This window comes from Paraplanobispora siamensis, assembly GCF_016863175.1.
Taxonomy (GTDB): domain Bacteria; phylum Actinomycetota; class Actinomycetes; order Streptosporangiales; family Streptosporangiaceae; genus Planobispora; species Planobispora siamensis.
Genome location: NZ_BOOJ01000059.1, coordinates 1 through 57,671 on the forward strand (window position 1 = coordinate 1; position 57,671 = coordinate 57,671).

Annotated in this window: 45 protein-coding genes (1 of these 45 running past the window's edge); 26 read left to right on the forward strand and 19 right to left on the reverse strand. The window is 68.9% G+C overall.

The window, feature by feature from the left end:
- Positions 1–264 precede the first annotated feature (264 nt).
- Entirely contained in the window at positions 265–1,293 is a 1,029-nt protein-coding gene (locus tag Psi01_RS33285) for a GDP-mannose 4,6-dehydratase (protein ID WP_204068118.1), read from the reverse strand.
- 306 nt (positions 1,294–1,599) lie between these two features.
- Here Psi01_RS33285 and Psi01_RS33290 point away from each other — a divergent pair, with 306 nt between their 5' ends.
- The 4 genes from Psi01_RS33290 (at position 1,600) to Psi01_RS33305 (ending at position 6,233) form a co-directional block, all read left to right on the forward strand.
- Positions 1,600–2,844, forward strand: coding sequence for a glycosyltransferase family 4 protein (locus Psi01_RS33290; RefSeq protein ID WP_204068119.1), 1,245 nt, complete (start codon positions 1,600–1,602; stop codon positions 2,842–2,844).
- A 28-nt stretch (positions 2,845–2,872) separates the two neighbouring features.
- Positions 2,873–3,586 carry a class I SAM-dependent methyltransferase gene (locus tag Psi01_RS33295; RefSeq protein ID WP_204068120.1) on the forward strand — a complete coding sequence of 238 codons (714 nt, stop codon included), beginning with the start codon at positions 2,873–2,875 and terminating at the stop codon, positions 3,584–3,586.
- A 100-nt stretch (positions 3,587–3,686) separates the two neighbouring features.
- Entirely contained in the window at positions 3,687–4,724 is a 1,038-nt protein-coding gene (locus Psi01_RS33300; RefSeq protein ID WP_204068184.1) for a prenyltransferase, read from the forward strand.
- A gap of 174 nt (positions 4,725–4,898) precedes the next feature.
- Positions 4,899–6,233, forward strand: a complete 1,335-nt coding sequence (locus Psi01_RS33305; protein ID WP_204068121.1) for a DUF1702 family protein — start codon at positions 4,899–4,901, stop codon at positions 6,231–6,233.
- 89 nt (positions 6,234–6,322) lie between these two features.
- On the opposite strand, the gene Psi01_RS33310 is transcribed toward Psi01_RS33305, so the two are convergent.
- A complete protein-coding gene (locus Psi01_RS33310) occupies positions 6,323–6,970 on the reverse strand; it encodes a class I SAM-dependent methyltransferase (protein ID WP_204068122.1) in 648 nt (215 codons plus the stop codon).
- 77 nt (positions 6,971–7,047) lie between these two features.
- On the opposite strand from Psi01_RS33310, the gene Psi01_RS33315 reads away from it, so the two are divergent.
- From Psi01_RS33315 to Psi01_RS33325, 3 genes are read left to right on the forward strand one after another with little or no spacing between them, the layout of a single operon-like run.
- Entirely contained in the window at positions 7,048–7,521 is a 474-nt protein-coding gene (locus Psi01_RS33315; protein WP_204068123.1) for a pyridoxamine 5'-phosphate oxidase family protein, read from the forward strand.
- A gap of 10 nt (positions 7,522–7,531) precedes the next feature.
- On the forward strand, positions 7,532–7,726 hold the full coding sequence (locus tag Psi01_RS33320) for a ferredoxin (RefSeq protein WP_203876987.1): 195 nt from the start codon (positions 7,532–7,534) through the stop codon (positions 7,724–7,726).
- Positions 7,727–7,738: 12 nt separating this feature from the next.
- The gene (locus tag Psi01_RS33325; protein ID WP_204068124.1) at positions 7,739–8,824 is read left to right on the forward strand and encodes an alcohol dehydrogenase catalytic domain-containing protein; all 1,086 of its coding nucleotides are present in this window, start codon (positions 7,739–7,741) and stop codon (positions 8,822–8,824) included.
- A gap of 168 nt (positions 8,825–8,992) precedes the next feature.
- Here the strand turns inward: Psi01_RS33325 and Psi01_RS33330 are convergent, their stop codons facing one another.
- A complete protein-coding gene (locus Psi01_RS33330) occupies positions 8,993–9,928 on the reverse strand; it encodes an AraC-like ligand-binding domain-containing protein (RefSeq protein ID WP_204068125.1) in 936 nt (311 codons plus the stop codon).
- Positions 9,929–10,175: 247 nt separating this feature from the next.
- On the opposite strand from Psi01_RS33330, the gene Psi01_RS33335 reads away from it, so the two are divergent.
- Positions 10,176–10,988, forward strand: coding sequence for a dioxygenase family protein (locus Psi01_RS33335; RefSeq protein ID WP_239128214.1), 813 nt, complete (start codon positions 10,176–10,178; stop codon positions 10,986–10,988).
- A gap of 156 nt (positions 10,989–11,144) precedes the next feature.
- On the opposite strand, the gene Psi01_RS33340 is transcribed toward Psi01_RS33335, so the two are convergent.
- The 6 genes from Psi01_RS33340 to Psi01_RS33365 form a co-directional block, all read right to left on the reverse strand.
- Complete coding sequence (locus tag Psi01_RS33340; RefSeq protein ID WP_204068126.1) at positions 11,145–12,152, reverse strand: sugar phosphate isomerase/epimerase family protein; 1,008 nt, start codon at positions 12,150–12,152, stop codon at positions 11,145–11,147.
- Positions 12,152–13,318, reverse strand: a complete 1,167-nt coding sequence (locus Psi01_RS33345; protein ID WP_239128215.1) for a Gfo/Idh/MocA family protein — start codon at positions 13,316–13,318, stop codon at positions 12,152–12,154. Before Psi01_RS33345 ends, Psi01_RS33340 begins: the two co-directional genes overlap by 1 nt.
- A complete protein-coding gene (locus tag Psi01_RS33350; protein ID WP_204068127.1) occupies positions 13,315–14,382 on the reverse strand; it encodes an ABC transporter substrate-binding protein in 1,068 nt (355 codons plus the stop codon). Before Psi01_RS33350 ends, Psi01_RS33345 begins: the two co-directional genes overlap by 4 nt.
- A gap of 118 nt (positions 14,383–14,500) precedes the next feature.
- Positions 14,501–15,562, reverse strand: coding sequence for an ABC transporter permease (locus Psi01_RS33355; protein ID WP_204068128.1), 1,062 nt, complete (start codon positions 15,560–15,562; stop codon positions 14,501–14,503).
- Between the two features lie 53 nt (positions 15,563–15,615).
- Entirely contained in the window at positions 15,616–17,121 is a 1,506-nt protein-coding gene (locus Psi01_RS33360) for a sugar ABC transporter ATP-binding protein (protein WP_239128216.1), read from the reverse strand.
- A 258-nt stretch (positions 17,122–17,379) separates the two neighbouring features.
- Complete coding sequence (locus Psi01_RS33365; protein WP_204068129.1) at positions 17,380–18,276, reverse strand: SDR family oxidoreductase; 897 nt, start codon at positions 18,274–18,276, stop codon at positions 17,380–17,382.
- Between the two features lie 238 nt (positions 18,277–18,514).
- Here Psi01_RS33365 and Psi01_RS33370 point away from each other — a divergent pair, with 238 nt between their 5' ends.
- Positions 18,515–19,573: an NAD(P)H-dependent amine dehydrogenase family protein gene (locus Psi01_RS33370; protein ID WP_204068130.1), complete on the forward strand. Its 1,059-nt coding sequence runs from the start codon at positions 18,515–18,517 to the stop codon at positions 19,571–19,573.
- A 43-nt stretch (positions 19,574–19,616) separates the two neighbouring features.
- Here Psi01_RS33370 and Psi01_RS33375 read toward each other — a convergent pair whose 3' ends face one another.
- From Psi01_RS33375 to Psi01_RS33405, 7 genes are all read right to left on the reverse strand, one after another.
- A complete protein-coding gene (locus Psi01_RS33375; protein WP_239128226.1) occupies positions 19,617–20,120 on the reverse strand; it encodes a flavin reductase family protein in 504 nt (167 codons plus the stop codon).
- 185 nt (positions 20,121–20,305) lie between these two features.
- Positions 20,306–20,947, reverse strand: coding sequence for an NADPH-dependent FMN reductase (locus Psi01_RS33380; RefSeq protein WP_204068132.1), 642 nt, complete (start codon positions 20,945–20,947; stop codon positions 20,306–20,308).
- Positions 20,944–22,293, reverse strand: a complete 1,350-nt coding sequence (locus tag Psi01_RS33385; protein WP_204068133.1) for an LLM class flavin-dependent oxidoreductase — start codon at positions 22,291–22,293, stop codon at positions 20,944–20,946. The genes Psi01_RS33380 and Psi01_RS33385 overlap by 4 nt, the downstream gene beginning before the upstream one ends.
- Positions 22,293–23,204, reverse strand: coding sequence for an ABC transporter permease (locus Psi01_RS33390; RefSeq protein ID WP_239128217.1), 912 nt, complete (start codon positions 23,202–23,204; stop codon positions 22,293–22,295). The genes Psi01_RS33385 and Psi01_RS33390 overlap by 1 nt, the downstream gene beginning before the upstream one ends.
- The gene (locus Psi01_RS33395) at positions 23,197–23,988 is read right to left on the reverse strand and encodes an ABC transporter ATP-binding protein (RefSeq protein WP_204068189.1); all 792 of its coding nucleotides are present in this window, start codon (positions 23,986–23,988) and stop codon (positions 23,197–23,199) included. Before Psi01_RS33395 ends, Psi01_RS33390 begins: the two co-directional genes overlap by 8 nt.
- Before the next feature lie 71 nt (positions 23,989–24,059).
- The gene (locus Psi01_RS33400; protein ID WP_239128218.1) at positions 24,060–25,049 is read right to left on the reverse strand and encodes an ABC transporter substrate-binding protein; all 990 of its coding nucleotides are present in this window, start codon (positions 25,047–25,049) and stop codon (positions 24,060–24,062) included.
- Between the two features lie 404 nt (positions 25,050–25,453).
- Positions 25,454–26,506 (reverse strand): MBL fold metallo-hydrolase, encoded by a 1,053-nt coding sequence (locus Psi01_RS33405; protein ID WP_239128219.1) that lies wholly within the window; start codon positions 26,504–26,506, stop codon positions 25,454–25,456.
- Positions 26,507–26,586: 80 nt separating this feature from the next.
- On the opposite strand from Psi01_RS33405, the gene Psi01_RS33410 reads away from it, so the two are divergent.
- From Psi01_RS33410 to Psi01_RS33450, 9 genes are all read left to right on the forward strand, one after another.
- Positions 26,587–27,480: a glutathione S-transferase family protein gene (locus Psi01_RS33410; RefSeq protein ID WP_204068135.1), complete on the forward strand. Its 894-nt coding sequence runs from the start codon at positions 26,587–26,589 to the stop codon at positions 27,478–27,480.
- Between the two features lie 165 nt (positions 27,481–27,645).
- Complete coding sequence (locus Psi01_RS33415) at positions 27,646–30,186, forward strand: glycoside hydrolase family 9 protein (protein ID WP_204068136.1); 2,541 nt, start codon at positions 27,646–27,648, stop codon at positions 30,184–30,186.
- Between the two features lie 204 nt (positions 30,187–30,390).
- Entirely contained in the window at positions 30,391–32,097 is a 1,707-nt protein-coding gene (locus Psi01_RS33420) for a carbohydrate binding domain-containing protein (RefSeq protein ID WP_204068137.1), read from the forward strand.
- A gap of 85 nt (positions 32,098–32,182) precedes the next feature.
- Positions 32,183–32,668 (forward strand): hypothetical protein, encoded by a 486-nt coding sequence (locus Psi01_RS33425; RefSeq protein ID WP_204068138.1) that lies wholly within the window; start codon positions 32,183–32,185, stop codon positions 32,666–32,668.
- A 72-nt stretch (positions 32,669–32,740) separates the two neighbouring features.
- Entirely contained in the window at positions 32,741–33,406 is a 666-nt protein-coding gene (locus Psi01_RS33430; protein ID WP_204068139.1) for a B3/B4 domain-containing protein, read from the forward strand.
- Positions 33,407–33,675: 269 nt separating this feature from the next.
- The gene (locus tag Psi01_RS33435) at positions 33,676–37,338 is read left to right on the forward strand and encodes a multifunctional oxoglutarate decarboxylase/oxoglutarate dehydrogenase thiamine pyrophosphate-binding subunit/dihydrolipoyllysine-residue succinyltransferase subunit (RefSeq protein ID WP_204068140.1); all 3,663 of its coding nucleotides are present in this window, start codon (positions 33,676–33,678) and stop codon (positions 37,336–37,338) included.
- A gap of 81 nt (positions 37,339–37,419) precedes the next feature.
- Positions 37,420–37,596 carry a DUF6104 family protein gene (locus Psi01_RS33440; RefSeq protein WP_203876969.1) on the forward strand — a complete coding sequence of 59 codons (177 nt, stop codon included), beginning with the start codon at positions 37,420–37,422 and terminating at the stop codon, positions 37,594–37,596.
- A gap of 77 nt (positions 37,597–37,673) precedes the next feature.
- Positions 37,674–38,471 carry a DUF4097 family beta strand repeat-containing protein gene (locus tag Psi01_RS33445; RefSeq protein WP_204068141.1) on the forward strand — a complete coding sequence of 266 codons (798 nt, stop codon included), beginning with the start codon at positions 37,674–37,676 and terminating at the stop codon, positions 38,469–38,471.
- Positions 38,468–39,199 (forward strand): PadR family transcriptional regulator, encoded by a 732-nt coding sequence (locus Psi01_RS33450; RefSeq protein WP_204068142.1) that lies wholly within the window; start codon positions 38,468–38,470, stop codon positions 39,197–39,199. Before Psi01_RS33445 ends, Psi01_RS33450 begins: the two co-directional genes overlap by 4 nt.
- Positions 39,200–39,454: 255 nt before the next feature.
- Here Psi01_RS33450 and Psi01_RS33455 read toward each other — a convergent pair whose 3' ends face one another.
- The gene (locus Psi01_RS33455; RefSeq protein ID WP_204068143.1) at positions 39,455–40,411 is read right to left on the reverse strand and encodes a zinc-binding dehydrogenase; all 957 of its coding nucleotides are present in this window, start codon (positions 40,409–40,411) and stop codon (positions 39,455–39,457) included.
- 184 nt (positions 40,412–40,595) lie between these two features.
- On the opposite strand from Psi01_RS33455, the gene Psi01_RS33460 reads away from it, so the two are divergent.
- Positions 40,596–42,749, forward strand: a complete 2,154-nt coding sequence (locus Psi01_RS33460; protein ID WP_204068144.1) for an FG-GAP-like repeat-containing protein — start codon at positions 40,596–40,598, stop codon at positions 42,747–42,749.
- Between the two features lie 130 nt (positions 42,750–42,879).
- Here the strand turns inward: Psi01_RS33460 and Psi01_RS33465 are convergent, their stop codons facing one another.
- Complete coding sequence (locus Psi01_RS33465; RefSeq protein ID WP_204068145.1) at positions 42,880–43,767, reverse strand: hypothetical protein; 888 nt, start codon at positions 43,765–43,767, stop codon at positions 42,880–42,882.
- 534 nt (positions 43,768–44,301) lie between these two features.
- On the opposite strand from Psi01_RS33465, the gene Psi01_RS33470 reads away from it, so the two are divergent.
- The 4 genes from Psi01_RS33470 to Psi01_RS33485 all read left to right on the forward strand — a co-directional run bounded on the left by Psi01_RS33470 (position 44,302) and on the right by Psi01_RS33485 (position 47,079).
- Positions 44,302–45,417: a trypsin-like serine peptidase gene (locus Psi01_RS33470; RefSeq protein ID WP_204068146.1), complete on the forward strand. Its 1,116-nt coding sequence runs from the start codon at positions 44,302–44,304 to the stop codon at positions 45,415–45,417.
- Between the two features lie 260 nt (positions 45,418–45,677).
- Positions 45,678–46,046, forward strand: a complete 369-nt coding sequence (locus tag Psi01_RS33475) for a type II toxin-antitoxin system RelE/ParE family toxin (protein WP_204068147.1) — start codon at positions 45,678–45,680, stop codon at positions 46,044–46,046.
- Positions 46,046–46,381: a helix-turn-helix domain-containing protein gene (locus Psi01_RS33480; protein ID WP_204068148.1), complete on the forward strand. Its 336-nt coding sequence runs from the start codon at positions 46,046–46,048 to the stop codon at positions 46,379–46,381. Before Psi01_RS33475 ends, Psi01_RS33480 begins: the two co-directional genes overlap by 1 nt.
- A gap of 182 nt (positions 46,382–46,563) precedes the next feature.
- Complete coding sequence (locus tag Psi01_RS33485; protein WP_204068149.1) at positions 46,564–47,079, forward strand: DUF6461 domain-containing protein; 516 nt, start codon at positions 46,564–46,566, stop codon at positions 47,077–47,079.
- Between the two features lie 306 nt (positions 47,080–47,385).
- On the opposite strand, the gene Psi01_RS33490 is transcribed toward Psi01_RS33485, so the two are convergent.
- Positions 47,386–50,409 carry an AfsR/SARP family transcriptional regulator gene (locus Psi01_RS33490; RefSeq protein WP_204068150.1) on the reverse strand — a complete coding sequence of 1,008 codons (3,024 nt, stop codon included), beginning with the start codon at positions 50,407–50,409 and terminating at the stop codon, positions 47,386–47,388.
- A gap of 428 nt (positions 50,410–50,837) precedes the next feature.
- Here Psi01_RS33490 and Psi01_RS33495 point away from each other — a divergent pair, with 428 nt between their 5' ends.
- The 3 genes from Psi01_RS33495 to Psi01_RS33505 all read left to right on the forward strand — a co-directional run.
- Positions 50,838–56,288: a LamG-like jellyroll fold domain-containing protein gene (locus tag Psi01_RS33495; protein WP_204068151.1), complete on the forward strand. Its 5,451-nt coding sequence runs from the start codon at positions 50,838–50,840 to the stop codon at positions 56,286–56,288.
- A gap of 82 nt (positions 56,289–56,370) precedes the next feature.
- Complete coding sequence (locus Psi01_RS33500; protein ID WP_204068152.1) at positions 56,371–57,222, forward strand: hypothetical protein; 852 nt, start codon at positions 56,371–56,373, stop codon at positions 57,220–57,222.
- A 170-nt stretch (positions 57,223–57,392) separates the two neighbouring features.
- A protein-coding gene (locus Psi01_RS33505) for an IS5 family transposase (protein ID WP_204068153.1) crosses the window boundary here: on the forward strand, positions 57,393–57,671 show its 5' end (the start). The gene runs 534 nt beyond the window's last position; only the first 279 of its 813 coding nucleotides appear in the window; it begins with the start codon at positions 57,393–57,395; the stop codon falls past the right edge of the window.

Genomic DNA, 57,671 nt, shown 5'->3' on the forward strand with positions numbered 1-57,671 from the left:
CGGGGGGTTCGAGCCGCCCAGCACCGGCCCTAACCGGCGACAAGGGGATGGGCCAGTGAGTGGCTACCGCCGAGCGCCTGAAGCCGGCCGGGGAGTCGTACGGCCTGGCCTCCCGCCTCGTCATCGGGAGGGCGGCCGACGGGCGGGCGCCCCGCCGGAGCAGGTGCCTCACGGGTGGGCCGGAGATGCCCGGCCCGGCGCAGCCCGGCACTCAACGGCCGGCCCGGCGCAGCCCGGTACGGGGTCACCCGGCCATGGACACGATCACGGCCAGGAGGAGTCCTGGTCCGGGTCGCCGCCCTCGGACAGGAGCTTGACGTCGGACTCCACCATCATCGCCACCAGCTCCTCGAAGGAGACCGACGGCTCCCAGCCGAGCTGGACGCGGGCCTTCTTGGGGTCGGCGCACAGCAGGTCGACCTCGGCCGGGCGGTGCAGGGCCTGGTCGCAGACCACGTACTGCTCCCAGTCGAGGCCGGCGGCGCCGAAGGCGGCCTCGACCAGCTCGCGCACCGACTGGGTGCGGCCGGTGCCGATCACGTAGTCCTCGGGGGTCTCGGCCTGGAGCATCAGGTGCATCGCGCGCACGTAGTCGCCCGCGTAGCCCCAGTCGCGGCGCGCCTCCAGGTTGCCCAGGCGCAGCTCCGAGGCCAGGCCGAGCTTGATGCGGGCCGCGCCCAGGGAGACCTTGCGGGTGACGAACTCGGCGCCGCGGCGCGGGGACTCGTGGTTGAACAGGATGCCCGAGACGGCGAACATCCCGTAGGACTCGCGGTAGTTCTGGGTCAGGAAGTGGCCGTAGGCCTTGGCCACGCCGTACGGCGAGCGGGGGTGGAAGGGAGTGGTCTCGGCCTGGGGGGTCTCGCGGACCTGGCCGAACATCTCCGAGGACGAGGCCTGGTAGAACCGGATCTGACCGGATCCGTTGGCCGTGCGGGTGGAGGAGATCCCCGAGCAGACCCGGATGGCCTCCAGCATGCGCAGCACGCCCATGCCGGTGACCTCGGCGGTGAGCTCGGCCTGCTCCCACGACATCGGCACGAACGAGATGGCGCCCAGGTTGTAGACCTCGTCCGGCTGGACCTTCTCCACGGCCGAGATCAGCGAGCCCTGGTCCAGCAGGTCGCCCCGGACGAGCTGGACGTCCTGCAGGAGCTTGCGCACCCGGGAGACGCGCGGATTGGCCTGTCCCCGTAGCAGGCCCCAGACCTCGTAGCCCTCGCTCAGCAGATGTTCGGCCAGGTAGGAACCGTCCTGTCCGGTGATGCCGGTGATCAGCGCGCGCCTGGCCAACGCGTCCTCCTCGCTCGTCGGGTGGAGCCCTACCCGAACGGTGTTCTACCCGAACAGTGTGCCGTGTGATTCGCGAATGTACCGCCCTGCCCCGATGTGAGCACCCCACCCGTCACAGCAGCGGTAGAACTTGTTCCATCAGGCGACGTCCGGCCAGGCTAACGCCGCAGTTCGCGACAGGTAGAAGTGGCATTGAGCACAATTCCACATTAGATAGGCGAGAACTACCGGATGGTAGGGTCCGAGGACTAAGGTCATCTTTCACGGTACCTGTCCTCATCCGGACAGGGTGAGGAAGGGGTTGCCGTGCCAGGTGAGCACTCGCTGCGGGTTGCGCTGCTGTCCTACCGCAGCAAGCCGACCTGCGGTGGCCAGGGCGTCTACCTGCGCCACCTCAGTCGTGAACTGGTCGCGCTCGGGCACCACGTCGAGGTGTTCTCCGGCCAGCCGTACCCCGAGCTCGACGAGGGCGTCGTCCTCAACAAGGTCCCCAGCCTGGACCTGTACCGCGACGAGGACCCCTTCAGGACCCCCCGGCTCGGCGAGTACCGCGACTGGATCGACCTGCTCGAGGTCGCGACCATGTGGACCGCCGGATTCCCCGAGCCGCTGACCTTCAGCCTGCGGGCCCGCCGCGAGCTGGCCAAGCGCGTCGGCGACTTCGACGTGGTCCAGGACAACCAGACGCTGGGGTACGGCCTGCTGGGCATCCAGAAGCTGTTCCCGGTCGTCGGCACCATCCACCACCCGATCAGCGTGGACCGGCGCATCGAGCTCAAGGCCGCGCCGCTGCGCAAGCAGTTCTCGATGCGGCGGTGGTACGGGTTCGTGCGGATGCAGGCCAAGGTCGCCCCGCGGCTGAACCCGATCCTGACCGTCAGCGAGTCCTCCCTGGCCGACATCCACCGCGACTTCAACGTGCCCCAGGCCAACATGCGGCTCATCCCGCTGGGCGTGGACACCCGTTACTTCCACCCGCGCCCGGAGCTGCCCAAGCGGCCGGGTTCGATCGTCGCCGTGGCCAGCGCCGACTCCCCGATGAAGGGCGTGGCGACGCTGCTGCGCGCGGTCGCCAAGCTCGCGACCGAGCGCGACGTCAACCTGACCGTGGTCAGCAAGCCGACCCCGGGTGGACCGACCGAGAAGCTGGTCGCCGAGCTGTCCCTGCACGACCGGGTGCGGTTCGTGCACGGCATCTCCGACGACGAACTGGGCGAGCTGATCGCCACCTCCGAGATCTCGGTCGTCCCCTCCCTCTACGAGGGCTTCTCCCTGCCGGCCGTCGAGCACATGGCCTGCGGGACCCCGCTGGTCGCCTCCAGGACCGGGGCCCTGCCCGAGGTCGTGGGCGACGCGGCGATCCAGGTCACCCCGGGCGACCCCGAGGAGCTGGCCGCCGTACTGCGCCGCCTGCACGACTCCCCCGAGGAGCGTGCGGCCGTCGGGCGCAAGGGCTACGACCGGGTGATGGAGCGCTTCACCTGGAACGTCGTCGCCCAGCGCACCGTGGAGGCCTACCGCGAGGCCATCGAGGCCCGGCGCGCAAAGTGATCACCACCACCCTCACGAGGAGCGGCACGTGCTGACTGTCGACTTCGGCCGGTTGCCCGTCGGGCCCGGCGACCGAGTTCTCGATCTTGGCTGCGGTGGCGGGAGGCACGCGTTCGAGGTGCTGCGCCGCGGCGCCGACGTGGTCGCCTTCGACATGGACGCCCAGGAGCTCGAGGGCGTGGCGAGCATGTTCACCGCGATGGACAAGGCCGGCGAGGTGCCCACGGGCGCGACGGCCGAGACCGTGACCGGGGACGCGCTCGACATGCCGTTCGAGGACGCGAGCTTCGACCGGGTGATCGCCGCCGAGGTGCTGGAGCACATCCCCGACGACATGACGGCGATGCGCGAGATCTTCCGGGTCCTCAAGCCGGGCGGCCAGGCCGCGATCACGGTGCCGAGCTTCCTGCCCGAGCGGATCTGCTGGGCGCTGGACGAGGCCTACCACACCGCCCCCGGCGGGCATGTGCGCATCTACACCCTCGCCGAGCTGAGCGCGAAGCTGAAGTCGACCGGGTTCGTCATCGGCCCGCACCACCACGCCCACGGGCTGCACGCGCCGTACTGGTGGATCAAGTGCGCGGTCGGCGTCGACAACGACGACCACCCGCTGGCCAAGGCGTACCACGAGATCCTGGTCTGGGACATCATGAAGCGCCCCGCCGCCACCCGCATCGCCGAGTCCCTGCTCAACCCGATCATCGGCAAGAGCGTGGTGCTCTACGTCCGGAAGCCCGCATGAGTCTCCCCCTCCCATGGGAGCGAACCCGACGCAGTGAGCGTAGCGGTCGGGCGAGGAACGAGGCCGCCCGCGCAGCGAATGAGGAGCGGTGAGCGACCCAATGGAATGGGACCAGATCGTCGAGACCGCCCGGAGCATCGCGGCCGTGCAGGAACCCGACGGGGGCGTCCCGTGGCCCGAGGGGCACGTGGACGCCTGGAACCACATCGAGTGCCTGATGGCGATGAGCGTGGCCGGGCTGTCCGAGCCGGTGCGCAGGGGCTACGACTGGCTGGTGCGCACCCAGCGGGCCGACGGCTCCTGGCCGATGAAGCTCGTCGGCGGCCAGGGGGTCGAGCACGGCGGGGAGTCCAACCACGCCGCCTACGTCGCCGTCGGCGTCTGGCACGAGCTGCTGGTCACCGGTGACGAGGACTTCGCCAGGCGGATGTGGCCGGTCGTCCGCTCCGCGCTGGACTTCGTGGTCGGGCTGCAGACCACCCGCGGCGAGATCGTCTGGGAGCGCGCGGCCGACGGGCGGCCGGCGCCGTACGCCCTGCTGACCGGCTGCTCCTCCGTCTACCAGGGACTGCGCTGCGGCGTGCTGCTCGGCGAGCACCTGGGCCACCCGCAGCCCGACTGGGAGCTCGCGGCCGACCAGCTCGGCCACGTGCTGACCGCCCACCCCGAGGCGTTCGCCGACAAGAGCCGCTTCTCGATGGACTGGTACTACCCCATCCTCGGCGGCGCGCTGCGCGGCCCGGCGGCCCTGGCCCGGCTGGCCGAGGAGTGGGACACCTTCGTCGAGCCCGGCCTGGGCATCCGCTGCGTCTCCGACCAGCCGTGGGTGACCGGCGCCGAGACGTGCGAGCTGGTGCTGGCGCTGGACGCGCTCGGCGACCGCGAGCGGGCGCTGAAGCTCTTCGCCGACATGCAGCACCTGCGGCACGACGACGGCTCGTACTGGACCGGCTGGCAGTTCGTGAACGAGAAGTGGTTCCCGTACGAGCGCTCGGCCTACACCGCCGCCGCCGTCATCCTGGCCGCCGACGCGCTGAGCGACCGCACCCCGGCCGCGGGCGTCTTCCGCGACGCGGGCGCGTACCGGACGGACCGCCCCACCGCCGCCTGCGGCTGCAGCCACGCCCACTCCCGCTGAGCGCGTCCCGCCCTCTCAGGAGTGCCGTACGGCCTCCGCCCGCCGGCGTTTTCCCAGCCCGGTTCCCAGCCCGGTTCCTTGTCCGGTTTCTCGGCCGGTTCCTTGCCCGGTTCTTTGCCCGGGCGGCCGGGAGCGGTGCTTGAGGGCCGGAGTACGGCTGGCTACGGTCGGCCCGTGAGCAACGCGGAGGGCACCCAGACAGTAGCTCAGCGCGACGGCGGCGAGCAGGCGCCGGCCGTCTCCGGCCCGGAGCGCACCGCATCCGAGGCCCTCGGAACGCCCGAGGCCCCCACGGCGGCGCGCCCGTCGCCCGGACCGGCCCACCCGTCGCCCGTGAGGGACCACGGAGCACCCGGACGGGGTCATGGAGCACCCGCGGGGGACCGTCAAGCATCCGGACAGCAGGACCGCCGGGCGCCCGAGGATCCCAAGGCGCCCGGAGGACAACACCGCGAGCCGTCCAAGTCCGAGCACCGGCCGGCAGATCCGGAGGCCGAGCCCGCAGAGGCGCAGGAGCGCCCCTCTCCGGCCGAGGCGGACACCGGCGGGCCCGGTCGCGCCGGAGCCCTGCGGGCGGCGCTGCGGGGGCTGAACGGCACGCTGCGCCAGGATGCGGACCGGGCCGACTTCGGCAGGCTCCGCTTCCGGCTGGGCCCCGCACGCGGGCATCTGGAGACCTCGCTCGTGGCGTTCCTCGCGGGGTTCAACGCGGTGGTCGGGGGCGAGACCGGGCGGATCGACGATCTCGACGAGGACGTGCGCGGATTCGCCTACGAGGGCGCGGGCATGGCCTGCGCGACGCTGGACCTGCTCACGATGACCGGCGGACGGCGGCTGCGGGAGCTGCTCAGCGGGCAGGGCGTGCGCTATCCGCACCTGATCCACTCCGGCGCGGGCTGCGCCTACGCCCGGATGCGGCTGCGCCCGACATGGGGCATCCGCGCCGTCCATCCGCTGCTGCGCTGGCTGGCCTTCGACGGCTTCGGCTTCCACCGGGGCGTGTTCACCGCCGACAGGACCGTGGGGCTGCAGCGCACGCCCCGGCTGATGGACCGGGCCCGCTGGGCGATCTTCGACCAGGGTCTGGGCCGGGCGCTCTGGCTGCACGAGTGCGCCGGGGTGGACGGCCTCGTGCTGCGCCTGGCCGAGTTCCCCGCCGGCCGCCGCGCCGACCTGTGGAGCGGCGTCGGCATGGCCGCGGCCTACACCGGGGGCGCGGCCCCCGACGACCTGGGACGCCTGGCCGAGGCTGCGGCCGCGGAGGGCTTCCGCGCCCACCTCGCCCAGGGCGGCGCGTTCGCCTGCGCCGTCCGGCTGATCTCCGGCGCCGTCCCGGCGCACACCGCCGCCGCGGCTCCCGTGCTGTGCGGGGCGGAGGTGGACGAGGCCGCGGGCTGGACCGACACCGCCCTCATCGCGCTGGGCCACAACGCGCACAGCGGCGAGCACTACCAGGCCTGGCGCGCCGGGATCCGCAAGGCCTGGGCCCGCCACGGCCGCGCCTCCTGAGGTCTCCCGCGCCGCCACGGCCGCACCTCCCGGAGTCGCGCCCCGCCCGGGCCGCGCCCCCTGGAATCGCCCCGCCCCGGCGCGCGGGTTCAGCCGATGCCGGGGCCGACGCGCTCCAGCACCCGCAGCGAACCTTCCTGCCTGACCTCCTTGAACGCGCCGGAGGCGAGGACCCGCCGGTAGACCCGGTACGGCGCCTGGCCGCCGTCGGCGGGGTCGGGGTAGATGTCGTGGAAGACCAGGGCGCCGCCGATCATCACGTGCGGGGCCCAGCCCTCGTAGTCCTGGGTCACCGGCTCCTCGGAGTGGCCGCCGTCGATGAACAGCATGGCCAGCGGGGTGTTCCAGAACCGGGCGACCCGCTCGGACCTGCCGACGATCGCGATGACCTCCTCCTCCAGCCCGGCGGAGGCGATCGTGGCGCGGAAGGTGGGCAGGGAGTCCATCTTGCCGAAGCGCGGGTCCACCAGGGTGGGGTCGTGGTGTGCCCAGCCCGGCTGGATCTCCTCCGAGCCCCGGTGGTGGTCCACGGTCAGGACCACCGAACCCGCCTGGCGGGCGCCGGCGCCGAGGTAGATCGCGGACTTCCCGCAGTAGGTCCCGATCTCGCAGATCGGCCCGCGCGGGCCGTACGCGACCGCCGTCTCGAACAGGGCGAGACCCTCGGCGTGGGGCATGAACCCCTTGGCCCGCTGCGCGGCGCCCAGCAGGTCGGGGGGCATGATGGCGTTGCTCATCGGAGCAGACTACCCATCCCGAACAACATTCCGTACGACCCTTGCCCGGCCTTATGGAACGTGTTCTACTTTGCACCGTGAACCAGCGCGCCCGCATCGTGATGTCCGACGACGAAGTCACCGCCTTCATCGGTGAGTCGCGGAAGCTCCAGCTCGGCACGATCAATCCGGACGGCACACCCCACCTGGTGACCATGTTCTACGGGGTGGCCGACGGAAAGATCGCATTCTGGACCTACGGCAAGGCCCAGAAGACGCGCAACATCGAGCGGGACGCCCGGGTGAGCTGCTTGATCGAGGCCGGGGAGGACTACTCCGACCTGCGCGGGGTCCTGGTGTACGGCGTGGCGCGCAGGATCGACGATCCCGCGGGCATCCTCGACGTCGGCATGAACGTGGCGAGACGGATGGCGGGCATGCCGGACTCCGACGAGCTCCTGACCGAGTACGTCACCTACACCGGCCGCAAGCGGGTCGCCTTCGTGGTGGAGCCGACTCGGGTGATCTCCTGGGATCACCGTAAGCTCGCCACTCAGGTCCAGCCCGGTTGAGGAGGCTCACATGAAAGTCAAAGTCGACTACCTGGTCTGCGAGGCCAACGCCGTCTGCACGGGTCTCGCTCCGGAGGTCTTCGAGCTCGACGACGACGACCAGCTGCACCTGCTGCTGCCTGAGCCGCCGCCCGAGATGATGGACCGCGTGCGGCACGCCGTCCGGTCCTGCCCCAAAGCCGCCCTCTCCCTGGAGGAGAACTAGAAGGGACCCCCCATGCGTGGTGCGCTTCTGCATGCCGTCGGCGACGACAAGCTCGACATCCGCGATGATTTCACCCTTGCCCCCATGGGCCCGACCGACGTCCGGATCAAGGTCAGGGCGACCGGTGTGTGTCACTCGGACCTGTCGGTGCTCAACGGCGTGCTGCCCATGCCCCTGCCGGTGATCCCCGGCCACGAGGGAGCCGGAGAGGTCCTCGAGGTCGGTGACCACGTGACCGGGCTCCAGCCGGGTGACCACGTCATCCTCAACTGGACGCCGGCGTGCGGTTCCTGCCCGAACTGCCTGGTGGGCCAGCCGTTCCTGTGCATGACCTACGTCATGGACAGCTTCGTCAACGCCCGCTTCCGGTTCGGCGGCGACACCCCCGCCTTCGGCATGGCCGGGTGCGGCACCTGGAGCGAGGAGATCATCGTGCCCTGGCAGGGCGCGATCAAGGTCGATCCGGAGGTGCCGTTCGAGGCGGCGGCGCTGATCGGCTGCGGCATCACCACCGGTGTCGGCGCGGCGCTCAACACCGCCAAGGTCCGCCCCGGCTCGACCGTGGCCGTGGTCGGCGCCGGCGGCATCGGCCTGTCGATCATCCAGGGCGCCCGGATCTCCGGCGCGACCACGATCCTGGCGATCGACCCGCTGGAGTCCAAGCACGAGCTGGCCAAGAAGGTGGGCGCGACCCACGCGATCACGCCCGACCAGCTCATGGACGCGCTCGGCACGCTGACCGGCGGCAAGGGCTTCGACTACGGCTTCGAGGCCGTGGGCAAGTCCGCGGCCATCATGACCGCCTGGCAGGCGACCCGCCGCGGCGGCGACGTGGTCATCGTCGGTGCGGGCGCCATGGACGACACCGTCCCGCTGACGGCCTTCCAGCTGCTGTTCGAGGGCAAGAACATCCTCAGCTCGCTGTACGGCGGGTCGGACGTCCGGCGGGACTTCCCGTTCTTCGCCGAGCTGTACAAGGCCGGGAAGCTCGATCTGGAGAGCATGATCAGTGCGCGGATCAAGCTCGCCGACCTCAACGACGCCGTGACGGCGCTGCGCAACGGCGAGGTTCTGCGTCAGGTCGTCGTCATGGACTGACGCGCGAGATACCGCCGGGCGGCCTGTACGGGTGGCCATCCGCCCGCGTCGGCATCCTCGCGTCCCGTACGGCCCGCGGATCCCGGATGACGGGCCCGCGGGCCGTACCCGACCGGCCGCCCCCCCGGCTGCTCCGGCCGGTCGCTTCCGGGAAGTCAGCCCCGGAGGTCAGCCCCGGTAGTCGCGCGGCGCCATCCCGTAGGCCCGGCGGAAGGCGCGGCTGAAGGAAGTGGCGTCGGCGAACCCCCAGCGGGCGGCGATCACGCCCACCCGGCCGGCCCGCGGATCCGCCGACAGCTCCCTGCGGCAGCGCTCCAGACGGCGGGCCCGCACGTGCGCGGCCACCGTCGTCCCCGCCGCCTGGAAGATCCGGTGGAGCTGGCGCACCGAGACGTGGTGGGCCCCGGCGATCACCGCCGGGGACAGGTCGGGGCGGTGCAGGTTCCGCTCGATCCAGTCCTCGATCAGCCCGAACAGCTCGGCGTGCGGGCCCGCCACCGGGGGCAGGCCGTCCAGCCGCTCCCGCATCGCCCCGGTCACCACGTTGACCAGCGCCTCCCCGACATGCGCGCCGTGCGGTCCCTCCGCGGCGTCGCCGTCGTCGGCCAGCGCGCTCAGGAACGACACGGCCAGCCTGCCCGGCCCCTGCCTGCTGCCCAGCACCGTGCCCACCAGGTCCGACACGTGGGCGGGCGGCAGCGGGATCATCGACCGGGGGATCGTGAGGGCCAGCAGGCGATGGTCCTCCAGCGCGAACCGGATCGGGCGGGCCAGGTCGTAGAGCACCAGGTCCCCGGCGCCGACCACGGCGTGCCTGCCCGCCTGCTCGACCACGCCCGATCCCCGCAGCACCAGGGAGAGCTTGTAGTGCTCCCGGCCGTCCCGCACGACGTGCCGCGCGGCCCGGCTGACCACGTGGGCCGGGGCGCGCACGTCGCTCACCTGGACCGGGCCGAGGGTGCGGCCGACGATCCGGCCGGCGAACCCCGCGCGGGCCTCCTCGGCCCGCAGCTCCAGCGGGCCGAAGGCCTGCGACACCAGGTGCCGCCAGAACGCGGCCTGATCCTCGGCCGGCTGTCCCGCCGTGCTGACGAACGTGGGCATGGCCGTCTCCTCGTCACGATGACGGCCCCAGCCTCCCCTCGCGGACGGACCCGGCGGAAATCCCATCCACGTCGTCGGCACCGTGTTATGCCCGCCCACCGCATCCGCCCACTTGGCGCTCCGGGCCGGGAGCCTGGCACGCGCGGCCAAGTCTCGGGCGGAGGGCGTGGATATACACGTCAGGACGGAACGGGCCGTGCCGATCCCCAGCGCGGCCGGCCGCCGCTGTCCGAAGGAGAGCACACGCATGCCCGAGAACTCTCATATGCCCGGCGAGACACCCGGCCTCAGCCGTAAGCAGTTCATCACCGCGGTCGGGGTGGGCGCCCTCGCCGTCCCGGCCGTGGCGGGAGCCACCGCGAACGCCTCGTCCGCCCCGCCCGGGAACGAGCTGCTGGCCTGCACCCCCGGCAGGACCACCGTCGCGCAGACGGAGGGGCCGTACTTCAAGCCCAACTCCCCCCGGCGCGACGACCTGACCGCCGGGGTGTCCGGCGTCCGCCTGGTCGTCACCGGCCACGTCTTCGACCGCGCCTGCCGCCCGCTGGACCGGGTGCTGATGGACTTCTGGCAGGCCGACGCCATGGGCGCCTACGACAACACCGGCTACCGGCTGCGCGGTCACCTGTACACCGGCGCCGACGGGTCCTACCGGCTGACCACCGTCGTCCCCGGCCTCTATCCCGGCCGGACCCGGCACATCCACGTCAAGCTCCAGGCCCCGGGCCAGCCGCGGATCCTGACCACGCAGCTGTACTTCCCGGGTGAGCCGCGCAACAGCACCGACACGATCTACGACCCGTCGCTGCTGATGAACGTGCGCACGGTCGGCTCCGGGCGGGAGGGGACGTTCGACTTCGTTCTCGACGTCGCCGGCACGGGCACGCCCTCACCGACGCCGACGCCCACCGGAGAGGGCGGCACCTGGCGGGCCGGGGCCTTCTACGCGGCCGGAGCCCAGGTCACCTACGGCGGCGCGGCCTACCGGTGCCTTCAGGCGCACACGTCGGCGGCCGGGTGGGAGCCCCCGAACGTCCCCGCCCTGTGGCAGCGCGTCTGACCTCCGGATCCCGCCGCCCGGCGCCTACTCGGACGGCGGGACGTCCGGCGTCCCCCTTGCAGGATCTCCCCCTGCACGATCTCCCCCTGCACGATCTCCCCCTGCACGATCTCCCTCGTACGGCCTCGGCCTCGGCCCTTCAGTGCCCGGAAGCGTTCACTCCCCGCCGAACGCGGCGTCGAAGGCCGCCGCCGGGGGCGTGATGGCGTTCAGCCTCCTGACGAACTGCAGCGCCTCCGGGGCGCCGTCGAGACGGTCCATCCCCGCGTCCTCCCACTCGATGGAGATGGGACCGTCGTAGCCGATGGAGTTCAGCGCGCGGAAGCAGTCCTCCCACGGCACGTCGCCGTGCCCGGTCGAGACGAAGTCCCAGCCGCGCCGCATGTCGGCCCAGGCCAGGTGGGAGGCGAGCCGCCCGCGCCGGCCGTCGCCGCAGCGCACCTTGGAGTCCTTGCAGTCCACGTGGTAGATCCGGTCGGCGAAGTCGAGGATGAACCCGACCGGGTCGAGGTCCTGCCAGACCATGTGGGAGGGGTCCCAGTTCAGCCCGAACGCCTCCCTGCGCCCGATCGCCTCCAGCGTCCGCACCGTCGTGTGGTAGTCGTAGGCGATCTCGCTCGGGTGCACCTCGTGCGCGAAGCGCACGCCGACCTCGTCGAACACGTCCAGGATCGGGTTCCACCGGTCGGCGAAGTCCTGGTAGCCGGCGTCGATCATCGAAGCCGGCACCGGCGGGAACATCGCGACCGTGTGCCAGATCGACGAGCCGGTGAACCCCACGACGGTGTCCACGCCCAGCTTGGCCGCGGCCCTGGCGGTGTCCTTCATCTCCTCGGCCGCCGCCCGCCGTACCTCCTCGGCGTCCCCGGAGCCCCAGATCCGGGCGGGGAGGATCCCCTTGTGCCGCTCGTCGATCGGGTGGTCGCAGACCGCCTGCCCGACGAGGTGGTTGGAGATCGTCCACACCTTCAGGTTGTGCTTGGCCAGCACCTCCAGCTTCCGCTCGACGTAGGAGTCGTCGGCCAGGGCCTTGTCGACCTCGAAGTGATCGCCCCAGCAGGCGATCTCCAGACCGTCGTAGCCCCACTCGGCGGCCAGCCGGCAGACCTCCTCGAACGGGAGGTCCGCCCACTGGCCCGTGAACAACGTGATCGGCCTGCTCATCACACCACCGTCCAGCGGCTCTCGTCGGCCGCGCTCGCCTCGACCGCCGCCAGGACCCGCTGCACCCGCAGACCGTCCTCGAAGGACGGCGACGGGGCGGTCCCGGCGGCAACCGCCTCCAGGAAGTCCTTCACCTCGTGGGTGAAGGTGTGCTCGTACCCCAGCCCGTGCCCCGGTGGCCACCAGGCCCCCGCGTACGGGTGGCCGGGCTCGGTGACGATGATCCGGCGGAAGCCCGCCTCGTCCCCGTCGAGCGTGTGGTCGTGGAACCACAGCTCGTTCATCGCCTCGAAGTCGAAGGCCAGGCTCCCCTTAGAGCCGTTGATCTCGATCCGCAGCGCGTTCTTGCGCCCCGCGGCGAACCGGGTCGCCTCGAAGGAGGCCAGCGCTCCTCCCTCGAAGCGCCCGATGAACAGCGCGGCGTCGTCGACGTCGACCGTCCCCTTCTCCCCGGTACGGCTCTCGCCGGCCAGCCCGGCCGATCCCTCGGCCAGGGGGCGCTCCTTGACGAAGGTCTCGGTGAGGGCCGAGACGCCCGTCAGGTTCTGCCCGGTGACGAACTGGGCGGTGTCCACGATGTGCGCCCCGATGTCGCCGAGCGCGCCCGAGCCCGCCTTGTCCTTGCGCAGCCGCCAGACCAGCGGGAACTCCGGATCGACGATCCAGTCCTGCAGGTACTGGGCCCGCACGTGGCGCAGCTCGCCCAGCCGGCCCTCGGCCACCAGCCGGCGGGCCAGGGCGATGGCCGGGACGCGGCGGTAGTTGAAGGCGACCATGGCCTGCACGCCCCGCTCCGCCGCCTCGCGCGCCGCCTCGGCCATCGCCTCCGCCTCGGCGACGGTGTTGGCCAGCGGCTTCTCGCACAGGACGTGCTTGCCCGCGGCGAGCGCGGCGACGGCGATCTCGGCGTGCGAGTCGCCGGGCGTGCAGATGTCCACGATCTGCACGTCGTCGCGTTTGACGAGCTGCTTCCAGTCCGTCTCGGCCGCGGCCCAGCCGAGCTCGCGGGCGGCCTGCGCCGTGCGATCCGGCGAACGGCCGCACAGCGCCGCCATGGACGGTACGACCGGCAGGTCGAAGAACGCGGAGACGCTCCGCCACGCCTGGGAGTGCGCGCGTCCCATGAAGGCGTGCCCGACCATGCCCACCCCGATGACCGGCTTCACGATTCGAACCCCAGCGGCAGGTACTGGGCGACGTTGTCCTTGGTGATGGTCTCCGAGGCCAGGGTGATCGACTGCGGCACCTGGTTCTCCACCAGGTCGCTCATGCCCTTGCCCTGAGCGATGAGCCGGCCGAGCCGGACGGCAGAGGAGGCCATCGTCGGGCTGTAGGTCACCGTGGCCTCCAGCACGCTGTTGCCGGACTGGATCTCGCGCATCGCGTTGGCCGAGCCCGCGCCGCCGACCATGAAGAACTCGTTGCGGCCCGCCTCCTTGATCGCGGCCAGCACGCCGACGCCCTGGTCGTCGTCGTGGTTCCACATGGCGTCGATCTTCTTGTGCGCCTGCAGCAGGTTGCTAGCGACCTCGTTGCCGGTCTCCACCGTGAACTGGGCGTCCTGCTGGGCCGTCACGCTGAAGCCGTAGGTCTTCAGCGCGTCGGCGAAGCCCTTGCTGCGGTCCTGGGTGAGCGGGAGCGTCGCGATGCCCTGGATCTCCACGATCACCGGGTTGGACACGCCCTTGTCCTTGAGCTTCTTGCCGATGTAGTGCCCGGCCGCTACTCCCATGCCGTAGTTGTCCCCGCCGATCCAGGTCCGGTAGGAGAGCTTGTCGGGGAAGATCCGGTCGAGGTTCACCACGGGGATGCCCGCTTCGGTGGCCTGGCGGGCGACCTGGTTGAGCTGCTGACCGTCGTTGGGCAGGATCACCAGGACGCCGACCTTGGCCGCGATGAGCGACTCGACCGCCGAGATCTGCGCGTTGATGTCGTTGGTCGGCTCGACCGGCTTGAACTCCACGTCGCTGTACTGCTTGGCGGTGGCCTCGGCGTTCTTGGCGATCGCGGCGATCCAGCCGTGGTCGGCCGCCGGGGCGGAGAAGCCCATGGTGATCTGCTTGCCCGGCTGGTCGTTGTCGCTTCCCGCCGCCGGCGGGCTGGCGGGCTGCGTTCCCGCGGCGGTGGGCTGGGCGGCCGGCTCGTTGCTCGTGCAGGCGGTGACCAGGGCCCCCGCCCCGATGACGGCGCCGCCGACGAGGAATCCCCGACGGGCGAGTGGGTTGGACATTGCCGTGCTCCTTCGGATGCCGTGAAGGGAGAGGTGAGGTGTCGTGAGGGGAGAGATGAGGTGTCGTGCGGGGCGGACGCGTCCCGCGGGCCCCTGACCGGTCCGCGGGACGCGGGTCTCAGGTTCTCGATTCGAGGCTGCGCCGCTGGAGCAGCACGGCCACGACGATGATCAGGCCCTTGGCGATCAGCTGGTCGCTGGTGTTGAGGCCGTTGAGGATGAAGAGGTTGGTGATCACGGTGAAGATCAGCAGGCCGAGGATGGACCCGATGATCGTGCCGCGTCCGCCGGTGAGCAGCGTGCCGCCGATGATGACGGCGGCGATCGCGTCCAGCTCGTACAGGTCTCCGTGGGTGGAGGAGCCGGTGGTGGTCCTGGCCATGATGAGCACGGCGGCGATGCCGCAGCACAGGCCGGACAGCGCGTACAGCATCAGGGTGTGGCGGCGCACGTCGATGCCGGCCAGCCGGGCCGCCTCGGGGTTGCCGCCGACCGCGTAGGTGCGGCGGCCGAAGGTCGTGCGGTTGAGCACGACCCAGCCGACGGCCACCACCAGGATGAAGATGTAGACCAGCACCGGCAGGCCGAGCACCCTGGTCGTGGACAGCTCCACGATCAGCTCGTTGCCCTGCTGGATGAGCTGGGTCTTACGGTCCGACATGCGCTGGGCCAGGCCGCGGGCGGCCACCAGCATGGCCAGCGTCGCGATGAACGGCACCATCCGCCCGTAGGAGATCAGCAGGCCGTTGACCAGTCCCGCGCCGGTGCCGACCAGCACCGCGCACAGGATCATCACGAACGGGCCGTAGGACTGGGTGGCCAGCGTCGTGGCCCAGACCGAGGCCAGCGCCATGAGCGCGCCGACCGACAGGTCGATGCCGCCACCGATGATCACGAAGGTCATGCCGACGGTGATCACACCGATGGTGGAGGCCAGCGACAGGATGTTGACCAGGTTGGAGGTGGTGGCGAAACTCTCCGGCTGGGTGATCAGGCCGACGATCGCCAGCAGCACCAGCGCCAGCACCAGGCCGAGGTGCCGGGCCTGGCCGAACCGGGCCAGCGGGCTCGGCGGCGCGGCGGGCTTGCGGGACTGCGCCTCGACGCGCAGGTGCTCGTCGGCGGGCGGTGCGTCGGGCGCCTCCGCGGAGGCCTGGTCGGCGGGGCGTGCCGGGTCCACCGGTTCCGCTCCCGCGGGAGATCTCTCGTGAGCCTTCGGCCCGCGGGCTTCGGTCACAGCGCGCTCCCCTCCATGATCATGTCGAGGACCTGGTGTTCGTCCAGGTCGTCGGCGGCGGACTGGTGGATGATCCGGCCCTCGCGGACGACCAGCACGCGGTCGGCCAGGCCGAGGACCTCGGGCACCTCACTGGAGACCAGCAGCACCCCGATGCCCTGGTCGGCCAGCTTTCTGATGACGGCGTACAGCTCCGCCCGCGCGCCCACGTCCACGCCGCGGGTGGGCTCGTCCAGCAGCAGCAGCTTGCGGTCGTCGACCAGCCACCGGGCCAGCACCGCCTTCTGCTGGTTGCCGCCGGACAGCGTCTTGACCGGGCGGTCGGGATCGCCGGGGCGGATGTCGAGGGTCTCGATCAGCGCGCGGGCCTCGGCGGCCTCGCGTCGCCGGTCGATCCAGCCGAACCGGGCGTACCTGCCGAGCCCGGCCAGAGTGATGTTGCGGGCGACGCTCTGGTCGAGCAGCAGCGCCTGCGCCTTGCGCTCCTCGGGGGCCAGGCCCATCCCGCGTCTGACCGTGTCCGCCGTGCCGCGCCGTACCGGGCGGCCTTCGAGCACGATCTTGCCGGAGGACCGGCGCGCGCCGTACACCGCCTCGATGATCTCCGAGCGGCCCGAGCCGACCAGCCCGGCCAGTCCCACGATCTCCCCCGCCCGGACCGTGAAGGAGACGTCACTGACGACTCCGGGCACGGTCAGCCCCTCCACCCGGAGCACCTCGGGCCCGGTGGCGGGTTCGGGGCGGCGGGGCGGGAAGACGTACTCGACGGTGCGGCCGGTCATCAGGGAGACGATCTCCGAGGTGGGCGTCTCCTTCGCCGGGAGGCCGACGGCGACGGTCCGGCCGTCCTTCAGGACGGTGACCCGGTCGCCGATCTCGCGGATCTCCTCCAGCCGGTGGGAGATGTAGACGACCGCGACCCCCTGGGCGGTCAGCTCGCGGACGATCCGGAAGAGGTTGGCGACCTCGTCGTGCGCCAGAGCGGCCGACGGCTCGTCCATGATGATCAGCCGGGTGTCGTGGGAGAGCGCCCTGGCCATGCTGACCACCTGCTTGGCGGCCGGCGACAGGCGGCCGACCTCGGTGGTCGGGCGGATCTCCGGGTGCCCGAGCCTGCCCATGAGCTCGCGGGTGGCCCGGTTGGCGTCGCTCTGGCGGATGAAGCCGAGCCGGCCGGGCTCGTGGCCGAGGAAGATGTTCTCGGCCACGCTCAGGCCGTCGACCAGGTCGAGCTCCTGGTAGATCGTGGAGACGCCGAGTTTGATCGCGGCGGTCGGGGTGACCAGGCGCACCTCCTCGCCGCCGAGGGTGATGACGCCCTCGTCGGGCTGGTGCGCACCGGCCAGGATCTTGATGAGCGTGGACTTGCCCGCGCCGTTCTGGCCGAGCAGGCAGTGCACCTCGCCGCGGCGCACCTCCAGGTCGACGCCGTCGAGCGCGCGGACGCCGGGGAACTGCTTGACGATCCCACGCATCAGCAGCAGAGGAGGGTCTGCGACCACGGAAGCCTCCGTCTCAACGTCCGGATTCGGAGCTGGTGATGCAGAAGCTAACTCTGTTCTGCCGCTTTGGGAAGACCTTTTATCGATGAGTCGACAGACTTTCGCCGAATTATGCAAAAGTCCTGGCCACGAAGAAGCCCCCCACCGCGTCGCGGTGAGGGGCTGGGCCGCGTGATCGGAACCCGCTGGTCAGCGCCCGGGAACCGGAACCGGGCGCTCAGGACCCGGGACCAGAACCCGGGGATCAGAACCCGGGGATCAGAACATCGCCTTCATGGACGCGCTCGCCTGCTCGCCGAGGGTCGTCGGGGTCAGGTACGGCTGCTCGGCCATGATGGCCTCCCAGTTGTCCCTGATGTCCTCGGCCGTGTGGCCCTCCTGCTTCCAGCCGGGCCCCTCGGCCACGAACACCCGCGCGACCCGGCCGGCGCCGACGCTGAAGACCTCGCCGGTGGTCTCGCAGGACTCGTGGGCCAGGAAGGTCACCAGGGTGCTGATCCGCTCGGGGGTGAACTTGGACTCGAACTCGGCCGGGAACAGCGCCTCGGTCATCCGGGTCCAGGCGATCGGGGCGATCGCGTTGGCCTTGATGCCCGCCCGTGCCCCCTCGATGGCCAGCGTCTTGGTCAGGCCGACCAGGCCCATCTTGGCCGTGGAGTAGTTGGCCTGGCCGAAGTTGCCGAACAGCCCGGCCGGCGAGGAGGTGTTGACGATCCGGCCGTAGCCCTGCTCCTTGAAGTAGGGGAAGGCCGCGTGGCTGACCAGGAACGAGCCGCGGACGTGCACCGCGAGGACGGCGTCGAACTCCTCGACCGTCATCTTGCCGAAGGACTTGTCACGCAGGATGCCCGCGTTGTTGATGACGATGTCGACCCGGCCGAAGGCGTCGATCGCGGACTGGACGATCGCCCGGGCGCCCTCGGGGGTGGCGACGTTGTCGGTGCTGGCGACCGCCTCGCCCCCGTTCTTGGTGATGAGCTCGACCACATCGGCGGCCGGTCCGGTGGACGCGCCGGTGCCGTCCAGGGCGCCCCCGAGGTCGTTGACGACCACCTTCGCCCCGCGCTCGGCCAGCGCCAGCGCGTGGGACCGGCCGAGACCGTGCCCGGCGCCGGTGACGACCGCGACCTTGCCGTCGAAACGCAGCTCTGACATCAGCGACCCTCTCCACGAGAATAAAGTTCTAGTCTGCTGAAGGATAACCTGCCCGCCCCTCCGAGGCCATGAGCCGGGGTGACGGGAGCCGCGATCGGACGCCAGGAGATTGGGACGTCGCGGATAGTGATCAGACGGGGATGTTCCTGCTAGGGTTTTTGACTCGCACCTGGCGTGGGTCCACGACGACGCACTTTCCAGTACGGCCCCGCCCACGATTCCGGGCTGGAGACCCCGCATGCCCCTTTCCCGACCGCTCCGCGTGGTTCAGTGGGCCACCGGCACCGTAGGCCGCTACGCGCTCCGCAACCTGATCACCCGGCCCGAGTTCGAGCTCGCCGGCGTGCTGGTCTACGACCCGGCCAAGGTGGGCAAGGACGCCGGGCAGATCGTCGGCCTGGCCGAGACCGGGGTGACCTGCACCGACGACGTCGAGCGGATCCTCGCCCTCGACGCCGACTGCGTGCTGCACATGCCCCTGCCTGCCTCCTACTTCGGCAACGACCACGCCAGCGACGTCGAGACGATCTGCTCCCTGCTCGCCTCGGGCAAGAACGTGATCACCACCACCGGCTTCGTCTATCCCAAGTGCTACGGCCCCGGCGTGGTGGAGCGCCTGGAGAGCGCCTGCCGGGCCGGGGGGACGTCCCTGCACGGCACCGGCATCAACCCCGGGTTCGTCAGCGACTTCCTCCCCCTCGCGCTGACCGGGCTGTCCAGCCGGATCGACCACCTGTACGTACGGGAGTCCTCCGACCTGAAGGGCCACCCCTCGCGGCAGATCGTGGTCGACCTGTTCGGCTTCACCCGCTCGGCCAAGGACTACGCCGCCGGCGTGCGCCCGTTCCGGGCCTTCCAGCGCTCGCTGTTCGCCGAGAGCGTCCAGTTCGTGGCCGACGCCCTCGGCGTCGCGCTGGACGAGGTCGAGGAGAGCGACGAGTTCGAGATCGCGTCCGAGGAGTTCGAGATCGCCGCGGGCGTGGTGCGTCCCGGCACGGTGTGCGCCTCCCGCTGGACGTTCTCCGGCCTGGTGCGCGGCCGGCCCTTCATGACCGTCGAGTGCGTCTACAAGGCCGACGCCACCAAGGTCCACCGCTGGACCGTCCCCGGCTTCACCATCCACATCGAGGGCGTCCCGGAGATGATGCTGAACATCCAGGAGATCTCCCATGGCCTGACCGGCGCCGCCTCCCACGCCGTCAACGCCATCCCCTCCGTCTGCGCCGCCCCGCCCGGCATCCGCACCCTCCTGGACCTGCCCCTGGCCACCGGCCGCGGCACCGTCCGCCTCGCCTGAAGGCCCCCGGGAGATGGTCTCCCGGGGGCCGGTGATCAGACGATCACGGGTGGGGCAGGAAGCGGCCGAAGCGGCCCCGGTGATAGAGGAGGGGACGGGTGGCGGGGCCGAGGCGGGTCTCGTTGACCAGGCCCACGACGAGGAAGTGGTCGCCGATCTCGATGGTGGAGTGGGGCGTGCAGACGAGGTTGGCGGACACGTCGCTCAGCAGGGGGGTGCCCAGGGTCCCCGGCCGCCAGCGGGTGGGGGCGGCGAAGCGGTCGACGCCCTTGCGGGCGAACCTCGCGGCCAGGTCGGCCTGGTCCGCGGTCAGGATGTTGACCGCGAAGCGGTCGGCCCGGCTCAGCCAGGGCCAGGTGGTCGAGCTCCGGTCGACGTAGAAGGAGACCAGGGGCGGATCCAGGCTGACCGAGGAGAACGAGGTGGCGGTCAGCCCGACCGGTACCCCCTCGGTCTGCGCTGTGACCACCACGACGCCCGCGGCGTGGACCGCGAGTGCGCGTCGATAGCCCTCGGCGTCCACCCCGGACGCGATCCCGCCACCCACCGTGCCGGCGTCCGCCCCGGACGCGATCCCGCCGCCCACCGTGCCGGCGTCCGCCCGGGACCGGATCGCACCGCCTGCCACGCCGTCGTCCGTCCCGGACCGGATCCTGCCGTCAACCGTGCCGTCGTCCGTCCCGGACCGGATCCCACCGGCTGCCAGGTCCGCCCTGCCGGGCAGGGTCTCCGTCATGTCCTCACCTTCGCCTTCTCCGACTCGCCGAGCACCGCGGCCACCTGCGGGGCGACCCTGTCGGCCCAGGCGGACAGGATCTGCTCCGGTTGCGGGATCTGGGATTCGAGCAGGACCAGGCCGGGGGTCGCCACGGTGGCGCCCAGCTCGACCAGGAGCGGCCGCAGGTGCACCTCGACCGCGAGCGAGTGGGCGGAGTCGCCCATGACCAGCAGCGGCAGCGCCACGATCCCGGTCAGCGCGCCGGAGGGCAGCCTGTCGAGGAAGACCTTGAGCAGGCCGGTGTAGGTGCCCTTGTAGGTGGGGCTGGCCACCACCAGGACGCCGGCCCCGGTGACCAGCTCCAGGGCCACCTCCACGCCCGCGGACGGGCCGGGGGCCAGCAGGTGCGGTCCGAGCGCCGCCAGGTCCACGATCTCGTGGGACCCGCCGTACCCGATCCGCCGCCCGACCTCCGCGGCCGCGGCCACGGCCGCGGTCCGCGTCCTGGAGCCCTCACGGGGGTTGCCGACCAGCGTCACGATGGAGCCGGCCGATCCGCCGCCCGTCGGAGCTCCGGCGTCCTGCCGCGCATCGTCCTGCCGTACATCGTCCTGTCGCGCGTCGTCCTGCCGCGCGTCGGTCACCGGAGTGCTCATGACGCCACCACCGCGTCCAGCTCCCCGTCCCGCGCGGACGCGGCGTAGCGGGAGGCCGGGCGGGCCAGCCCGTAGTTCTCGCGCAGCGTGCGGCCCTCGTACTCCCTCCGGAACAGGCCCCTGATCTGCAGTTCCGGCACGACGTGGTCGACGAAGTCCTCCAGTCCGCCCGGCAGGATCGGCGGCATGATGTTGAAGCCGTCGGCGGCGCCGTTCTCGAACCAGAACTGGATCTCGTCGGCGATCTGCTCGGGGGTGCCGGCCACGACCCGGTGCCCGCGTCCGCCGGCCAGGCGGCCGAGGAGCCGGCGCACGGTCAGGTTCTCCCGGCGGGCGAGGTCGATGACGAGCTTGCGGCGGCTCTGCGCCCCCTCCGTCTCGACGGAGACCTCGGGCAGCGGCCGGTCCAGGTCGTCGTGCGACAGCTCGATGCCGGTCATGTGGGACAGCTGGGCCAGGCCGTACGCCGGGATGATCAGGTCCTCCAGCTCCTTCTCCAGCCGGAGCGCCTCGCGCTCGGTGGAGCCGATGATCGGCGAGATGCCGGGCAGGACCAGCAGCTCATCGGGGTTCCTGCCGTACCGGGCCATGCGGCCCTTGAGGTCGGCGTAGAACTCCTGGCCCTCGGCCAGCGTCTGCTGCGCGGTGAAGACCGCCTCGGCGAAGCGGGCGGCGAACTCCTTGCCGTCCTCCGACGATCCGGCCTGCACCAGCAGCGGGTGGCCCTGCGGCGCGCGGGAGGTGTTGAGGGGCCCGCGGACCCGGAAGTGGGCGCCGTCGTGGTCGAGCGGGTGGATCCTTCCGGCGTCGGCGTACAGCCCCGCGCGGCGGTCGCCGACGACGGCGTCGTCCTCCCAGCTGTCCCAGAGCTTGGTGACGACCTCCAGGAACTCGGTGGCCCGCGCGTAGCGGTCGGCGTGCGCCGGGCGCTCGATGCCGAAGTTGCGGGCCTCGGCCTCGCTGGCGGAGGTGACGATGTTCCAGCCGGCCCGGCCGCCGCTGATGTGGTCCAGCGAGGCGAACTTGCGGGCGACGTGGAAGGGCTCGTTGTAGGTGGTGGAGACGGTGGCGATCAGGCCGATGTGGTCGGTGACCGTGGCCAGCGCCGACAGCAGGGTCAGCGGCTCCAGCCCGCCGAGCGCGTTGTGCCGGACGTCGCCCTGCAGGGCCAGGCCGTCGGCGAGGAAGAGCGAGTCGAGCCTGCCCCGCTCGGCGATCCTGGCCAGCTGCTGGTAGTGCCGCACGTCGGTGAGCCGGGCCGGCTCGGTGCGCGGGTGGCGCCAGGCGGCCTCGTGATGGCCGACGCCCATCAGGAAGGCGTTCAGGTGAAGGGTACGGGTGGTCATCAGGAGGTCCTCCACGTCGAGAAGCGGCGCTCCACGCTGAGCAGGAGCAGGTTGAACAGCAGGCCGAGAGCGGAGATCGTGATGATCCCGGCGTACATGTCGGGGATGCGGAAGCTGAACTGGGCGTCCTGGATGAGATAGCCGAGACCGGCCTTGGCCCCGACCATCTCGGCGAAGATCAGCACGAGGATCGAGTAGGCGCCGGCCAGCCGGATGCCGGTGAAGATGGTCGGCACCGCCGCCGGAAGGATCACCTTCTGGAACAGCCGGACGGGTCCGAGCCCCATCGACCGGGCCGACTTGATCAGCAGCGGCTCCACGGTCTTCACTCCGCTGACCGTGTTGAGCAGGATCGGCCAGGCGCAGGCGTAGAACACGAAGACGATCTTCGAGGTCTCCCCCAGGCCGAAGATCAGGATGAAGACCGGCAGCAGGGCCACCGCCGAGGTGTTGCGGAACAGCTCAAGCACCGGGCTGAGGAAGTCGGCCACCGGCCGGTACCAGCCGATGGCCAGGCCCAGCGGGATCGCCAGCACGATGGCCAGGCCGAAGCCGGACAGCGAGCGGATCAGCGAGGCCTGGAAGTGCTCCGGCAGCTGCCCGGCGAGCAGCATGTCGTACCAGGCGACCAGGATCTCCGACAGCGGCGGCACGAACACCGCGTCCACCGCCCCGACGCGGGGCAGCACCTCCCAGAGCCCGGCCAGCAGCACCAGCGCCAGCGACCGCTTGACCACCGTGGCCAGCCGCGAGGCGACCGGGGTCCGCCGCCTGCCGGCGACCTTGAAGAAGTTGGTGGCCCTGTCGTCGTCGGTGGGGGCGTCCCCCCGCGGCGCCGCCGAGGGCGCCGCCGCGGGCTTCGCCTCGCCCGCCTCCTCCCGGGCCGCGGTCAGGGTGGTCTCGTCAGCCAATGGTCCGCTCCTGCTCCTGAGCCGCGGCGACCTCGTCGCGCAGCAGGGTCCAGATGTGATGGCGGTACTCGCCGAAACGGGGGTCGGCGCGCAGGTCGCCCTCGCGCGAGTCGAACGCGATGTCCAGGACCCGCTTGATCCGGCCCGGCCGGGAGGTCATCACCGCGACCCGCTGGCCCAGATAGACGGCCTCGTCGATGCCGTGGGTGATGAACACGATCGTCTTGTTCGTCTTCTCCCAGATGCGCAGCAGCTCCTCCTGGAGGGACTCCCGGGTCTGGGCGTCGAGCGCGGCGAACGGCTCGTCCATCAGCAGCACGTCCGGGTCGAAGGCCAGGCTGCGGGCGATGGCCACGCGCTGGCGCATGCCGCCCGACAGCTCGTGCGGATAGCGGTGCTCGAAGCCGTCCAGCCCGACCAGGTCCAGGTAGTGGCGGGCCCGCTCGCGGCGCTCGCGCTTGGGTACGGCCTTCGCCTCCAGGCCGAACTCGATGTTGGCCAGGGCCGTGCGCCAGGGGAACAGGGCGTACTGCTGGAAGACGATCCCCCGGTCCAGGCCGGGGCCGTCGATCGGCGTGCCGTCGATGAGGAGTTCGCCGCTGGTCGGCGAGGTGAGGCCGGCGATCAGGTCGAGCAGGGTGGACTTGCCGCAGCCGCTGGGGCCGACCAGGGTGAGGAACTCCCCTTCGCGCACGTCCAGGCTGACGTCCTGGACCGCGGTGAACGGCCGGTCGGATCCCCGGATCTGGAAGACCTTGCCGACGTTGCGGATCCCGATCTTCACCGGCTTCGCGGAGGGTTCGCCGGCTTCGGCGACGCTCTCCTCCAGGAGGTTCTGTTCGGCGGTCTGCAGGCTCACGAGGTGCTCCCGTTCTTGAAGGGGTTGAACTCGTTGGTGAAGAGGTCCTCCGTCTTGACCTGGCCGGGCTTGATCTCGCCCTCGCCCTCCAGCCAGTCCACCCAGGTCTGGAACTCCTTGGCGTCGATCACGCCGCCCTTGTTGGCCACGCCGCTGCTCTTCCAGAACTCGATGGCCGAGGCGTCCTCGTTGCGCCCGCGCGCGGCGATGATCTTCTTGTACTCGGCGATCACTTCCTCGCGGGAGTGGGTCTGGGTCCACTCGATCGCCTTGGCGTAGGCCTCGACGAACTTCCCGGTCGTCTGCGGGTTCTCCTCGATGAACCGCTTGGTGAGCACGACGCTGCCGGCGGTGAAGGGGCCGAGCAGGTCGATGTCCTTGAACAGCGGGGTGATGCCGCCGCGCTCCAGCGCCTTGTCACGCAGGATGCCGGACAGCGCGGCCACGTCGATCTGCCCCTGCCGCAGGGCCTGCTCGGTGTTGACCGGCGGCACGACCACCAGCTCGACCTTCTCGATCTCCGCGGGCGTCAGGCCGCCGCGCTTGAGGTACTCCTTGAGCACGGCCTCCAGGTGGGCGCCGAGGGTGTTGACCCCGATCTTCTTGCCGATCAGGTCGCGCGGGCCCTTGATGGGCGAGCCCTCGGTGACGTAGTAGCCGATGTAGCTGTCCTCGTCACTGCCGTAGTAGCCGATCACGGCCCTGATCGGGGCCTTGGCCGCGGCGAGCTTGATGATGGCGCCGTTGAACGCGCCGCCGAAGTCGGTCTGGCCGGTGGCGGCGGCCTGGATGTCCTGCGGCCCGGAGATGGTGTTGCCGATCCACTTGAGCTTGATGGGCGCGAGATAGCCCAGGTGCTCGGCCAGCTCGGGGAAGGTGACGGCGCCGACGCTGCCCTGGTAGCGGAGTTCGGTGACCTCCGGGCCGTCCGGCTTCGCGGACCCGGAGGCCGAGCCGCACGCGGTGAGCGAACTCACCAGGAGCACGGAGAGGAGGGCATGTCTGATTCTGATCACGGAAGTGGTCCTCGTGGAGGCAGGGCATGCTCACGCGCCCCCTTGCCGGAGGCGGGCACACCGGAGATGAACGGTTTTTCGCGAAGGGAGCGTGGGCGCCGTCGGCCACGCGGAGAGAAGGCGCGAGGGTTCACGACGCGGCGGGAGTCCGGCCGCGCACCCTCGCCGGAGTACGGCGGAGGTCAGTGATCCGCGATCAACGACACTGAGCGCTGACGACGCGGCAGAAGTCCACGTGTGCGCACCGGGTCAGGTAAAGGCCCATGTCCATGAAGGTACGGCCGCCCGCCCACTAAGTCAATATTTCCTACTTGTTTTAAAGGAAAATGCCGCGCGAGCACCCCGGACCCCTTCCGGCGTCCGGGGTCCGGCGGCTACGCGGGGTACCAGAGGTCGGGCTCGCCCGGAATGCGGCGGAGGCGGTCGCGGGCCTCCAGCCAGACCAGGTGGGCCAGGGTCTCGTTGTTGGCCGCCCGGCGCATGAACGACGGGATGGTCTCCCACGGCCGCGACCACGTCAGCCTGGTCGCCGTGTCCCAGCAGGTGATCCCGTCCGCCGCCCGGACGGCCGTCTCGATCTCGGCCAGCCGTTCCTCGTGGTGGGCCATCACGTGGTCGACCCGCTCGGCCAGCTCCAGGAACCGGTACTCGTGGGCGGGCAGCACCTCGTCCACGTCGAACTTCCGCACCGCCGCCAGCGCGTCGAGATAGTCGGCCAGCGGGTTGGGCGCGGACTGCGGGTGCACGGCCACGATCGGCGTGATCTTCGCCAGCACGTGGTCTCCGGAGAACAGCAGGCGCCGTTCGGGCTCGACGAAGCACAGGTGACCCGGCGAGTGACCGGGCGTCCAGATCGCCCGCAGGTCCCAGCCCGGCAGGCCGAGACGGTCGCCGTCCTCGATGAGCCGGTCGGGCTTGGCCATGGTCACGTAGTGCCGGATCATCATCGAGGCCCCGGCCAGCTCGTCCAGCGTCTCCCGGGGGACTCCCGAGCGCACCAGCAGCGTGCGCTCCTGCGCCACCAGCGCGTCCACCGCGTCGTCGTCGTAGCGGTCGCGCAGCAGGCGCGAGTCGGCCGGGTGCAGCCCGATCCAGGCGCCGGAGACCTCGCGGATGCGTCCGGCCAGCCCGTAGTGGTCGGGGTGGATGTGGGTGACCAGGACCGCCTTGACGTCGGTCATCTCGTATCCGGCGATCTTCAGTCCCGCGGCCAGCGCGCCGTACGCCTCCTCGGTGTTCCAGCCGGCGTCCACGATCGCCACCCCGTCGGGCAACTCCAGGGCGTAGACCAGCACGTACCGCAGCGGGATGGCCGGCAGCGGCACCGGGATCGACCACAGACCGGGCCTGACCCGCTCCACTTCGGGGAACCCCCCGCTCCTCCAGGCCTCCCGCTGCGCCTCGCTGGCCGGCGTCACCATGGTCATCCCCGAACTCCCTTCGACGCCCCTGATTGTGCCCCCTGTACCGAATCATGTTCTACTCGGGGCCCGCGTACCGTGGGTTCATGAAGCTGGGAAACGAGATCGCCGGCGACGGACGTTTCGTCCGCCAGCCCAACCGGTTCACCGCCCGCATCGAGGACGGCGGCGAGCACCCGCCCGAGCCCGGCCGTTACCAGATATACGCCTCCTACGCCTGCCCGTGGGCGCAGCGCTCGCTGATCGTGCGCGAGCTGCTCGGCCTCCAGGACGTCATCGGGGTGACCATCGTCGACCCGATCAGGGACGAGCGGGGCTGGCGCATGCCCGGCGGCGACCCGGCGACCGGGGCGGAGTATCTCTCGGAGCTCTATCTGGCCAGCGATCCCGACTATCAGGGCCGCTACACCGTGCCCGCCGTCTGGGACCGTACGGCCAAGCGCCTGGCCACCAACGACTATCCGCAGATCACCCTCACCCTGGAGACCGCCTTCCGGCCCTGGCACGCCGAGGGCGCCCCCGACCTCTATCCGGCCGCGCTCCGCGAGGAGATCGACGAGCTGAACGACACCATCTTCCACGGGCTCAACAACGGGGTCTACAAGGCCGGGTTCGCCACCTCCCAGGACGCCTACGACGAGGCGGTGACCAGGGTCTTCGCGACGCTCGACATGCTGGAGGAGCGGCTCTCGGGCCGGGCCCGCCTGCACGGCGACGCGCTCACCGAGAGCGACGTGCGGCTCTACACCACGCTCGTCCGGTTCGACTCCGTCTACTACTCCCACTTCAAGTGCTCGATCCGCCGCCTGGTCGACTATCCGGCGCTGTGGGCCTACGCCCGGCGGCTGTACGCGATCCCCGGCTTCCGCGACACCACCGACTTCGACCAGATCAAACGGCACTACTTCATCACCCAGACCAACATCAACCCCACCGGGATCGTGCCAAAGGGCCCGGAGCTGGACTGGACGGCTCCCTGACCTCCGGGACATGAAAGTTTCATCGGACAAATCGGACATCCAGCTGGTCGAACGAGCAGCGTAGAGGTCGGATCGTTGACGGTTCGGCAACCCGCTGGAAACAATCGGCGCACTCAAGCGTGGGAGCGCTCCCACGTCCCGCGTCACCTTCCAGAAGGACCCCCCGTGCTCAGACCGCCCTCCTGGTTCAATCTGACCCTGGCGGCCGCCGTCTCGGCCGCCGCGGTCGCGCTGACCCCGTCCCCCGCCGTGGCGGAGGGACCCGAGCAGATCGTCAACGGCACCTTCGACACCGGTACGGCTCCGTGGTGGAGCACCGCCAACACCACGCTGGAGGTCGCCGACGGGCGGCTCTGCGCCGACGTGCCGGGCGGCACCGCCAACCCCTGGGACGTCATCGTCGGCCAGAACGACATCGCCCTGGTCAAGGACGAGACGTACGAGTTCTCGTTCTTCGGCGTCGCCAACCCCGGCCGGGTCGCCAGAGCGCTGATCCAGCTCCCGGTGGATCCGTGGACCCAGTTCCTGGCGGTCAACCCCGAGCTGAGCGTGTCCGGCAACGACTACTCGTACACGTTCACCTCTCCCGTGGACCTGCCGAACGCCCAGGTGGCCTTCCAGGTCGGCGGGAGCGCGACCCCCTGGAGGTTCTGCGTGGACAACGTCTCTCTCAAGGGAGGCGCCGAACCCGACGTCTACGTCCCCGACACCGGCCCCCGCGTCCGGGTGAACATGGTCGGCTATCTGCCGACCGGCCCGAAGAACGCCACCCTGGTGACGGAGAAGACCGACCCCGTCGCCTGGAAGCTCCAGCGCGAGGGGCAGACCGTCGCCAAGGGCGAGACCGTCCCGCGCGGCGTCGACGCCAGCTCCGGCCAGAACGTGCACTCGATCGACTTCGGCTCGGTCAAGGCCCCCGGGACCGGCTACACGCTGGAGGCCGACGGCGAGACCAGCCGTCCGTTCGACATCGGCGCCGACCTCTACGACGAGCTGAAGACCGACGCGCTGAAGTTCTACTACACCCAGCGCAGCGGCATCGAGATCCTCGACAGCCTGCGCCCGGGGTACGGCAGGCCCGCCGGCCACGTGGGCGTCGCGCCCAACCAGGGCGACATCGAGGTGCCGTGCCAGCCCGGTGTCTGCGACTACACGCTCGACGTCAGGGGCGGCTGGTACGACGCGGGCGACCACGGCAAGTACGTGGTCAACGGCGGCATCTCCGTCCACCAGGTCATGTCCACCTTCGAGCGCGCCAAGGCCGACGGCACGCACAAGGACGGGGACCTGAACATCCCCGAGAGCGGCAACGGCGTGCCCGACATCCTCGACGAGGCCCGCTGGGAGCAGGAGTTCCTGCTGAGCATGCAGGTCCCCGACGGCAGGCCGCACGCCGGGATGGTCCACCACAAGATCCACGACGCCGCGTGGACCGGGCTGCCGCTCATGCCGCACCTGGACCCGCAGAAGCGCGAGCTGCACCCGGTCTCCACCGCCGCCACCCTCAACCTGGCCGCCACCGCGGCCCAGGCGGCCCGGCTGTTCGCGCCCTACGACCCCGAGTTCGCCGCCAGGAACCTCGCGGCGGCGAAGAGGGCGTGGGCGGCGGCCAAGGCCGACCCGGCCCGCTACGCCGACCCGGCCGACGGCACGGGCGGCGGCGCCTACCCCGACAACGACGTGACCGACGAGTTCTACTGGGCCGCCGCGGAGCTCTACATCACCACCGGTGACAAGGAGTTCAGGGACTACGTCCTGGCCTCCCCGCACCACACCGCCGACATCTGGCGCGAGCGGGGCTTCGACTGGGGCAACACCGCCCAGCTGGGCCGGCTCCAGCTGGCGACCGTGCCCAACGCCCTGCCCGACCGGGCCCGGGTGCGGCAGTCGGTGCTGGAGGGCGCGGACAAGTACCTGGCGATCCAGCAGGCCCACCCGTACGGCCTGCCGTACAACCCGCCGGACTTCGACTGGGGCTCCAACAACCTGATCCTGAACAACATGGTCGTGATGGCCGTGGCGCACGACATCAGCGGCCAGGCCAAGTACCGCAACGGGGTGCTGGAGGGGCTCGACTACATCTTCGGCCGCAACGCGCTCAACCAGTCCTACGTGACCGGCTACGGCGAGGTCGCCTCGAAGAACCAGCACAGCCGCTGGTACGCCCGCCAGCTCGACCCCTCCCTGCCCAACCCCCCGAAGGGCACCCTGTCCGGCGGCCCCAACTCCGCCATCCAGGACCCGGTGGCCCAGGCCAAGCTCCGCGGCTGCGAGCCCCAGTTCTGCTACATCGACGACATCGAGTCGTGGTCGACCAACGAGCTGACCATCAACTGGAACTCCCCGCTGGCGTGGATCGCCTCCTTCGTCGCCGACCCGGTCCCCACGGGCGTGTGCAAGGTGACCTACACCAACCACGGCCAGTGGCCCGACGGGTTCAACACCCAGATCACCATCACCAACACCGGCAAGAAGCCCATCGAGGGCTGGACCCTGAAGTGGTCCTTCCTCGGCGGGCAGAAGGTCCGCAGGCACTGGAACGCCGAGCTGTCCCAGGACGGCGCGACCGTCACCGCCGAGAACCTGGGGTGGAACCGGGTCATCAAGCCCGGCGGCTCGGTCACCCTCGGCTTCCTGGGCTCCGAGGCCCCCGGCCCCAACCCCAAGCCGGAGCGCTTCCTGCTCAACGGCACCCTGTGCAAGTGACCCTGTGACCGGGGCGGCCGCTCTCCTCCAGTGGCCGCCCCTCCCGGCGCCGTCCCCCGTTCTCCTGTCGGGGGGCGGCGCCTTTCGCCTGACGCGTATATCTACCTAAGTCTGTAAATTTCCTGACTTGCTCATATGTCAGGCGCATCTGTAGCACCATGGCTGCCTTACTCGCACCTGTAACCGATGGGGCTGGAGGTTCCAATGGTGTGGAGAAGAACGAGCGCCGTACTGACCGCGGGTCTCGCGCTGGCGGCCGTCCTGCCGCCGGGACCGGCGGCGGGGGCGACGGGGACCGCCGCCGAGTTGCTGAAGAATCCCGGCTTCGAGGGTGAGCACAGCACCGTGGCCTCCGGCTGGCGGCCCAACTCCTGGGGCTCCCCCGCGCCCAAGGCGCGCTTCGCGCCGGAGACGGAGCAGGCGCACGGGGGCCGGCGGGCCCAGCGCTTCCAGGTCGAGGCCGAGCCCTCCCGGGTCCACCTCGTCCAGGCCCACCGGTTCACCGCCGGGCGGACCTACCGCGCCTCCGCGTGGGTGAAGGCCGTCTCCCCGGTCACCGTCACCCTTCAAGTGCGCAGCGACGACTTCAAGAAGGACTTCTACCAGGCCTTCGCAGTCCACACGACGCGGGTGGGCACGCAGTGGCAGCGGATCGAGGCCGTCGGGACGGCCCCGCACGACCTGTCCGGCTCCTTCCGGATCTTCCTCGGCGGGACCGGCACCGTCCTGGTGGACGACGCGAGCCTGACCGAGGTCTCCGCCGCCGGGTCCCCCGACCTGCGCCCCGCCTCCGGCCCGGTGCCGGCCGACTACTTCGGAATGCACCTGCTGTGCCGCGGCTGCTACGGCGACAGCTGGCCGTCGGTCGGGTTCGGCCTGTGGCGGATGTGGGACAACGGGGTGCGCTGGCGCGACCTCGAACCCCGCAGGGGCAAGTGGGACTTCAAGATGATGGACTACTTCGTGAAGTCCGCGACCGACAACCGCGTCTCCGTGCTGTACACCCTCGGCATGCCTCCCTCCTGGGCCGCCTCCAACCAGAAGGAGGGCGCCTACGGGCCGGGGAGCGCGGCGATGCCGGAGAAGATCGACGACTGGCGACGCTACGTCCGGACGGTGGCCGAGCGCTACAGGGGCCGCATCCAGATGTACGAGATGTGGAACGAGCCCGACTACGCCAAGTTCTGGAACGGCACCCCCGCCCAGCTCGCCGAGCTGACCAGGGTGGCCGCCGAGGAGATCGGCAGGGCCGACCCCGCCGCGAAGATCGTCTCTCCCGGCATCACGACCAACGGCCTGAACTGGCTCGACCAGTACCTCGCCGCCGGGGCCGGCGAGCACCTGGACGTCGTCGGCTCGCACATCTACTTCGGCCTGCGCCCGGAGAGCGTGCTGTCCCGGGTCAGGAACGTGCGCGGCGTCATGAAGGCGCACGGCCTGGACAAGCTGCCGCTGCGCGTCACCGAGGGAGCGCCGCTCGGCCGCGCCTCCTCCGGCACGGCCGCGGGCGCGGTCTCGCGCGCCCTGGTGCTGTTCTGGGCGTACGGCGTCTCCGGCTTCGACTGGTACACCTGGGACCGCCACGGGGAGCAGGTCCTCGACCTGGCAGAGGCGGACAACCGCACGCCCTCGGCGGCCGGCCGCGCCTACGCCAGGACCGCCACCTGGCTGCGCGGGGCCCGGATGACCGGCCACACGGTGGACGGCGCGGGCACGCACGTGGTCACGCTCACCCGCTCCGGCGGCTCCGCCGCGCGGCTGGTCTGGAACGAGCGCGCCGTCACGACCTTCAAGATCCCCGCGGACTGGCGCGTCACCCGCTGGCAGCCGCTGTCCGGGGGCTCCCGCACCGCCTCGCCCACCGCGATCAACGTGGACGGCAGGCCGGTCCTGCTGGAGAGCGCCGGGTAACGAGTCGGTTCCGGGACGCGCCCACCGTTGTCCTGTTGCGACATATACCTCTATAACCCTCTTTCAGAGCAAAAAGGGGGATGTCGTGCAGGAATCCGGAAAGTGGCGCAGAACCGTACGCCTGGTCGCGGCCGTGCTCGGCGGGGCCGTGATCGCCGGGATCGTCGTCGGCGTCGTGGCCCGTGTGCTGATGCGCGCCATCCTGCTCGTCCTCGACATGCCGACCTCCTTCACGGTGGGCGGCACGGTGGCGATCCTCGTCGCCTTCGCCGTGCTCGCCGTACCGGCCGCCGCGACCGCGACCGCACGGCCCGCGATCAGGCACGCGGGCCGGTGGGCGACGGCGGCGGTGACCGGATGGGGAGCCGCGCAGAACGGGATCGCCGACGCCAAGGCGCTGCTGCTGGCCGACGACAGCCAGCTGCCGCTCCTCGGGGTGCTGACCGTGGCCTTCGCGGCGGCGGTGGTGGCCCACGGCCGGCTCGCGCAGTACGTGACGGGCCGGCTCGCCGGCCCGGCCGCGACCGGCGCGCGGACGGCCCCGCTCGCGGAGACCGCCCCGGCCTCATGAGCGCCGGCTCCGCCGTACCCGGAGATCGAAAGGGCGCCGGGGCGGTCCGCGGGGAGCCATAAACTGGCGTCCGTGATCGAGGACATCTGGATCGACCCCGCCGTCAGCGCGCTCAGGCCGGACTTCGCGGTGCTGGCCATGGGGGTGTACGGCCTGCGCAACGGCCCGACCGACGACAGGTCCCGCGCCTGGCTGGCCGCCGCGGCGCAGGACGCCGTGGCGGGCGACCACCCGAAGGTCGAGGCGTGGCGGGAGGCCTACCGGGCGTTCGGGGCCAAGCCGCAGCGGACCAGGCCCTCGGTGGACGCGCTGGTGCGGCGGATGCCGCTGCCCGAGATCAACCTGGTGGTCGACGCCTACAACACGATCAGCGTCCGGCACGGGCTGCCGATCGGCGGCGAGGACCTGGCGCACTACGAGGGCACGGCCCGGCTGGTCCGCGCGGGCGGGGACGAGACGTTCGAGGTGATCGACAAGGGCGAGCCCGCGGTCGACCACCCGGAGATCGGCGAAGTGGTCTGGCGCGACGACCGGGGCGTCACCTGCCGCCGGTGGAACTGGCGGCAGTGCGTGCGGACCCGGATCACCGAGGAGACCGTGGACGCGCTGTTCCTGCTGGAGCGGCTGGAGCCCATGTCCCTTGAGGAGCTGAAGGCGGCCGGCGAGGAGCTGACCGCCCTGCTGGAGCAGATCACCCCCGGCATCCGGGTGGAGTCCGGGATCGTCTCCGCCTCCTGAGCGGGTCTGCGTGCCACCCGGGCAGACGGGCGGTCATTCCCCGGTCCGGGCGGATGATCACCCTGCCCGGTGTGCGATCGATCACATCTATCCGCGGTGACCGTGCCCTCACCCGCTGGATAGACCCCCGGGGGAGACCGTTTTGAGGGGTTCTGAGAGGATCGGGCGGTGAGCTGCGGCCAGACGGGCGCAGGTCCGGGTCCAGGAGAGTAGCCTTGGACAGGTTCTCTATCATCAACGCCGATCTGCGGAAGAGGGCGATTTCCGCCGTGTCGTCTGAGTCGTCGCGGACAAACCCGCTGGCAGCCTTTGGTCAAAACGAATGGCTTGTCGACGAGCTGTACCAGAAGTACCTCCAGGATCCCGAGTCCGTGGACCGCGCCTGGTGGAACTTCTTCGCTGATTACACCCCTGATTCCGGGTCCGGCAGAGCCGCGGCCCAGGGGGCGGCCACCGCCGCGCCCCCGACACCCGCCACGGCCCCGGCAACTCCGGACGCCGCGACGACCACCACCCCCGCGCCGAAGGCCGAGCAGGCCCCGGCGGACAAGCCCAAGCAGGAGACCCAGTTGCCCGCCGGTGCCGAGGAAGTCCGACTCCGAGGGGCGGCCGCCAGAACGGCCGCCAACATGGAGTCCAGCCTCGTGGTGCCGACGGCGACCAGCGTGCGCGCCGTCCCGGCGAAGCTGCTCATCGACAACCGCATCGTGATCAACAACCACCTGTCGCGCGGGCGCGGCGGGAAGGTGTCGTTCACCCACATCATCGGCTACGCGGTCGTCAAGGCCCTCAAGGCCCTGCCGGAGATGAACCACTCCTACGCCGAGATCGACGGCAAGCCCGTGCTGGTCAAGCCCGAGCACGTCAACCTCGGCCTGGCCATCGACATCCAGAAGGGCGACACCCGCCAGCTCCTGGTGCCCTCGATCAAGGCCACCGAGGAGATGGACTTCCGCCAGTTCTGGATCGCGTACGAGGACGTCGTGCGCAAGGCCAGGGGCGGCAAGCTCGGCGTCGACGACTTCTCCGGCACCACGATCTCCCTGACCAACCCGGGCACGATCGGCACCGTCCACTCGGTGCCGCGCCTGATGCAGGGCCAGGGCACGATCATCGGCGTCGGCGCGATGGAGTACCCCGCCGAGTACCAGGGCGCCTCCCCCGACACGCTCGCCCGCCTGGCGGTCAGCAAGGTCATGACGCTCACCAGCACCTACGACCACCGGATCATCCAGGGCGCCCAGTCGGGCGACTTCCTGCGCCAGATCCACCGGCTGCTGCTGGGTGAGGACGGCTTCTACGACGAGATCTTCGAAGCGCTCCGGATCCCCTACGAGCCGATCCGCTGGGTCCAGGACATCTCGACCACGCACGACGACGACGTGGCCAAGTCCGCCCGGGTGCTCGAGCTGATCCACGCCTTCCGGGTCCGCGGTCACCTGATGGCCGACACCGACCCGCTCGAGTACAAGCAGCGCAAGCACCCCGACCTCGACATCAAGTCGCACGGGCTGACCCTGTGGGACCTGGAGCGCGAGTTCGCCACCGGCGGCTTCGGCGGCCGCCCGCTGATGAAGCTGCGCGAGATCCTCGGCGTGCTGCGCGACTCCTACTGCCGCACCATCGGCGTGGAGTACATGCACATCCAGAACCCCGAGGAGCGGGCCTGGATCCAGGCGCGGGTGGAGCGCCCGCACGCCAAGCCCGACCGCGAGGAGCAGCTGCGCATCCTGGAGCGGCTCAACACCGCCGAGGCGTTCGAGACGTTCCTGCAGACCAAGTTCGTCGGCCAGAAGCGCTTCTCGCTGGAGGGCGGAGAGTCGCTGATCCCGTTGGTCGACTCGGTGCTGTGCGCCGCGGCCGAGGAGGATCTCGACGAGGCCGTCATCGGCATGGCCCACCGCGGCCGCCTCAACGTGCTGGCCAACATCGTGGGCAAGTCCTACGGCCAGATCTTCGGCGAGTTCGAGGGCAACATCGACCCGCGCACGGCGCACGGCTCCGGTGACGTGAAGTACCACCTGGGCGCCACCGGCGACTTCGTCTCGCCCAGCGGGTCCAAGCTCAAGGCGTCGGTCGTGGCCAACCCGTCCCACCTGGAGACGGTCGACCCGGTCCTGGAGGGCGTCGTCCGCGCCAAGCAGGACCTGCTGGAGCGCGGCGAGGAGGGCTTCTCGGTCCTGCCCGTGCTCATCCACGGCGACGCGGCCTTCGCCGGCCAGGGCGTGGTGGCCGAGACGCTGAACCTGTCGCAGCTGCGCGGCTACCGCACCGGCGGCACCGTGCACATCGTGGTCAACAACCAGGTCGGCTTCACCACCTCGCCGGCCTCCTCGCGCAGCTCCGTCTACGCCACCGACGTGGCCCGGATGATCCAGGCCCCGATCTTCCACGTCAACGGGGACGACCCCGAGGCCGTGGTCCGGGTCGGCCGCCTGGCCTTCGAGTACCGCCAGGCGTTCCGCAAGGACGTCGTGATCGACCTCATCTGCTACCGCCGCCGCGGTCACAACGAGGCCGACAACCCCAGCTTCACCCAGCCGCTGATGTACGACCTGATCGACGCCAAGCGGTCCACCCGCAAGCTCTACACCGAGGCGCTGATCGGCCGCGGCGACATCACGGTCGAGGAGGCCGAGAGCGCGCTGCGCGACTACCAGGCCAAGCTGGAGAACGCCTTCTCCGAGACCCGCGGGGCGACCAGGGAGCCGACCGGCGAGTTCCAGCGCCCGACCGACGCCGAGGTCGTGCCCTGGTCCCACGAGGACACCCCGACGGGCATCTCCGAGGAGACCATCAAGCGGATCGTGGAGACCCAGCTCAACCTGCCGGAGGGCTTCACCGTCCACCCGCGTCTGCTCCCGGTCATCCAGCGCCGCGGCCAGATGGTCACCGAGGACCGCATCGACTGGGGCATGGGCGAGACCCTGGCCTTCGGCTCGCTGCTGATCGACGGCCACCCGGTCCGCCTGGTCGGCCAGGACTCCCGGCGCGGCACCTTCGTCCAGCGGCACGCGGTGCTGGTCGACCGGGTCACCGGCGCCGAGCACACCCCGCTCAAGACCTTCAACCAGGGCACCACGAAGTTCTACGTCTACGACTCGCTGCTCAGCGAGTACGCCGCGCTCGGTTTCGAGTACGGCTACAGCGTGGAGCGCCCCGACGCCCTGGTCTGCTGGGAGGCGCAGTTCGGCGACTTCGTCAACGGCGCCCAGTCCGTCATCGACGAGTACATCACCGCGGGCGAGCAGAAGTGGGGCCAGCGCTCCGGCGTCACCCTGCTGCTGCCGCACGGCTACGAGGGCCAGGGCCCGGACCACTCCTCGGCCCGCATCGAGCGCTTCCTGCAGATGTGCGCCCAGGACAACATGACCGTGGCCCAGCCGACCCTGCCGGCGAACTACTTCCACCTGCTGCGCTGGCAGACCAAGTCCAACCGGCACCGTCCGCTGGTGGTCTTCACGCCCAAGTCGCTGCTGCGGCACAAGGCTGCGGTCTCGGCGGTCAGCGAGTTCACCTCGGGCTCGTTCAAGCCGATCATCGGTGACACCACGGTCAACCCGGCGGAGGTCCGCAAGGTCGTCCTGTGCTCCGGCAAGATCTACTACGATCTCGCCGCGGCCCGTGACGCCCGGGGCCGCACCGACGTGGCGATCGTCCGCCTGGAGCGGATCTACCCGTTCCCGGCCAACCCCCTGGCGGCCGAGCTGTCCCGCTACGGCGACGGCATCGAGCTGATCTGGGCGCAGGACGAGCCGGCCAACATGGGCCCGTGGCCGTTCCTGACGCTCAGGCTGGCCGAGAAGCCCGACAGCTTCGGCGGCCGTCCGATCAGGCGGGTCTCCCGCAAGGCCAACTCCTCGCCCGCGACGGGTTCGCACTCCGCGCACGAGGTCGAGCTGCAGCAGATCCTCGACGAGGTCTACGCCTGATCCCGTACCACCCCGGAAGTCCCCCACAGGAACATCTGTGGGGGACTTCCTCGTCATAAGGCATGAGGAGTAAGGAGAACGATGTACTTCACCGATCGGGGCATCGAGGAGCTCGTCACCCGCAGGGGCGAGGAGGAGGTCACCATCGCGTGGCTGGCCGAGCGCCTGCGCGAGTTCGTCGACCTGAACCCCGACTTCGAGACGCCGGTGGAGCGCCTGGCCACCTGGCTGGCGCGTCTCGACGACGAGGACGAGTGATCGTTCACACCTAGAACGCGATATATCTTGACCTTCCCGACGACGCGACATATCGTGTTCTCAGAGGAGGTCATGACATGCGTCAATGGACCATCGACAAACCCGAGCAGCTTGTCTTCGACGGGGTGAGCAGGCTGAACGTGCGGGTGGTGGCGGGCAGGCTGGCGGTGCTGGCCAGTGACGGCCCGGCGACCCTGGAGGTGACCGACATCAGCGAACCGCCGCTCGTGGTGACCCACGAGGACGACGGCACGCTCACCGTCGCCTACAAGGACCTGACCTGGGACGGCCTGCTCGGCTGGCTGCGCGCCGGGCGGCGCCGTACCACGCTCACGCTGACCGTCCCGAAGGACTGCCCGGTCAGCGCCGGGGTGGTCTCCGCTTCGGCCGTCGTCGCCGGGTTCGAGGGCAGCACCTCGGTCAAGAGCGTCTCCGGGGAGGTCGTGCTCGACGGGGTCAGCGGCGAGATCCAGGCCGACACCGTCTCCGGTGACGTGGAGAGCCGCGGCCTGGTCGGCGACCTGTCCTTCAAGAGCGTCTCGGGCGAGCTGACCGTGGCCAAGGGCACGCCCCGCCGGCTGAAGGCCTCCACCGTCTCCGGCCGGATCACCGCCGACCTGGAGCTGCCGCCGACCGGTCACGTCACGCTGAACAGCGTCTCGGGCGAGATCGTGGTACGGCTCCCGCACACGGTGGAGAGCGACGTGACCATCCGCTCCACCTCGGGAAGGGTCGGCTCGGCCTTCCCCGAACTGTCCATCGGCAGCCAGCCGGGGATGAAGACGATCTCCGGCCGGATCGGCGGCGGCATGGCCTCGCTGTCGGCCACCACCATCTCAGCCGACGTCACGCTTCTGAGAGGAGAACCGGCATGAGCCCGGTTTTCGGCCACGGACGCCTCCGCCTGTACCTCCTGAAGCTGCTGGAAGAGAGCCCGCGCCACGGTTACGAGGTCATCCGGCTGCTGCAGGACCGCTTCCTGGGCGTCTACTCGCCCTCGCCCGGCACGATCTACCCGCGCCTGGCCCGGCTGGAGGAGGAGGGCCTGGTCACCCACGAGGTCGTCGACGGCAAGAAGGTCTTCACCCTCACCGACCGGGGCCGCGCGGAGCTGAACGCGCGGATGGACGAGCTGGCCGACCTGGAGCAGGAGATCTCCGACTCCGTCCGCGACATCGCCCGCGAGGTCAAGGAGGACGTGCGCGACACGGTCAAGTCGCTGCGCGAGGAGCTCACCCAGATGGCCAGGGAGGTGCGCCAGGGCGCCAAGCACGACGAGCGCGAGACCAGGGAGGCCTTCCGGCGGGCCAAGCAGGAGCAGCGCGAGGCCTGGCGCGAGCACAAGGCCGACCGGAAGCGGCACCAGGCCGAGTGGAAGCAGGGCACCGGCCGCTGGAAGCAGGAGTGGAAGCGCATCTGGGCCGAGGGCTTCACCGGCGACTGGTCCCCCGAGGGCGACGCGCGGCTCGGGCAGATGCTGGCCGAGTTCGTCGAGGAGGTGCGCACGGACGCGGCGGGCGGACAGGTGACCGAGGAGACCCTCGCCACCGCCCAGGACGCGCTCTACGACGCCGCCCGCCGGATCAGGGAAGCCCTGCGATGATCGCCCTGTACGGCCAGCGTCCGCCCCTCCTCCGCCCGGGACCCCTGTCCCGCACGCCCGGGCCGGCCGTACCCCTCGTCCGTACACCGGAGCCGGAGGCACCCGTGCTCCTCGGGCCGGAGCCGGAGGCACCCGTGCTCCTCATGTCCGAGCGGGACGCGCCCGTGGTCCGCGCACGCGAGCCGGGCGCGCCCGGGGACCCGGACCGGCGGGAGTACGACCCGCCGGCCCCGGATCCCCGGGAGCGGAGCACCGTCACAGTGTGAAAACGATCTTTCCGAAGACGTCGCCCTCGTGCATGGCCGAGAACCCCTCGCGGGCCTCGGCCAGTGGGAGCGTCCGGTCGATCACCGGGCGCAGGCCGGTCTGCTCCAGGAAGCGGGCGAGCCTGCCCAGCTGGTCCCGGGTCCCCATGGTCGAGCCGACCACCGACAGCTGCAGGAAGAAGACGCGGTTGAGGTCGGCGGGGGGAACCGCCCCGCTGGTCGCGCCGGAGACCACGATCCGGCCGCCGGGGCGCAGCGACTTCAGCGAGTGGTCCCAGGTCGCCTGGCCGACGGTCTCCATCACCGCGTCCACCCGCTCGGGCAGCCGTGCGCCGGGCTCGAAGACCTGGTCGGCGCCGAGCTCCAGCGCCCGGGACCGCTTGGCCTCCGACCGGCTGGTGGCCCAGACCCGGTAGCCGCCGGCCCGGCCCAGCGCGATCAGCGCGGTGGCCACCCCGCCGCCGGCCCCCTGCACCAGCACGGTCGAGCCGGGCTCCAGCCCGGACTTCTCGAACAGCATGCGGTAGGCCGTCAGCCAGGCGGTGGGCAGGCAGGCCGCCTCCTCGAAGCTCAGCGCGGCGGGCTTAGGCACGAGATTGCGCCGGGGCACGGCCACCCGCTCGGCGAAGGTGCCGTCGTGCGTCTCCGACAGCAGGGACCGCTTCGGGTCGAGCGTCTCGTCGGCCCCGGTGCCGATCACCGAGTGCACGATGACCTCGTTGCCGTCCTCGTCGAGCCCGGCGGCGTCGCAGCCGAGCACGATGGGGAGCCGGTCCTGGCGGATGCCGACGCCCTTGAGGGTCCACAGGTCGTGGTGGTTGAGCGCGGCGGCCCTGACCGTGACGGTGGTCCAGCCGTCCGGCACCTTGGGCTCCGGGTGCTCCCCGAGGGTCAGCCCGGCCAGAGGGTTGTCGGGATCGGTCTGCGTTGCGGTTACGGCGAACATGGCCGCACCCTACGCCTGCCCCGCCCGCCCGCCGCTACCGCCCCGGCAGGCGAACCCCTCGGAGTCGCGATCACCCCGGCCCGTGAACCCCTCAGAAGAGCCGCACGCCCGCCGATGAGCACGAAGGTCGTCGAGGTTCGGCTTGATCGGCCATTCGATGACATCGCTCACGGAGGAGCCTGTTGTGAACCCGTCCCCCTCGAAGTCCGCCGGACGCCCCCTGCGCCGGCGCGCGGTGTCGCTGCTGGCCCTGTTCGCGCTGGCCTCCGGCACACTGGTGAGCACCCCCGCCCCGGCGCACGCCGCCCCCACCCTGTGCACGGGAGCCGGTTTCGCCGGCGCCGATGTGTACACGGTGGCGGTGAGCACATCCGAGCCCATGGGAATCGCCTATCAGTCGTGGACGGTGGGCGATGTCAACACCGACGGCCGCCAGGACGTGCTCGCCGCCAATGCTTCCAGCCGCATCATCATGATGATGGTGGCCGACTCCAACGGTGCCCTGTCCTGGTCCAACCACATCACTGTCGACCGCTCCCCCTCGGACATCGCCACCGCCGACTTCAACGGTGACACGATCACCGACCTGGCGATCACCAGCGACGACGGCAACAGCGTCTCCGTTCTCATCGGGATGTCCCGCAACGGCAAGGGCACCGGCCGGTTCCTGCCCTATGAGCGCTACATCCTCCCCGAGGCGCCCCGAGGGCTGGCGGTCGGCCACTTCGACGGCGACCGTGATCTCGACCTGGTGACGTCCTCTCCCAGCCGCACCATGCGAGTGCTGCGTGGTACGGGCGATGGCACCTTCCATCAGGCGGCCGCACCCCTTTCGCTGGACTACAGCGACGACATTCTGTGGCAGGGTGATCCGTGGGTGAGCACCGGTGACTTCAACGGCGACGGCAAAACCGACCTGGGATTCGGCGACTACAACGAAATCACGATGAAGGTGCAGCTCGGCAGGGGTGATGGCAGCTTCACCTCGGCCGGGATGATCGAGTCGGGCCTGTACTACGGGCATCCGACCCTGGCCGACTTCAATGGTGACGGCAAAACCGACCTGGCCTCGGTGGACCGCTACACCGGCCGGACCTTCACTCTGCTCGGCGACGGCCGCGGCGGGTTCGACCGCCGGGGCTACCACACCGCGGTGGGCGTGGTCGGTAGCGCGCTCTCCGGTGACTTCGACGGCGACGGCAGAATCGACCTGGTGGCGGCCAAGCCCACCGCGGGTGAGGTGGCGGTGGTGCTGAACGACTGCACCCCCGCCCCCGCGCTGACGGCCTCGCCGGTGACCTCCGCGGGAGACGGTCCCGTGCCCCAGACGGTGACGGTCGCCGTCCCGGACGGCGGATCGGTCGTGCTGCTGGACGGCGCCGGCTCCGTGCAGGAGACGGTCGGCGTCGACGGCCAGGGCACCTACACCCTCGCCCCGGCCACCGGTGTGATCACCTTCACCCCCGTACCGGAGTTCAGCGGCACGGCCACCCCGGTGACCTACCGGGTCGGCGACGCCTACGGGCAGCAGGCGACGGCGTCCTACACCCCCACCGTCACCGCCGTACCCCAGCCGTCACCCACGCCCACACCCACGAGCACGCCCGCACCGTCGAGCGCACCCACGCCCACGAGCACGCCCCAGTCATCGAGCGCGCCCCAGTCATCGAGCGCGCCCCAGCCCTCGGTGCCGTTGGCGTCGAAGGTCGCCGTCGGCGGCAGCGGACAGGTGCGGGTGCCGTGCCAGGTGAACACCGGTCTGCTCACCGAGTGCGCCGTCACCCTGTACAGCGCCGACAGCAGGGCGCTGCCCCTGGGGCAGGGCCGCAGCGTTCTGGACGCCCAGGACGCCGCGAAGACGACGACGGTCGATCTCACCCTGAACGCGACCGGCAGGTCCCTGGCCAACCGGCTGGGCGGGATCACCGCCCGTGCCCAGGTGAGCGTCCGCCCCCTGGGAGCCGAACAGAGCGTGACGGCGACGGCGACCACCCGGCTGCTGCCGTCCACACCGCCGATCGCGCTGCGCCCGGTCTACTTCGGCTCCGGGGCCACGACGATCGACGCCGCCGGCAAGCGGTACCTCGCGCAGGTGCGACGGTCTCTGGGCGAGGTGAAGCAGGTGCGCTGTGACGGCTACACCGACGACACCGGCAGCGCAAGCGCCAACCGCAAGCTCGCCGCCCGGTGGGCGGCAGCGGTGTGCCAGGTCCTGACCGCGGGGACGAAGGCCGAGCCCGTCGTCACCTCCTGGGGAGAGAGCCGTCCGAAGGCCTCCAACCGCACCGCCGCCGGCCGCGCCGCGAACCGGCGGGTCCAGATCAGTCTCACCTTCTGATCAGGCGGCGGGCAGACCGCCGGCCCACCGGGCGCATCGCAGGTACGGCAGGCGCATCGCGGGTACGGCAGGCGCATCGCGGGTACGGCAGGCGGCGGCTCACCGGGCGCGGCACGGGTAAGGCGGGCGGTCACTTCGCCGGGGCGACCCGCAGGCCGGCCATGATCTGCTCCACGCTCCCCCGGGAGCCGGAGGCCGCGACGTAGAACCCGTTCTGGCACATCTCCGCGGAGAACCGGCGGCGTTGCTCGATCATGGGAAGCTCGATCGACGTGATGTCGCAGCCGGGGATCGGGGCGAGCACGATCAGCGTCTCCCGGGCGCCGCCGAACCACAGCTGCGGCCCGACCAGCTCCTTGCCGAAGATCTGGCCGGGCGCGGCCAGCCGGACCGGGAGCCGGGGGGCGAGCACCAGATAGCCGTCCTTGGTGACCTTGCCCTTCAGGTTCTCGGCCCAGAGCATGCGCTGCTCGAAGGTCATGCCCTCCCGGCCGTCCTGGAGCGCCAGCGACCAGGGCGCGAAGTCGAACACCATGACCTGCCCGTCGTCCGGGTTCCTGGCGGGCCACAGGGTCACGTTGTCCCCCATCTCCCGGATCATCGGGCGCCTCCCGGACAGCTCGGCCGCCCCGCCGCCGGGCGTGGTCAGCCAGCGGAACAGGCCGAAGTAGCCCTCCAGCCAGCCGCCCTGGGCCGGTCGCACGCCCAGCTGGGCGATCCGCAGCTCGGCGGGATAGCGGAGCTCGGCCTTGCCGCCGTCGGGGAAGACCGCGCGCACGGTCTCCCAGCCGTCGCGGCGCCGTACGGGGGGATGCAGGACGTTGGGCACCTGCTCGCCCAGCGACGCCGACGGAACGGGCACCGAGGTCGGGAACGGCGTGGTCACCGCGGGCTGCCTGCTGGTCAGCATGCTGACCACAGGAATGGCCACGAGCGCGGCCAGCACCACGGCCCCGATCCAGCGCCGGGGCCCCTTCGGCTCCTCCGCCTCGATGATGTCGTACCGACCGCTGACCACGTCCCCGGCCGCCTCACACGGAAGTTGGGCTTTGGCCCATCTTGGGGTCTTCCCGGCCGGAGTATCCATGCCCCACCGGTCACGAATTCGGATCGGTCGGCCACGGAACCGCGACAGTCGCGTACGGCACGCCGGACGGTGAGGCGAATCCGGCGACGGACGGAGACGGCCGGAAAATGTCGGCATCCCATTGATCTTTAAAGGGCCGCCGCCCATGCGGTCGTCCGGCGGAAACACCGGGCCGCCCCATCGTCCAGAGTTTCCCGGGATACCCGAGAAACCATTGTTAGCGATTGTTACCCATGTTGCCCCAGGTGCCTCACAGCACGCCGTACAACCCGGGTGAGCTGCGGGGATACTTATTCGTTAAATAATAACCAGCGGTTATTTCAATAACGGGACGGCATCGAAGGGAACCGTCCCAGACTTTTTCACGTCGTTTCCTGGCCGAATGCATGATCCATTCAGTAGCGTTCCGATCGTTTTCCTGGCGACGGGAAGTCCCGCCCGGCGCCGAGGACGAAAGGAGCTCCATTGAATTCCCGAGCACGGCGCCTCACGATCCCCCTCACCGGCCTCCTCATGGTCGCCGGAGTGATCGGCGCCACCGGCGGCGGCGCGAGCGCCGCCGCACCGCCCGACGTGGTCACCTCGACCGCCTCGGAGACGCCCGCCGAGGCCACCTCCTTCTGGTCGCCGGAGCGGATGCGCAAGGCCACCGACGCGACCGGCGACATCGACCTGAGCGTCAAGGGCGGCAAGGCCTCCACGGCCGCCGGCCCCGACGGCAAGCCGGGATCGGTCCCGCCGATCGGCCAGGAAGGCGGCAAGTCTCCCAAGAGCAAGCAGGTCAACCTGCCCAACACGGTCGGCCGGGTCTTCTTCACCCTGCCCAAGTCCAACCCGATGGACCCGAAGAGCTGGAAGTACTGCTCCGGCAGCTCCGTGCAGGGCAAATACCGCAACGTCGTGGCCACCTCGGCCCACTGCGTCTACGACGTCAAGACCAACCAGTTCTACGACAACTGGGTCTTCATCCCCTCCTACTGGGACGGCGACCAGGTCTGGAACGGCAAGAACCCCTACGGCATCTACGCGGCCAAGTGGTTCAACGCCCACGACGACTTCGTCGTGAAGGAGGACTACGACTTCGACTACGCGTTCGTCAACGTCCACTCCGGCTTCAAGGTGACCTGGGAGAAGGACAAGGACGGCAAGTGGAAGCCCGTCTTCAAGAACGTCGGCCGGCTCGGTGACAACGTCGGCGGGCAGGGCTTCGCCTGGAACCAGAAGCTGAAGCAGAAGGTCTTCTCCTTCGGTTACCCGGCCGGCCCCCACCCCGACGGCGACAAGCCGTACACCGGCCGCACCATGAAGTGGTGCTACGGCACGACCGGCGCCATGCCGGCCGCCCCGCGCTACAACATCCAGGAGCACGTCGGCTTCAAGTGCGCCTTCACCGCCGGCGCCAGCGGCGGCCCCTGGCTGCTGAAGTACAAGAACTCCTCGCGCACCGGCTACCTCAACGGCGTCAACAGCGTCGCCTGGGACACCGACAAGAACGACCGCTACGACAGGATCTCCTCGCCGTACTTCAACAGCGACACCTACAAGGTGTACAAGGTCGCAGCCAACCGCTGGACCAAGTAGGAACATGCACAGGCAGTAGGGAATCGCCGGCTGTCAGGCCATTCGGTCGGCGCCCCGCCCAGGGGGCCCGGTCCACCGAGGACCGGGCCCCCGCCCATGCCCCCGGCCAGGCCGTACGGCCTTCCGCGTTCAATGGGTGAAGAGTCGATCGACATAGAAGCCGGAGAAGAGCTCCTCGAGTGACTCCTGAACAAACATGCGCAGCGGCCCCATCATGAGATCCATGCCACTCAAGTAAAGGATTTGCTACACTCCGTTGAGTGGAAGAGTGGGAGATCCGCGTCACCAATGAGTTTCGGCAGTGGATCCACGACTTGGAAGATCGTTCTAGGGTGCAGGTCATCGACGTCATCGACCGACTAGCTGAGATCGGCCCCGCCCTGGGGCGTCCGCTCGTCGACAAGGTCGAAGGATCGGAGATCCATAACCTCAAGGAACTACGCCCCGGCTCGGCCGGCCGTTCCGAACTCCGAATCTTGTTCGTGTTCGATCCATGGCGTTCAGCCATCCTGCTGGTCGGTGGCGATAAGTCCGGTGATTGGTCAGGGTGGTACCGCCAGGCCATACCTCATGCTGAGGAGCTATACAGGACATACCTGAAAGAACGAGAGGCCGAGGAGACGAGCTGATGACAGACTTCCCGAAGTGGTCGGATATTCGCGCTGATCTTGTTGAGCGTTCGGGCGGCGAGGAGGCCGTTGCCGCCGCCAAGCAGCGCAACCAGGCCTACATCGACGGCTACCGGCTGGCCGAACGTCGCAGGGAACGCGGTCTCACCCAGACTGAACTGGCCGAGCGCATGGGCGTCACCAAGAGCCGCGTGTCGCAGATCGAACGTGGCGAGGTGTCCACCATCGATGCCATTGCTCGTTATGTACAGGCGCTGGGCGGACACATCCAGGTGGCCGCCGTGTTCGGCGACGACTCGTACATTCTGCGCGGTGCCGACACGCACGCCGCGTAAGCACGGCTCCACACCAGTACGGCCTGTGACATCACGGCTGACGCATCCCGCCCCTGGTCGGTGACATGTCTGCGGACCGCTGTCGTAGGGATGCCGAACCGCTTCCCCAGGTGGTGTGCGATTTTCGTCGGACCCGCGTGCCAGGCTTCCTGCGATCCGTCCCCGCAGAGAGCAGGACTTCCATGAGTGACTACGACTGGCTCGACGACATGGCCTTCTGCGCCACCTTCGTACGTGACCTCACCCCGCACGAGGCGCTGGCCCGGCTGGGTGTCGAGGTGTTCGACGGAGACGACGAAGAAGGCGAGATCGACGAGGGCCTCGTCTGCGCCCGCCCGGCCGGGGGCGGCACCATCCTGAGCGAGGAGAACGGCTTCGCCGGCACCCTGGACGAGGTGCTGCGCCCTCTGTCGGCCGGGACGGTCACCGCCAGCGTCTTCGTCAACGTGAACAGGGTCTCCTCCTTCGTCCACTACGCCAACGGCCGCGAGATCCTGTCCTTCGACCCGCTGTTCCCCGATGACGAGGACGAGCTCCCCCAGGACTACCTGGCCGACCGGAAGGAGCTCGGCCTGGTCGGGCACGAGGCCGAAGGCGGTCTCGCCGCCGCGATGAAGCTGGCCGAGCGCATCACCGGCGTACGGCCGGACGCCTCCAGCGACGTCGTCGCCGCCCACGCCGTCCTCGAACACTACTGATCCGCCACCGGCCGGAGCGGACCGGCGTGATCCGCAGTCCGCATTTCGCTTGGTCGCCGGTCCTCTGGTCGCCGAGTGCCCTGGACAGGTAGGGCGGGGTGGGCGACAGACGCCCGGCCGGAGCACGCGCTCCACGGGTGGGCGGAAACGGCTCACCCGGCGCGCTGTGATGTCACACCTCGTCGAACGGCTGCCGCATGCCGTACATGAGGACTGAAGGATCAAATCACCGCCGAGCCGTTCACCGGCCGGCGAGGCGCGCTGAACCTTTCCGGGTGCCGTATCGCCTCTCCGGCCATGATCGGACTAGCTCTGCTCTGCCTCATATATCCACCGGCCGACATCTTCGGCCTCCGGAACGCCTGTGGAGGTAAAGATGTCGAGCGCGACCTTCCAGTGCGACACGGCCTCATCGATCCGACCGAGACGGTGCAGCGCCTGGCCGAGACCGCTGTTCGCGAATCCCTGCTGGTAGACCTCGTTGGCTTCATCTGCACAGGTCAAGGCCTCCCGATAGTGCCCGAGCGCGGCGTGCACGTCTCCGCTCGCCAGGCAGGTGGCGGCCAGTTCGTTCAGCACCTCGCTCTCCAACTGCCTGCTCCGCAGCTTCTTCACCAGGGCGAGCGCCTTCTCGTGGTGGTCCATGGCCTCGGGATAGCGTTCCTGGTACCGCAAAGCCATGCCGATGTTGCTGAAAACGTCCGCCTCGATGCGCGGGCTCTGCAGTTCCCGGGCCAGGCGAAGGGCTTGCTCAAGCAGATTCAGCGCGACTTCGGGTTCGCCCACCTTCATGCGAACCACAGCGATCTGGAGCAGGCCGTACGCCGCATCGTGTTTCCTTCCCTGCCCCTCCCAGAAACGCTGGCACTTCAGAAGCAGATCCAGCGCTTCGTCGAGGCGTCCCAGCCTCATGTAGATGAGCGCGATCGCGTCCATGGCTGCGTTCTCACCGACAGGCCGATCGAGCTCGCGGTAGAGCGCGATGCTCTGTTCTCCCGCCCCAGCCGCCTCACCGAGTCTTCCTGCCAGCTGCAGCCCGTAACTCAACATACGGAGGCACCTAGCTTCGGCATAAGTTTCCCCGATGCTGCGCCATATCTCGAGAGCCTCCTGCTGATACCTCACATTCTCGTCGTACCGGCCGGTGAACATCATCGCGAAGCCGCGATCGTTCAAGATGTGAGCCTCGGCTTCCCGGTCACCGACAAGCCTGGCCGAGTGCAGGGCTATCTCGGACGTCATCAACCAGTCGTCGAAATGCTCCCTGATATAGAAGAACTTTCTCAGCCGGTGAGCGAGGCGCCACGCGTAAACATGCCAACCCTCCTCAGCGGCATAAACGATCATGGCAACGAGCGTTCGCTGCTCGGCTTCCAGCCATTCCACGGCCCCGTCGAAGTCGTCGAAGTCCGGAGTGCCGTCGAGTGGGGTGAGCGTCATGAATTCGACATCGCTTCTCTCCACATGAAGCGCAGCCTTGTAAACGGTGCTCTCGTACCAGTCGAACATCCTGGTCAGAGCGCCGGCCCGGTCGGCCTCCGTGTCGCCCGTCTCCGCCCGCTCTCGAGCGTAGACACGCACGAGGTCGTGCATCGTTACTCTCCGGTCACTGGAGAGCTGGAGAAGATGAGCGTTGAACAAGGTGTCGACGGCTGCGCATGCTTCCTCGTTGGTCATGCCGGTGAGCACGGCCACCGCCTCAAGGCCGATGCTCGGCCCCGGTTGCAGTCCCAGCAGACGGAACGTCCGCTGTGCCGTCCCTGAAAGACTCCGGTAAGAAAGTTCCAGCGCGGAGCGGACCCCGATGTGTGGATCCTCCTCAAGCTCCAGCACGCTCAACTGGTTCTCGCGTTCCAGTCTCGCCGCGAAGTCAGCGATCCGCAGCGTCGGCCGGCTGGCGAGCTGCGCGGCGGCAAGCCGGAGCGCAAGCGGCAGATACCCGCATAACCGGGCCAGTTCAGCAACTGCGGAGCTCTCGTTCGCGACCCTCTCGGTTCCGAGAAGCGCCGTGAGCAACGCCAGCGCCTCCTCGGCGGGCAATACGTCGAGAGTGATCCTCTGGACATCGTGAGTGACGGAGAGCCCGCGCAAGGAATCCCGACTCGTGATGACGACTCTCGAAGGAGTGGATCCCGGCAGCAGAAGGCGGACCTGGTCTGAGGCCGCAGCATTGTCCAGGACGATGAGCAACCGCCTGCCGGCCAGGAGGGAACGGTAGAGAGCGGCACGCTCATCGATGTCGTGGGGGATCTCGTCACTGGCGACCCCGAGCGCGCGAAGAAGGTGACTCAGCGCCTGAGCTCCGGTGGTCGGCCTCCCCGAAGAGTAGCCCCGGAGATCGATATAAAGCTGTCCGTCCGGAAACCGAGCCGCCACACGGTGGCCCCAGTGTGTCGCCAAGGCCGTCTTGCCCACTCCCGCGGTGCCCGCGATGGCGGAGGTCACGACGGCGGTGGTCTCCCTGCCCGTGGAAAGAAGCAGGTCGAGCCGGCGCAGGCTCTCGGCCCGACCGGTGAAGCGGGAAATGTCAGCAGGCAGCTGCCGGGGAACGGGAGTGACGTATCCGGTCGACGGCTGCTCTGCGGCGACGGTTTCAGGAGTGGATTCCCCCGAAAGGATCACCTGATGAATCCGGACGAGTTCCTCTCCGGGATCCAGACCCAGATCATCGCGCAGCAGCAGCCGTATCGCCCTGAATTCATCCAGAGCCTCAGCCGTCCGGCCCGCTTTGTGGAGTACCCGCATCAACTGCCCGCGCAGCCCTTCGTTCAGCGGATGCCCGGTGACCAGCAGACGCAATTCTCCGATTGATTCGGCATGACGTCCCAGTGCGAGATCCGCCTCGATGCGTTGCATGAGAGCGGACAGACGCAATTCTTCCAGGGGCGCCCCTTCCGCCGTCTGGAATTCAGGTTGCGTACCGCCGAGGGCGGGCCCACGCCACAGCGACAGTGCCTCGCGAAACCGGTTGGAGGCCTCCAAGGGGTTTCCGGCGTCCAGGACCGATCGTGCCCGGGCCGTTTCGGCGAGGAAGACGTCCAGGTCGGAAGCGCCTGGCTGTAGCTTCAGCGAGTATCCCGTGGAGGAGCTCACCAGCGCCTGCGGGTCGGCGAGCAGCCGTCGCAAGGACCACAGATGATTGTGGATCAACCTCCGGCCGGTGGCGGGGACTTTCCCTCCCCACAGCGCCGTCAGCACCCGATCGTGGGATACCACCCGATTGGCCTGAAGAACGAGGAGCGCCAGAAGCGTTCGCTGTTTCGGCCCCACGACCGCGATCGAACGTCCGTCATGGCATATGTCTACCGGTCCGAGAACACGAAACTCCACAAAAACTCCTGCGAACCGTCACCGTCACGCTGCGGCGTCTTCCGGCTACCTGTCGCATGTTTACCGCTCTGCAGGCGCTGACCTGCACTTTGACTCGGCGAAACGCGCGAAGGAAACCCCAAAAACAAGATCGAGACATTATATCCGACAAGATCAACAGCACCGTCGGGAATCCTTGCCCTGATCATCTCCGGCCGGGTTCTCCCATTCCCAAAACCCCGGCCGGTCTGTCTTCCCTGACAACGGAGGTACCGGTGGGGTTCCCCTTACCGAACCACTCGACCGCGCCGCCGCCACGGCGTAGGTCATCCAGACGGACCACGCTCACGGTGGCGACCGTCTCGTCCCTGGCCGCATCCCTCTTGGTAGCCGGAAGTTCCCTGCCCGCGCAGGCAGACCCCGAGCCAGCGTCCGCTCCCGTCCCGGCGGTGACGGAGTTTCCGCGACCAGAGGATCCGGATGCGCCCCTGCGGGCCGCGATCGAAGAGGCCAGGAAACAGAACAAGCCGGTGGCGGTCGAGCAGGCCTACACCGAGACTTCGCGCACCTGGGCCTATCCCGACGGCCATCTGGCCATGGAGTCGTACGCAGGACCGGCCCAGCTGAAGCAGGCCGACGGATCCTGGGCCTGGATCGACACCACCCTCGTCGAGCAGGACGGAGTGCTACGGCCGAAGGTCGCCAAGGCCGACGTGGAGTTCTCCACCGGCGGCGAAGGCAAACCCTTCGCATCGATGGAGCGCGAGAAGAAGGATCAACGGTTCGCCATGGAATGGCCGACGCCGCTGCCCAAACCGGTGCTCAACGGCAACGTCGCCACTTACCCCGACGCCGCAGGTCCTGCCGCAGACTTGGTCGTGACCGCCCTGCCCACGGGTTTCCGGCACGACGTGGTCCTGCGGGAGAAGCCGTCCGGCCCGATGGAGCTCCGTATCCCGGTGCAGACCGAGAACCTGACGTTGAGCAAGACCAAGGACGGCGGGCTGAAGCTGGCCGACAAGGGCGGGAAAACCATCGCGCAGGCTCCCACGCCGGTGATGACCGACAGCAGCGACCGAGGACCTGCCGTCCAGCAGGACGGCAAGCCCGCCCCGGTCCAGCAACGCGTCGGGAAGATCACCACGCGGGTGGTCAAGGACGACGGAAAGAACCTGCTGGTGCTCACCCCGGACGCCGCCTGGCTGGCCGACCCGGCCACGAAGTATCCCGTGGTCGTGGATCCCACCACGACACTGACCCTGGAAACCGACGTGCAGGTCTATTCTCGGCCGTGCGGCGGTGACTCCAGTTCCTCCGGCTCCAGCGACCTGCTCAGAGTGGGCGGTCTGAACGACCCCTGCAAGGCCGTGAACAACGCTCGGGCCTACCTCAAGTTCGACACCGCTCCCCTGGTCGGTAGGTCGATCGGCTCGGCGCGTCTGGACATGCTGGCCCAGGCCGACCCGAGCTACAGCGGCAGCACTTTCAACGGCGGGATCAAGGTTTCCCGGATCACCTCGTCGTGGAACAGCTTCACCTGGTCCACCAAGCCGTCCGTCGTCGCCGCCGGCTCTCAGGTGCAGCAGTACCCGGGGGCGGGAGGTGGCACCCTGCCCACCTATCCCCGGCCGTTCACCTGGGACATCACCGCCATCGCGAACGCGTGGGCCGCGGGGGCGCCCTCCTATGGACTGGAACTGCGCGCGGTCAACGATTCGGCGATGACCTATCCGTACGCCGGATATGTAGAGTTCCACTCCATGGAGCGGGCCGGCGCCGAGGCCCGGCCGCCCAAGCTGACCGTGTCCTACATGCTGCCACCGGAGATCCCCACGGTGACCGCCGAGTCGATCGACTCGATCAGCGGCAACGACGCGATCGCCCGCAGCACCAGTGTGAAGGTCGGTTTCAAGTCCAGTGTGGCCGAGACCGCGAACCTGGACTACACCGTCACGATCAATGACTCCACCATGATTCCCCCGCCGGTCCTGCCGACCGGGGAGCTTGCGCACTGGAAGTTCGACGAGGAGGCGGGAGCCACCACGGCAGCCGACGCCACCGGACACGGCCACACGCTCGCTTTGCAGAACGGCGCGTTCACCGGTCTGGGGCAGATCGGTCGTGCGCTCTACCTGAACTCCACCGTCGGTTCCACCTCCCCTCCGACACCGACCCCGACTCCCACCCCGACACGGACTGCCACCCCCACGCCGACACCGACGCGGTCTTCCACCCCCACACCGACCCCGACCCCGACCTCTACGGCCTGCGCCTACCCGGCGTGGTCAGAAGACGGTGAATACGAACCCGGTGATCGGGTCAGCCACGAGGGACACGCCTGGGAAGCTCTCGACACCGACTTCCCGTGGCGAGGAATGCCGGGAGACGAGGACTGGCCGAGCTGGCGAGACCTCGGTTCCTGCACCGGTGGCACACCCACCACCCCCACGCCGACCCCCACGCCGACCTCTACGCAGGCCTGTCCTTACCCGGCATGGTCGGAAGATGCGATGTACGAGCCCGGTGATCGGGTCAGCCACGAGGGACACGCCTGGGAAGCTCTCGACATCGACCTCCCCTGGCCGGGAGTACCGGGAGACGAAGACTGGCCGGCCTGGAAAGATCTCGGCCCCTGCCCCGGCAGCGCACTCTCCGCTCCGTCGAAAGCCGACGCCACGACCAAGAGCGCGCAGACAGCTGTGAGCACGGGCAACGCCTATGCCGCGACCAACGGCCCGCTGCTGCGCACCAACGCCAGCTTCACCGTCGCCACCTGGATCCGCCTCCAGGAGGGCGGAAGCATCCAACCCGTCTTCAGCCAGAGGAACGACCAGGGGAACGGCCTCCTTCTGTACTACTTGGGCGATTCGGGGGGCAACTTCCAGGACTGGCGTCTGGATATGACGAGTGAGGACGGCTACAACAGCACCTGGGTGGTATCCAGCAAGCCGGCCAAGGTCGGTTTCTGGACGCATGTGGTGGCTCAGTACGACGCCGGAGCGGGCAAGCTCCGACTGTACGTCGACGGCACCCTCGCCGGGGAGAAGGACCACCGCATCACCTGGGACGCCCGCGGCGCCTTCCGCATCGGTCACGCCCTGAGCAAGAACGGTTCCTTCGGCTACATGCAGGGCGCCGTGGACGACATGCGCGTCTACGACCGCGTCCTGACCGCCGACGAGGTCAAGGCCCTCAACGGCATCGTCACCGCCACCAGCTACAACAACATTCCCTCCGGCCAGGTCACCAACGAGACCTTCAAGCTGGACAACCCGGCCAGCTTCAAGTTCGTCGTCAAGGCCTGCCGCACCGGCGTCACCCCGCCCTCGTGCAACGAGAGCCCGGCTTACCGCATCACCAGCGACGCGCCGGTACTGCCGACCGACACCGAGACCGGCATGGCCGACCCGACCCAGCCGATCCTGTCGGGTATGGTCAACCGCCCCTCCGGCGGACCGGTCACCGCCAAGTACTACCTGTACGACAACAGCGGTGCCCCAGTCGGCTCCAGCCCGCTCGGGCAGCGTACGGTCAACGGCGGCGAGCGCGCGTCCTTCCAAATCGCCGAGAATGTCGTGCAGGCAGGTCGGACCTACACCTGGCAGATGGAGACCTGTGTCAGCGGCGCAGACGGTTCAGGCGAGATCTGCACCCCCAAGAGCGCAGCGGTCAACTTCACCACCCCGGGTACCCCTAGCGAGCCGCCCGCCGAAGAGGTCCGGAGCCTGACGCTGGGCAAGGACAGCTTCGTCATCAAGACCGCCAAGACCGACCCGACGGCCTGTGATGGCAACCCGTGCACTGTGACCGACTCCGCCACCATGCAGATCGGCGGTGCCGGCGCGGACAAGACCGTCACCGTCATAGGGCTCAAGCTCGACGGGCTTCCCAATGGCGCCAGTGTGTCCGAGGCCATCATAAAACTCGGTACGCCGACCTGCCCAGCGGGGACCTGTCCCACAGATGCCGTCATCACCGCGGCACCATTGAAGAGCGCGGTAACCGGCGATACCAAGGGGTCAGACCTGGCCGGTGACGTCGATACCAACGGCGCCGCCCACCTCTTCCCGATCACCACGCCGCAGGCAAATATCGCCGGCAGCGAATATCAGTGGTTGATGCTCACCTCCAACAAGGACGAGGTCATCGCTTTCGGGAATGCCACAGCTGCTGATCAGCCCTCTGCCACATTGACCTACTTGCCCGCCGGGCCTCCCGGCAAGGTACTCAACCTGACTGCCTCGCCCGGGGATAGCGGCACCGTTGCAAGTTGGGGCCTGCCGGAAACTAACGGCGGCGTCGCGTTGCTAGACGGCTACGACGTTGAGGTGTCCGATGACAATGGTGTAGTGACCACACTGCAGGTCACTGAACCGATGGCGGCGATTTCCGAACTGACCAACGAAATCACCTACACCGTCAAGGTTCGCGCCAAGACCCACTTCGGTGTCAGCGACTGGGAGTCGACCACGGTCACCCCCAAAGCCGTACCGCCACCACCTCCGCCGTCACAGCCGTGTTCTCCCCGTGGCGGTTACAATGGCGGAGCGCGAACTATGAGTGTGCAGGCTGCATCCTCCACTCACGAATACGCGGATCGCATCAAGAGCTACTACCAGGCCCAGGACGCGGTCCTGGAGGGCCGCGCCGCAACCGTGTGGCAGGCGCCCGGAGTAACTCCTGAGGCCCCAATCACCGCGAAGGCTTCGCTTCTCAACAATGAGCTAGTGCAGCAGAAGAAAAAATTGGACACTGCTGGCATTACTCGCATAAATTCGACAGTCACCGTTGAAAACGTGATCCCGCAAATCGCGTCCGACGGCACAGTTCAGGTAACCGCCGTGGTAAAGCGTTCCTGGGAGGAGAGACCCACTCCGCTAACCGAAGCACAGACGCTCACCGCGAAAAATGTCGTGACGGCCCAAGGGCAAGTTGAGCCAAGCGATCCCACTATCGAAGCACATGTCTTCGACAGCTGCGGCGGAATGACCATCGTGGTAATTCCGATAGAGTCAAATGAGGACTCGACAGATCATCACGACGGCATAGCCGGTTGTGGGACGAACGCGTCAGCCCGAGCTTCCGCGTTGGCAGCTCCACTGGAAGATCCTTGCGCCGGCCCTGCTGCTGGCCCATGTCACGCTAAGTGGGGCGGAGACAAAGACAGAAATGCCGATGGGTACGGGGACGACCCGAGTTCTCTACGGTGCGATCTTGTAGTATCTCTAGGGAAGAAGGGGTGGTACTTCAAAACCTCCATCTACTCTACGTGGCATCCTAGCCGACCCGCAGGAAATATGGAGAAGGATGATAGGTGGGTAATTGACGAGCTCCGAAACCATGTCCAGCTTTACCCGAGCAGCAAGACCGCCTGGGGCTGGGGCACGTCATTTGCCAAGGCCCTTACCAAAAGCGCAAAAATCGGAGCAACATCGAAAGCTTGTTTCGGTTGGGACAAGCTCAACTTCGAGCCGAACTTCGGCTTGGACGTCACCCCCAAGTCAGGCGGCTTCCCCACTCTTGCTCTTGGTCTAACTCTATCCGCCGAAGCCGTAGAGGACTGTGGCGACTACAACCCTACCGAGGTTAAAGGAAACAAGATCTACGACGCCTATCCGGGAATAGCCAGCCGATGCAATTCCAGCATTCTTAGCTCATGCGATATCACGACATATCGCCACGCTCTGACGAGTTCCCTTACATTCGACTTCAAATATTCGGAGCGGAATTCGCTTGGACAAGTATATGAAAAGAGGTACACAACTCCTACTATCAGGTCTACCGTCTGGGTCGCCGTGGAGCGCGATTGGATAATAGACCACACGTTGGGCGGGAAGTGGGAGCACATTAAACCAATCGAGAGATACAGGAACTGCACACTCCATAATCAGCCACTCTAAGTAACACTTAATCCTGGTGTCCGGAGAGATTCACTCTCCGGACACCAAGCCGTCTTACAGAGTCACAAGAATCGGGACAGAAATGAATTACCCTGTCACATCAAAAGCGAAAATTTTCATAGCATTTCTCTTGAGTCTTTTATTCTTCCTGAGCGCATGCGATTACACAACACATCCGACCCCAATTAAGCTTGGCAGCAATGACCGGTCAATTTGGGTCATTTTAAATGGATTTGCAGTAGCAAATCCCGACTATCAGGTAAATTTTTTCCAAATGAAAGCCGCGGGTCTGCTCGATCAAAAAGCCACGAGAGCGGGCTCGAATATTGAAATCCCTGTTCTCCTAGAGGCGCGGCCAGCACAATCTTTCTCGTGGGGGAAATGGGTTCAATCGAAAATTGTTATCGAGCAATCTGGGAAAATTAATACACCCGCACTCGGCGCTTGGGATCTAACTAAATTAATAGAAAATACGGACGTCATCTCGGGGAAGATTGATGATGCCGTACTCGGGCATCGATCACCCATCCGATCTATGCAAGCGGTTATTTGGCTACAAGAACCGATCAGTGAATCTAGGCTTTCAGAAATCACTCCCAACTCCGCCCACTTGGACCTAGTTTTCCTATCCCCCGGCCTAAAAGGCAGGAAGCCTATTGGATGGGATGCACAAGAGGACTGCACCCTTAGGGGAATGGAGGTCTGCCAATCCGATCGAACATTAACCGGTCAATTCAGGCAATGGACATCCATGCTAGAAGGGGTCGATGAACAGATACTTAAATGGCTTGGACTAAATCTATCTGAATTGCAACTGCGCGCCACAGAAGGCAAGATATACGGTGCAGTTTTAACTCTTCCTCCTGCAGATCTTATTGACATTCAATCGAGGCCGGAAGTCGCCTGGGCGCAAATCATTGGCATGCGAATGTAATTTTCAAAGCTTCTGGAAATGTCTTTCTCGAATCCCTGTTCTGGCTCGAGAGGGATCGGGTTTATGCAACATTCTCATCATCGGCGCCCTGAGCGACGGGTCCCACAACGGCACCGGTCAGCCGTGCACTTACAGCGTGTCCTATATGGTGGGTGCGTCGTTGGACCCCCATGGACAGCAGGCAATGGGACTGGATCGTCCCGAAGGGCTTGTGGGAGATCGCACGGCCGTTGCTGCCGATGCCGCGAATACGTCCACAGGGCGGCGGAATCACCGGTATCGCTGATGAGGCGGTGTTCGCCACCATCGTCTACGTGCTGGTCAGCGGATGCGCCTGGCAGGCTCTGCCACCGTGCTTCGGCGCCTCGAAATCGACCGTGTACCGCCGCTTTGTGATCTGGTCGCGGGCCGGTGTGGGAGCGGCTGCACCAGGGGTGTCCTGGGCCGGC

Coding starts and splice junctions, on each gene's coding strand:
- Psi01_RS33300 (WP_204068184.1), top strand. CDS start 3,687: ATGGAATGGGACCAGATCGTCGAGACCGCCCGGAGCATCGCGGCCGTG.
- Psi01_RS33310 (WP_204068122.1), bottom strand. CDS start 6,970: ATGAGCAACGCCATCATGCCCCCCGACCTGCTGGGCGCCGCGCAGCGG.
- Psi01_RS33320 (WP_203876987.1), top strand. CDS start 7,532: ATGAAAGTCAAAGTCGACTACCTGGTCTGCGAGGCCAACGCCGTCTGC.
- Psi01_RS33325 (WP_204068124.1), top strand. CDS start 7,739: ATGCGTGGTGCGCTTCTGCATGCCGTCGGCGACGACAAGCTCGACATC.
- Psi01_RS33330 (WP_204068125.1), bottom strand. CDS start 9,928: ATGCCCACGTTCGTCAGCACGGCGGGACAGCCGGCCGAGGATCAGGCC.
- Psi01_RS33335 (WP_239128214.1), top strand. CDS start 10,176: ATGCCCGAGAACTCTCATATGCCCGGCGAGACACCCGGCCTCAGCCGT.
- Psi01_RS33340 (WP_204068126.1), bottom strand. CDS start 12,152: ATGAGCAGGCCGATCACGTTGTTCACGGGCCAGTGGGCGGACCTCCCG.
- Psi01_RS33350 (WP_204068127.1), bottom strand. CDS start 14,382: ATGTCCAACCCACTCGCCCGTCGGGGATTCCTCGTCGGCGGCGCCGTC.
- Psi01_RS33365 (WP_204068129.1), bottom strand. CDS start 18,276: ATGTCAGAGCTGCGTTTCGACGGCAAGGTCGCGGTCGTCACCGGCGCC.
- Psi01_RS33370 (WP_204068130.1), top strand. CDS start 18,515: ATGCCCCTTTCCCGACCGCTCCGCGTGGTTCAGTGGGCCACCGGCACC.
- Psi01_RS33380 (WP_204068132.1), bottom strand. CDS start 20,947: ATGAGCACTCCGGTGACCGACGCGCGGCAGGACGACGCGCGACAGGAC.
- Psi01_RS33385 (WP_204068133.1), bottom strand. CDS start 22,293: ATGACCACCCGTACCCTTCACCTGAACGCCTTCCTGATGGGCGTCGGC.
- Psi01_RS33405 (WP_239128219.1), bottom strand. CDS start 26,506: ATGACCATGGTGACGCCGGCCAGCGAGGCGCAGCGGGAGGCCTGGAGG.
- Psi01_RS33410 (WP_204068135.1), top strand. CDS start 26,587: ATGAAGCTGGGAAACGAGATCGCCGGCGACGGACGTTTCGTCCGCCAG.
- Psi01_RS33420 (WP_204068137.1), top strand. CDS start 30,391: ATGGTGTGGAGAAGAACGAGCGCCGTACTGACCGCGGGTCTCGCGCTG.
- Psi01_RS33440 (WP_203876969.1), top strand. CDS start 37,420: ATGTACTTCACCGATCGGGGCATCGAGGAGCTCGTCACCCGCAGGGGC.
- Psi01_RS33445 (WP_204068141.1), top strand. CDS start 37,674: ATGCGTCAATGGACCATCGACAAACCCGAGCAGCTTGTCTTCGACGGG.
- Psi01_RS33450 (WP_204068142.1), top strand. CDS start 38,468: ATGAGCCCGGTTTTCGGCCACGGACGCCTCCGCCTGTACCTCCTGAAG.
- Psi01_RS33455 (WP_204068143.1), bottom strand. CDS start 40,411: ATGTTCGCCGTAACCGCAACGCAGACCGATCCCGACAACCCTCTGGCC.
- Psi01_RS33480 (WP_204068148.1), top strand. CDS start 46,046: ATGACAGACTTCCCGAAGTGGTCGGATATTCGCGCTGATCTTGTTGAG.
- Psi01_RS33485 (WP_204068149.1), top strand. CDS start 46,564: ATGAGTGACTACGACTGGCTCGACGACATGGCCTTCTGCGCCACCTTC.
- Psi01_RS33500 (WP_204068152.1), top strand. CDS start 56,371: ATGAATTACCCTGTCACATCAAAAGCGAAAATTTTCATAGCATTTCTC.